49 protein-coding genes and 3 pseudogenes (1 of these 52 cut by a window edge) are annotated in these 56,875 nt (G+C 70.2%); 27 read left to right on the top strand and 25 right to left on the bottom strand.

Annotated elements, in window-relative coordinates:
• Positions 1–599, bottom strand: partial view of a DJ-1/PfpI family protein gene (locus tag ACWD5D_RS35210; RefSeq protein ID WP_451376879.1) — the 5' portion only. Its footprint begins 10 nt before the window's first position; the window shows 599 of its 609 coding nt (coding positions 1–599); the start codon lies at positions 597–599; the stop codon falls past the left edge of the window.
• 322 nt (positions 600–921) lie between these two features.
• Between ACWD5D_RS35210 and ACWD5D_RS35205 the strand changes: the two genes are divergently transcribed.
• The 3 genes from ACWD5D_RS35205 (at position 922) to ACWD5D_RS35195 (ending at position 4,541) form a co-directional block, all read left to right on the top strand.
• Positions 922–2,163, top strand: a complete 1,242-nt coding sequence (locus ACWD5D_RS35205) for a PP2C family protein-serine/threonine phosphatase (protein ID WP_451376878.1) — start codon at positions 922–924, stop codon at positions 2,161–2,163.
• A 140-nt stretch (positions 2,164–2,303) separates the two neighbouring features.
• On the top strand, positions 2,304–2,960 hold the full coding sequence (locus ACWD5D_RS35200) for a TOPRIM nucleotidyl transferase/hydrolase domain-containing protein (protein ID WP_451376877.1): 657 nt from the start codon (positions 2,304–2,306) through the stop codon (positions 2,958–2,960).
• A 261-nt stretch (positions 2,961–3,221) separates the two neighbouring features.
• The gene (locus ACWD5D_RS35195) at positions 3,222–4,541 is read left to right on the top strand and encodes a phosphatase PAP2 family protein (protein WP_451376876.1); all 1,320 of its coding nucleotides are present in this window, start codon (positions 3,222–3,224) and stop codon (positions 4,539–4,541) included.
• Between the two features lie 10 nt (positions 4,542–4,551).
• On the opposite strand, the gene ACWD5D_RS35190 is transcribed toward ACWD5D_RS35195, so the two are convergent.
• Together ACWD5D_RS35190 and ACWD5D_RS35185 are read right to left on the bottom strand one after the other, a co-directional pair.
• Positions 4,552–5,244, bottom strand: coding sequence for a histidine phosphatase family protein (locus ACWD5D_RS35190; RefSeq protein ID WP_451376875.1), 693 nt, complete (start codon positions 5,242–5,244; stop codon positions 4,552–4,554).
• Positions 5,245–6,328: 1,084 nt separating this feature from the next.
• Positions 6,329–6,943 carry a TetR/AcrR family transcriptional regulator gene (locus ACWD5D_RS35185; RefSeq protein ID WP_451376874.1) on the bottom strand — a complete coding sequence of 205 codons (615 nt, stop codon included), beginning with the start codon at positions 6,941–6,943 and terminating at the stop codon, positions 6,329–6,331.
• 337 nt (positions 6,944–7,280) lie between these two features.
• Between ACWD5D_RS35185 and ACWD5D_RS35180 the strand changes: the two genes are divergently transcribed.
• The 3 genes and pseudogenes from ACWD5D_RS35180 (at position 7,281) to ACWD5D_RS35170 (ending at position 8,712) form a co-directional block, all read left to right on the top strand.
• Positions 7,281–7,754 (top strand): MarR family winged helix-turn-helix transcriptional regulator, encoded by a 474-nt coding sequence (locus ACWD5D_RS35180; protein WP_451376873.1) that lies wholly within the window; start codon positions 7,281–7,283, stop codon positions 7,752–7,754.
• 65 nt (positions 7,755–7,819) lie between these two features.
• Positions 7,820–8,080 (top strand): annotated as a pseudogene (locus ACWD5D_RS35175) (MarR family winged helix-turn-helix transcriptional regulator); the annotation flags it as partial.
• A gap of 32 nt (positions 8,081–8,112) precedes the next feature.
• Entirely contained in the window at positions 8,113–8,712 is a 600-nt protein-coding gene (locus ACWD5D_RS35170; protein WP_451376872.1) for a cysteine hydrolase family protein, read from the top strand.
• 67 nt (positions 8,713–8,779) lie between these two features.
• Here the strand turns inward: ACWD5D_RS35170 and ACWD5D_RS35165 are convergent, their stop codons facing one another.
• The 6 genes from ACWD5D_RS35165 to ACWD5D_RS35140 all read right to left on the bottom strand — a co-directional run bounded on the left by ACWD5D_RS35165 (position 8,780) and on the right by ACWD5D_RS35140 (position 16,122).
• Positions 8,780–9,415, bottom strand: coding sequence for a BlaI/MecI/CopY family transcriptional regulator (locus ACWD5D_RS35165; RefSeq protein WP_451376871.1), 636 nt, complete (start codon positions 9,413–9,415; stop codon positions 8,780–8,782).
• A 393-nt stretch (positions 9,416–9,808) separates the two neighbouring features.
• Positions 9,809–9,973: a hypothetical protein gene (locus ACWD5D_RS35160; protein ID WP_451376870.1), complete on the bottom strand. Its 165-nt coding sequence runs from the start codon at positions 9,971–9,973 to the stop codon at positions 9,809–9,811.
• Between the two features lie 103 nt (positions 9,974–10,076).
• The gene (locus tag ACWD5D_RS35155) at positions 10,077–11,450 is read right to left on the bottom strand and encodes an MFS transporter (protein WP_451376869.1); all 1,374 of its coding nucleotides are present in this window, start codon (positions 11,448–11,450) and stop codon (positions 10,077–10,079) included.
• On the bottom strand, positions 11,447–12,658 hold the full coding sequence (locus ACWD5D_RS35150) for a type III PLP-dependent enzyme (protein WP_451376868.1): 1,212 nt from the start codon (positions 12,656–12,658) through the stop codon (positions 11,447–11,449). The genes ACWD5D_RS35155 and ACWD5D_RS35150 overlap by 4 nt, the downstream gene beginning before the upstream one ends.
• A complete protein-coding gene (locus ACWD5D_RS35145; protein ID WP_451376867.1) occupies positions 12,655–14,322 on the bottom strand; it encodes an IucA/IucC family protein in 1,668 nt (555 codons plus the stop codon). The genes ACWD5D_RS35150 and ACWD5D_RS35145 overlap by 4 nt, the downstream gene beginning before the upstream one ends.
• Before the next feature lie 222 nt (positions 14,323–14,544).
• Positions 14,545–16,122: an IucA/IucC family protein gene (locus ACWD5D_RS35140; protein ID WP_451376866.1), complete on the bottom strand. Its 1,578-nt coding sequence runs from the start codon at positions 16,120–16,122 to the stop codon at positions 14,545–14,547.
• 495 nt (positions 16,123–16,617) lie between these two features.
• Between ACWD5D_RS35140 and ACWD5D_RS35135 the strand changes: the two genes are divergently transcribed.
• Together ACWD5D_RS35135 and ACWD5D_RS35130 are read left to right on the top strand one after the other, a co-directional pair.
• The gene (locus ACWD5D_RS35135; RefSeq protein ID WP_451376865.1) at positions 16,618–17,379 is read left to right on the top strand and encodes a response regulator transcription factor; all 762 of its coding nucleotides are present in this window, start codon (positions 16,618–16,620) and stop codon (positions 17,377–17,379) included.
• On the top strand, positions 17,376–18,866 hold the full coding sequence (locus tag ACWD5D_RS35130) for a sensor histidine kinase (RefSeq protein WP_451376864.1): 1,491 nt from the start codon (positions 17,376–17,378) through the stop codon (positions 18,864–18,866). Before ACWD5D_RS35135 ends, ACWD5D_RS35130 begins: the two co-directional genes overlap by 4 nt.
• A gap of 210 nt (positions 18,867–19,076) precedes the next feature.
• On the opposite strand, the pseudogene ACWD5D_RS35125 reads toward ACWD5D_RS35130, so the two are convergent.
• Positions 19,077–19,241, bottom strand: a pseudogene (locus ACWD5D_RS35125) (SAM-dependent methyltransferase); the annotation flags it as partial.
• Positions 19,242–19,253: 12 nt separating this feature from the next.
• Between ACWD5D_RS35125 and ACWD5D_RS35120 the strand changes: the two are divergent.
• Positions 19,254–19,562 (top strand): annotated as a pseudogene (locus tag ACWD5D_RS35120) (WYL domain-containing protein); the annotation flags it as partial.
• A gap of 381 nt (positions 19,563–19,943) precedes the next feature.
• Here ACWD5D_RS35120 and ACWD5D_RS35115 read toward each other — a convergent pair.
• Positions 19,944–20,423: a DUF6194 family protein gene (locus ACWD5D_RS35115; protein WP_451376863.1), complete on the bottom strand. Its 480-nt coding sequence runs from the start codon at positions 20,421–20,423 to the stop codon at positions 19,944–19,946.
• Between the two features lie 59 nt (positions 20,424–20,482).
• Between ACWD5D_RS35115 and ACWD5D_RS35110 the strand changes: the two genes are divergently transcribed.
• The gene (locus ACWD5D_RS35110) at positions 20,483–21,298 is read left to right on the top strand and encodes a MerR family transcriptional regulator (protein WP_451376862.1); all 816 of its coding nucleotides are present in this window, start codon (positions 20,483–20,485) and stop codon (positions 21,296–21,298) included.
• Here ACWD5D_RS35110 and ACWD5D_RS35105 read toward each other — a convergent pair.
• The gene (locus tag ACWD5D_RS35105; protein ID WP_451376861.1) at positions 21,281–22,378 is read right to left on the bottom strand and encodes a pentapeptide repeat-containing protein; all 1,098 of its coding nucleotides are present in this window, start codon (positions 22,376–22,378) and stop codon (positions 21,281–21,283) included. The genes ACWD5D_RS35110 and ACWD5D_RS35105 overlap by 18 nt on opposite strands.
• A 422-nt stretch (positions 22,379–22,800) precedes the next feature.
• On the opposite strand from ACWD5D_RS35105, the gene ACWD5D_RS35100 reads away from it, so the two are divergent.
• On the top strand, positions 22,801–23,091 hold the full coding sequence (locus ACWD5D_RS35100) for a hypothetical protein (RefSeq protein ID WP_451376860.1): 291 nt from the start codon (positions 22,801–22,803) through the stop codon (positions 23,089–23,091).
• 197 nt (positions 23,092–23,288) lie between these two features.
• On the opposite strand, the gene ACWD5D_RS35095 is transcribed toward ACWD5D_RS35100, so the two are convergent.
• Positions 23,289–26,252, bottom strand: a complete 2,964-nt coding sequence (locus ACWD5D_RS35095) for a M48 family metalloprotease (RefSeq protein WP_451376859.1) — start codon at positions 26,250–26,252, stop codon at positions 23,289–23,291.
• A complete protein-coding gene (locus ACWD5D_RS35090; protein WP_451376858.1) occupies positions 26,249–26,851 on the bottom strand; it encodes a hypothetical protein in 603 nt (200 codons plus the stop codon). Before ACWD5D_RS35090 ends, ACWD5D_RS35095 begins: the two co-directional genes overlap by 4 nt.
• Before the next feature lie 150 nt (positions 26,852–27,001).
• Here ACWD5D_RS35090 and ACWD5D_RS35085 point away from each other — a divergent pair, with 150 nt between their 5' ends.
• A complete protein-coding gene (locus ACWD5D_RS35085) occupies positions 27,002–27,259 on the top strand; it encodes a hypothetical protein (RefSeq protein WP_451376857.1) in 258 nt (85 codons plus the stop codon).
• A 151-nt stretch (positions 27,260–27,410) separates the two neighbouring features.
• Here the strand turns inward: ACWD5D_RS35085 and ACWD5D_RS35080 are convergent, their stop codons facing one another.
• Both ACWD5D_RS35080 and ACWD5D_RS35075 read right to left on the bottom strand, forming a co-directional pair.
• Positions 27,411–29,762, bottom strand: coding sequence for a P-loop NTPase fold protein (locus ACWD5D_RS35080; protein ID WP_451376856.1), 2,352 nt, complete (start codon positions 29,760–29,762; stop codon positions 27,411–27,413).
• 377 nt (positions 29,763–30,139) lie between these two features.
• Positions 30,140–30,517, bottom strand: a complete 378-nt coding sequence (locus tag ACWD5D_RS35075) for a VOC family protein (RefSeq protein WP_451376855.1) — start codon at positions 30,515–30,517, stop codon at positions 30,140–30,142.
• A gap of 400 nt (positions 30,518–30,917) precedes the next feature.
• Here ACWD5D_RS35075 and ACWD5D_RS35070 point away from each other — a divergent pair, with 400 nt between their 5' ends.
• Positions 30,918–31,367: a cupin domain-containing protein gene (locus tag ACWD5D_RS35070; protein WP_451376854.1), complete on the top strand. Its 450-nt coding sequence runs from the start codon at positions 30,918–30,920 to the stop codon at positions 31,365–31,367.
• A gap of 615 nt (positions 31,368–31,982) precedes the next feature.
• On the opposite strand, the gene ACWD5D_RS35065 is transcribed toward ACWD5D_RS35070, so the two are convergent.
• Both ACWD5D_RS35065 and ACWD5D_RS35060 read right to left on the bottom strand, forming a co-directional pair.
• Positions 31,983–32,372: a tetratricopeptide repeat protein gene (locus ACWD5D_RS35065; protein ID WP_451376853.1), complete on the bottom strand. Its 390-nt coding sequence runs from the start codon at positions 32,370–32,372 to the stop codon at positions 31,983–31,985.
• A 266-nt stretch (positions 32,373–32,638) separates the two neighbouring features.
• Positions 32,639–32,848 (bottom strand): hypothetical protein, encoded by a 210-nt coding sequence (locus tag ACWD5D_RS35060; protein WP_451376852.1) that lies wholly within the window; start codon positions 32,846–32,848, stop codon positions 32,639–32,641.
• Positions 32,849–33,342: 494 nt separating this feature from the next.
• Between ACWD5D_RS35060 and ACWD5D_RS35055 the strand changes: the two genes are divergently transcribed.
• The 3 genes from ACWD5D_RS35055 (at position 33,343) to bla (ending at position 35,480) form a co-directional block, all read left to right on the top strand.
• Complete coding sequence (locus ACWD5D_RS35055; RefSeq protein ID WP_451376851.1) at positions 33,343–33,786, top strand: SMI1/KNR4 family protein; 444 nt, start codon at positions 33,343–33,345, stop codon at positions 33,784–33,786.
• A gap of 214 nt (positions 33,787–34,000) precedes the next feature.
• Positions 34,001–34,225, top strand: a complete 225-nt coding sequence (locus ACWD5D_RS35050) for an Imm21 family immunity protein (protein WP_451376850.1) — start codon at positions 34,001–34,003, stop codon at positions 34,223–34,225.
• Between the two features lie 361 nt (positions 34,226–34,586).
• Positions 34,587–35,480, top strand: coding sequence for a class A beta-lactamase (gene bla, locus ACWD5D_RS35045; protein ID WP_451376911.1), 894 nt, complete (start codon positions 34,587–34,589; stop codon positions 35,478–35,480).
• Positions 35,481–35,492: 12 nt separating this feature from the next.
• Here the strand turns inward: bla and secD are convergent, their stop codons facing one another.
• The 5 genes from secD to ACWD5D_RS35020 form a co-directional block, all read right to left on the bottom strand.
• Positions 35,493–37,748, bottom strand: a complete 2,256-nt coding sequence (secD, locus tag ACWD5D_RS35040) for a protein translocase subunit SecD (RefSeq protein ID WP_451376910.1) — start codon at positions 37,746–37,748, stop codon at positions 35,493–35,495.
• Between the two features lie 111 nt (positions 37,749–37,859).
• Positions 37,860–38,300 (bottom strand): hypothetical protein, encoded by a 441-nt coding sequence (locus tag ACWD5D_RS35035; RefSeq protein ID WP_451376849.1) that lies wholly within the window; start codon positions 38,298–38,300, stop codon positions 37,860–37,862.
• A gap of 140 nt (positions 38,301–38,440) precedes the next feature.
• Positions 38,441–39,124 (bottom strand): response regulator, encoded by a 684-nt coding sequence (locus ACWD5D_RS35030; protein WP_451376848.1) that lies wholly within the window; start codon positions 39,122–39,124, stop codon positions 38,441–38,443.
• A gap of 2 nt (positions 39,125–39,126) precedes the next feature.
• Entirely contained in the window at positions 39,127–40,080 is a 954-nt protein-coding gene (locus tag ACWD5D_RS35025) for a sensor histidine kinase (protein ID WP_451376909.1), read from the bottom strand.
• Positions 40,081–40,431: 351 nt separating this feature from the next.
• The gene (locus ACWD5D_RS35020) at positions 40,432–40,785 is read right to left on the bottom strand and encodes a VOC family protein (protein WP_451376847.1); all 354 of its coding nucleotides are present in this window, start codon (positions 40,783–40,785) and stop codon (positions 40,432–40,434) included.
• Between the two features lie 380 nt (positions 40,786–41,165).
• Here ACWD5D_RS35020 and ACWD5D_RS35015 point away from each other — a divergent pair, with 380 nt between their 5' ends.
• Genes ACWD5D_RS35015 through ACWD5D_RS35005 form a run of 3 tightly spaced genes read left to right on the top strand, consistent with a single transcriptional unit; the run spans position 41,166 to position 42,778 of the window.
• Positions 41,166–41,477: a TraR/DksA C4-type zinc finger protein gene (locus tag ACWD5D_RS35015; RefSeq protein WP_451376846.1), complete on the top strand. Its 312-nt coding sequence runs from the start codon at positions 41,166–41,168 to the stop codon at positions 41,475–41,477.
• Between the two features lie 60 nt (positions 41,478–41,537).
• Entirely contained in the window at positions 41,538–41,912 is a 375-nt protein-coding gene (locus ACWD5D_RS35010) for a TraR/DksA family transcriptional regulator (RefSeq protein ID WP_451376845.1), read from the top strand.
• The gene (locus ACWD5D_RS35005) at positions 41,909–42,778 is read left to right on the top strand and encodes a rod shape-determining protein (RefSeq protein ID WP_451376844.1); all 870 of its coding nucleotides are present in this window, start codon (positions 41,909–41,911) and stop codon (positions 42,776–42,778) included. The genes ACWD5D_RS35010 and ACWD5D_RS35005 overlap by 4 nt, the downstream gene beginning before the upstream one ends.
• Before the next feature lie 17 nt (positions 42,779–42,795).
• On the opposite strand, the gene sigJ is transcribed toward ACWD5D_RS35005, so the two are convergent.
• Positions 42,796–43,713 (bottom strand): RNA polymerase sigma factor SigJ, encoded by a 918-nt coding sequence (sigJ, locus tag ACWD5D_RS35000; RefSeq protein WP_451376843.1) that lies wholly within the window; start codon positions 43,711–43,713, stop codon positions 42,796–42,798.
• Between the two features lie 102 nt (positions 43,714–43,815).
• On the opposite strand from sigJ, the gene ACWD5D_RS34995 reads away from it, so the two are divergent.
• From ACWD5D_RS34995 to ACWD5D_RS34985, 3 genes are all read left to right on the top strand, one after another.
• Positions 43,816–44,190, top strand: coding sequence for a hypothetical protein (locus ACWD5D_RS34995; protein WP_451376842.1), 375 nt, complete (start codon positions 43,816–43,818; stop codon positions 44,188–44,190).
• Positions 44,191–44,518: 328 nt separating this feature from the next.
• Positions 44,519–45,664, top strand: a complete 1,146-nt coding sequence (locus ACWD5D_RS34990; protein WP_451376841.1) for a helix-turn-helix transcriptional regulator — start codon at positions 44,519–44,521, stop codon at positions 45,662–45,664.
• Positions 45,665–45,813: 149 nt separating this feature from the next.
• A complete protein-coding gene (locus ACWD5D_RS34985; protein ID WP_451376840.1) occupies positions 45,814–48,531 on the top strand; it encodes a M4 family metallopeptidase in 2,718 nt (905 codons plus the stop codon).
• Between the two features lie 199 nt (positions 48,532–48,730).
• Here the strand turns inward: ACWD5D_RS34985 and ACWD5D_RS34980 are convergent, their stop codons facing one another.
• On the bottom strand, positions 48,731–50,176 hold the full coding sequence (locus ACWD5D_RS34980) for a PucR family transcriptional regulator (protein WP_451376839.1): 1,446 nt from the start codon (positions 50,174–50,176) through the stop codon (positions 48,731–48,733).
• 89 nt (positions 50,177–50,265) lie between these two features.
• Between ACWD5D_RS34980 and ACWD5D_RS34975 the strand changes: the two genes are divergently transcribed.
• The 5 genes from ACWD5D_RS34975 to ACWD5D_RS34955 all read left to right on the top strand — a co-directional run bounded on the left by ACWD5D_RS34975 (position 50,266) and on the right by ACWD5D_RS34955 (position 56,787).
• Positions 50,266–51,273, top strand: a complete 1,008-nt coding sequence (locus tag ACWD5D_RS34975) for a DUF917 domain-containing protein (protein ID WP_451376838.1) — start codon at positions 50,266–50,268, stop codon at positions 51,271–51,273.
• A complete protein-coding gene (locus ACWD5D_RS34970; RefSeq protein WP_451376837.1) occupies positions 51,270–52,616 on the top strand; it encodes a hydantoinase/oxoprolinase N-terminal domain-containing protein in 1,347 nt (448 codons plus the stop codon). Before ACWD5D_RS34975 ends, ACWD5D_RS34970 begins: the two co-directional genes overlap by 4 nt.
• Positions 52,617–52,680: 64 nt before the next feature.
• Entirely contained in the window at positions 52,681–54,096 is a 1,416-nt protein-coding gene (locus ACWD5D_RS34965) for a purine-cytosine permease family protein (protein WP_451376836.1), read from the top strand.
• Between the two features lie 59 nt (positions 54,097–54,155).
• The gene (locus tag ACWD5D_RS34960) at positions 54,156–55,709 is read left to right on the top strand and encodes a hydantoinase/oxoprolinase N-terminal domain-containing protein (protein ID WP_451376835.1); all 1,554 of its coding nucleotides are present in this window, start codon (positions 54,156–54,158) and stop codon (positions 55,707–55,709) included.
• A 1-nt stretch (position 55,710) separates the two neighbouring features.
• Positions 55,711–56,787, top strand: coding sequence for a DUF917 domain-containing protein (locus tag ACWD5D_RS34955; RefSeq protein WP_451376834.1), 1,077 nt, complete (start codon positions 55,711–55,713; stop codon positions 56,785–56,787).
• Positions 56,788–56,875 lie beyond the last annotated feature (88 nt).

Genomic DNA, 56,875 nt, shown 5'->3' with positions numbered 1-56,875 from the left:
GCGACCTCGCCCGCGTGGACGGCACGCAAGTTGCGCTCGACCGTCTCCTGGTTCTCGCCCACGGGAGCCACGTAACCGATGACGTCCCGCACCGCGTCCTCCCCGACCGTTCGGGAGATCACCCAGCTCGCGAGGTACTGAGAGGCCAGGCAGCCGCCTGCCGTGGCGATGTTCCCCTCGGCGTGGAACGGCGCGTCCAGCACGGTGATGCCGCGGGCTTCGACGAACGGCCGGGTCTTCATGTCCGTGCAGGCGGGCATGCCCTCCAGCAGCCCGAGCCGGGCAAGCACCAGTGCACCGGAACACTGCGCACCGATCAGTTGTCGTGACGGGTCGAGCAGCAGCCTGGAGACCAGCTGGTCGTCGGCGACCACTTCGCGCGCCTTCACGCCGCTGCCGATCAGCACGACATCGGCTTCGGTCACGAACTCCATCGGGCGCTGCCCGGTCACCCCGACGCCGTTCATCGACGTGACCACCGGCGTCGGCGTAGTGATGAAAGCCTCCAGACCATCCCGCCGGCACCGGTTGATCAGCGCCGAGGCGATGAAACTGTCGAGCTCGTTGAACCCGTCGAAAGTGACCACGGCTACCTGCACGGCGACTCCTCGAAGTACGGACCGGAGGAGCAGGCTCTCAGGCACGACAGCCCCAGGTCGCGGGCCAATCGGGGCTCCGTGGCCCGCTCGGCGGTGCCGCAGGCGCCGAGGGCGAGGCTCGCGGGGCACGGCCCCGGTGGCCGCACGTCCGGTCGGCGCGCTGTGCGACCTCGGTTCCGGAAGGGCCACCGGCCCGAAGCGCGAGGGCACGCTGTCCGCGGTCTTCCGGAGCGCTCGTCGCGGGCGGGCCGACAAGCCGCGGTTCACGCCCGGACGCATACTTTCTGACATGAGACCCGTGCGGCGGGGCGGGAGACCGCATGTGACCACACCGCGGATCGATTACCGGGCCCTGTTCTCCGTGACGCCCAGCCCCTACCTGGTGCTGGACCCCGGCCTGGTGATGGTCGAGGTCAACGAGGCGTACCTGCGGGCGACGGGCCGGACCCGGGACGAGCTGATCGGCCGGTACCTCTTCGACGTCCATCCCGACAATCCGGCGGACCCCGACGCCGACGGGGTCCGCAACCTGAGCGCCTCCCTGCGGCGGGTTCTGGACTCGGGGAAACCGGACACGATGGCGGTCCAGAAGTACGACGTCCCGGTGTCGGGCAGTCCGGGAGTGTTCCAGGTGAAGTGGTGGTCGCCGATCAACACGCCCGTCCTCGGACCGGACGGAGAGGTCGCGTGGATCATCCACCGCGTGGAGGACATGACCGAGTTCGTGCTGAGCGGCCCCTTGCAGACGCGGCCGGAGGATCCTGGCGGCGAGCGGGCCGCGATGGAGGCCGAGCTCTATGCGCGGGCGCAGGAACTCCAGCGCCTCAACGAGGAGCTCCGCGAAGCCCACGACCGGGAGCGCCGGACCGCCCTCACCCTCCAAGAGGCCATGCTGCACGCACCGGACCTGGCCGGGCGCGGCGACATCGCCGTGCGCTACATGCCTGCCGCCCGATCGCTCAACGTCTGCGGCGACTGGTACGACGTCGTGGTCCTTTCCGAGGACAGGTTCACCGTCGGGGTCGGCGACGTGGTCGGTCACGGCCTGGAGGCCGCCGCCGTCATGGGCATGCTCCACAGCACCCTGTCCGCCGCCATCCGGGCCACCGAGGAGCCCGGCAGAGCGATGGACGTCCTGAGCGGCTTCGCCCAGACCTGCGAGGGCGCTCTGGCCACGACTGCCGTGAAAGCGGTCATCGACACACGTCAGCAGCGCATCACCTACACCAGCGCCGGTCACCTGCCGCCCATGCTGGCCCGGACGGACGGCACGGTCGCCCTTCTCGACCAGGCCACCGATCCGCCGCTGGGTGTCCCCACCGACCGGAGCACGCGCCCTCAGGCCACGGTGTCCTACACGCCGGGCGACACCCTGATCCTCTACACCGACGGACTCGTCGAACGCCGCGGCGAGGACATCGACGTCGGCCTGGACCGTCTCGCCGACGCCCTCCTGCGGCACGCCTGCCTGAGCCCTGACAACTTGGCCGACACCCTGCTCACCCGCCTCGGCGTGGCCGACGGCGGAGGAGACGACATCGCCCTGGTCGTCGTCCGCCTGTAGTCGGCCTCCGGACCACCCGGCCCGTCCGGCCGCGCCGCGCCGAACCGGGCACCGCGGGCGCCTGTCAGCGTGCGCGGACGAAAAACGCGGATGCGTACGGGGTTCCGGCCGTGCCACGATGCGCCGGGAAGCGAGGTCTCGTGGACGAGTTGAGGCGATTCCGCCTGGCGCTGAGTATGTGGGCGGCCGGCGGAACGGGGGCGGACGCGGCCGCCGCGAAGGCGCGCGAGCTGGCCGGTGACGGTGTGCGGACGATCGTGCTCGTCGAGGGGAACAGCGATCAGGTCGCGCTCTGGGCGCTGGCCACACGCTACGGCCGCGACCTCGACGCGGAGGGCGTCGCGGTCGTACCGCTCGGAGGCGCGACGAACATCGGGCGCTTCCTGGACGTGTGCGGTCCCGCGGGGCTCGGCCTCCCGCTGGCCGGTCTCTGCGACATAGGCGAGGAGCGCCATTTCCGGCGGCATCTGGAGCGGGTCGGGCTCGGGTCGGGTCTCACGCAGGCCGGACTGGAGGCGCTCGGGTTCCAGGTGTGCGTCGCCGACCTGGAGGACGAGCTGATCCGCGCCCTGGGGGCCGAGGCCGTGCAGCGGGTGATCGAGGCCCAGGGCGAGATGCGCCCCTTCCGGACCTTGCAGGGGCAGCCGGCGCAGCGGGAACGGCCCGTGGAGCACCAGTTGCGGCGCTTCATGGGCACGCACAGCGGTCGTAAGGCCCTGTACGCGCGGGCGCTGGTCGCGCACCTGGACCTCGACCGCGTTCCCCGGCCGCTGCATCGGCTCCTCGGCCACGTCTGAAGGCCGGTTCACGCGCTTTCAGTGAGAGCGTCATCCCGATGCCCGGAGGCACGCCGTATTTCGGGTCACCCGGCACCAGCGATTCCACCCGCACCGCTCGGTTACCATGATCGACCTCATGGCGACGCCCTTATCGCCTGCTCTTCGCCGGAAAAGCTTGCTTTCCGGCGTGAAGGGTGACCTATTCGACCAACAACTGACAAATCGGCCAAACAATTGATACCTATAGCGTCGCGGGTGCTCTCGCGAATTAACCACAGAATGAAGTCCGTCGCGTGGGCTCGACCACGGACGATGCTGTGGGCCACGGCGGGTGTGGTCGTCCTCGGATTCCTCATCGCGCTGGAGATCGCCTCGCGTCACTACGGCCTGCCGGGGCCGATCGCCAACCAGGTGAAAGAGGTGATATTCCCGCCCAAATCGGGGCCGTTGCTGTACGCGAGTATGGCGCTGATGATGGTGGTGCTCACCTGGCGGGAACGGTTTGTCGCGGCTGGTGTCGCCGTCGGTATCGACGCCGTCCTCTTTCTCGTCCGCTGGGCGGTCGATGCCAGGACGACCGAGGGCGGCCACCCCTTCGGAAACGGCGCGTTGTGGGTGATTCTGGGATACGGGGTCATCGCCGTCACGCGCCGCACGGGTCAGGAACGCATCCTGCTGCTGAAGGGCGTCGGACTCGCCCTGCTGCTCGTGGCAGGCCGTAAGACGGGCGACGCCTGGCTGCTCATCACCTCGAAGACCCGCCCGGCGGTGCTCGACCAGTACGTGGCCCTCGCCGATCACGCGCTGGGCAGTCCGTCGTGGCTGGCGGGCCGGATCGTCAGGGCCTCCGGTCCGATCAGTGCCCATGTTCTCGACTACGTCTACATCCAGCTCGCGGTGGCCGCCGTCATCGTCACGCTGTACCAGCTGCGCGACGTGGCGGCCGAGCGCCGCTTCCCGCGCCACCATCTGGTGCGCACCTTCCTGGTGATAGGCCTGCTCGGCCCGGGCATCTACATGATCTTCCCGGTGGTCGGACCGATCTTCGCCTACGGCGCCGACGGCGCGCACTGGGCGGTGGCCGACCTGTGGCCGGACACTCCGCCGCCGGTCGCCGGCCCGCACCCCATGCCCTTCGACCTGGTCACCCCCCGCAATTGCATGCCCAGCCTGCACACGGCGTGGGCCACCTCGATCTTCATCCATTCCCGTCAGGCCCCACGCGTTCTGCGATTCGCAGGCACCTTCTGGCTGATCGCCACGCTCGGCGCGACCCTCGGCTTCGGCTACCACTACGGCGTGGACCTCGTTGCGGGCGTCGTGTTCACACTCACGATCGAGGCGGCGCTGCGCTCGCAGGTACGCGGCTGGGACCGGGCGGGAATACGGCTCCTCGCCCATGGTGCGACGGTCTTCGCCGCGCTCCTGCTGGCCTATCGCTATCTGCCGATGAGGATGGCCGAACACCCGTGGGTGTTCGGGCCACTTCTCATTCTCGCGATGACGTCAGTGGTCTGCGCCTACATATGGACCACCAGGCAGTGGGAGCCGAAGGCCGCGCCATTGCGGCAACCGGAAGCACAACCCGAACCCGTTTGAGCGGGACGCGTCAGGAGACGCGCGAGCGGCCGCCGGGAACCCGACCGCTTCCCGGTGTGTCGCCGGGCCGGCGGGGACTGATCACGATCGAGGCGTACCGGAGTGCCTGATCGCCGGTGTGGATCCAGCGCTGGCCGTCCTGGGGCGAGGAATTCTCGAGCCGGACGTCCCAGTGCCCGTCTCGCCAGATGAACGAGACCGGGGACAGCGGCGGCACAGCGAGGTGCCAGAAGGCTCGTGCCGGTATGCCCATGGCGTGGATGAGCGCGGCCCGGACAACCCCCGCTTCGGTGACGGCCACGGTGTGGCCCGTGCCGGACGCCCTGCTGTTCAGCCAGTCCGCTGTCCGGCGGCAGAGCCGTCGTACGGACTCGCCTCCATGTGGTGCGGCGTCCGGGTCGGTGAGCCAGGCCGTGAACCCGTCGGGGTCGGCCACGGCGACGTCGCCGACGGTGCGACCGTGCCACGTACCGAGGTCGAGGTCACGTAGCTCGGGCTCGGCGGCCGCCGCCAGACCGAGGGCGTCCGCGGTCTGCGAACAGCGGCCCGAGGGCGCCCGGACGGCGAGGTCGTGGAGATCGAGGGCCGCTCGCGCGGCACTCGCCTCACGCAGGCCGGGCTCACTCAGGGGAGCGTCGCCGAGGAACGGGTCGAGGGTGGCGTCGCCACCGGGCGCGCACAGGAACGTCAGGTGGATCGTCATGAGACCGACCTCCTTCTGGGTCCCGCATGGCTCCGGACGGTGCGGGCGGATGAATCCGTCGCTGCCACGTCGTGACTCATGTACTTCAGCTTTGCCGTGAGCCGCCCGCCGCAACATCCATCAGGTGTCCGGAACCACCCCGCCGAGTGGCCGACCCGGTCCGTCCACCCGGCCGACGGGCCGGCGGCTGCCTGAGCGTCGTCGCACCCGGAGATCACGGGGGGTACACGGCGGCTTCCGCCTCCACGACGGGGATCCCGCGTGGACAGCCGCCCCTGACGTCATGGGGACAGGGCGCGCGTCCTCACGGACCCGGCCGGGCGCCCTGTCCTCATCACCACGCGCCGAGGGCCGATCGGCGTGACGTGAGCGCGATGTCCGGCCGCCGTCGGCCGCGGGCGACCCTGTCCGGTTCGACGGGGGCTTGACGTGGACCAGGATCCAGGCACCCGGTACGTGGCCGTTCTGCCGTTCTGCCGTCGTGCCGTCGTATCCCGCCGCCTGCGCGGTCCACCTCCGGCCCGAAGGCCAGCGCGGGACGCCGGCTGGCCGAGATGCGCTCGGCGAAGCCCCGCAGCCGCTCCGTGTCGGGGGCGACGCGGTCACTCAGCGTCCGCACCCGGGTGAACCCGGACAGGGGCCGCTTCCAGTCGTCCATGGGAATCGACAGATAGACCGGCCCCACCGCCGGCGGCAGCCGCGTGATCACCGCTCCGTCTGTCGGCCTTGCTCAGAGCGACAGCACCCTGCTGGGTGGCAACGGACTGCTCGGAGTCGTCTGAGCCGGCTGCCGGTGGGGGACCCCGAGCCGTCGGGCACGCCTCATGACCAGGCGATCTCGCCGTGCCGTACAGCAGGCGTGCGTCCCGGCGACGCCGCGGCTCGGGCCGACGGGCCGCAGGGCCTCGCTTTCACCGTCATCGGCAAGGCGTCCGGCGCCAACACCTCACCCGTGAACCTTCGTCGGTACGACATGACCGCTGGGCTGCGCCGTCCCCCGGGCGCCCCCGCATCGTGACTTCGTGCCGGGCCAGGACGGACACGCGCCACACCAGGAAGCCCGCCGATCCCCCGGCGGACCCTGTCAGGCCCCCGCCGGCTCGCCCGCCGACGCGCGGAGACGGTCGATGCCGGTGTCGAGTGCCGCCTTGAGGTGGGTCGAGTCGCCGGTGGACATCATGATGGTCACGCCGCCCTGGATGCCGGCCAGCAGTGCGGCGGCGGTACGGTCCACGTCGAGGGAGGGTGACACCAGGCCGTTCGCCTGAAGGGCGCGCATGCCGTCGGCGAGATGCTGCTGCCATTGGCGCATCAGCTGCGTGACGATCGCTCGGGCGCCGGGGCGGGCCCGGCCGACCTGGAGGAACAGGGATCCCAACGGACAGTGGTCGCCCTGGCGTTCATAGCGTTCCACCACGGAGTCCCGCCACCGGTACCAGGACTCCCAGGAGTCCAGACGCCCGAGGTGCGGCTGCTGGTCCTCGAGGACCCGGTCCGCCTCGAACTGGGCCACAGCCAGCAGCAATTCGTCCTTGCCGTCGGGGAAGTAGTGGAAGAGCTGGCTCTTGCTCGTGCTGGTGTGGGCGCGGATGTCGTCGAGCGTCGCGTAGGCGACACCCCTCTCGCGCAGCACCTCGGCTGCCCCGTCGATGATGCGGGCCCGCGTGGCGCGGCCCTTCGCAGTCAGTGTGTCCGGCATCTCGCCTCCTCCCTTCCACCGTACTGGACCATGAGGTCCATTCCAGGGAGTGAGGCGCGGGCCCCTGGGACGGTGACGAGACCGTCAGTCTGGACTTGTTGGTCCATTTTTCGGGGCGCACTGTTGTCCGCACATCGCGAGACGAGGGAGATCACGCCATGAGTGAGCGACTGCGGAACAAGACGGCGCTGGTCACGGGTTCGACCAGCAACATCGGCCAGACCGCACCCGCCTGTCCGAGTAGATGCTTGCACTAGCTCTATATGTGCTCTAGGCAATATTTCACTTCTTGGCGTATCCTGAGATCCAGTCGCACCCGGAAGGAGACCTGGACCCCATGACCGCCACGGATCCCGCACTCACCGCCCTCGCCAACGGATGGGGTGCCCTCTCCCTCCTGCACGGCAGGATCGAGGCGCACATCGAGCGCGCCCTGCAGTCCAAACACGACCTGAGCGTCCGGGAGTACTCACTGCTCGACGTGCTCAGCCGTCAGCACGACGACGAAGGCGGGCATCTGCAGATGAAGCAGGTCGCCGACGCGGTCGTTCTCAGTCAGAGCGCCACGACCCGCCTGGTCACGCGACTGGAAGACCGCAACCTGCTCGCCCGGTACCTGTGCCCGACGGACCGCCGCGGCATCTACACCAACGTCACCGAAGCCGGCCTGAAACTCCTCGCCGAAGCCCGGCCGACCAACGACACCGCTCTCCGCGAAGCACTCGACGAAGCGGCCAGGAACCCCGAACTGGCCTCGCTGGTCGAAGCGGTGGAAGCGGTGGACGCTCCCTCGCGAGCCCAGGGGGCGTGAACGCCCCGACCGCGTGCGCCCGGCGGTAGCGGCGCACGAGGCCAGGGGGAACCTGGCGGAACGCGGCCATCGCGCAGAGCCTCACGGTCCTCAAGGCCGCCGGGCTCGTGCACAGCGAGCCCGACCCGCAGGACGGCCGCAGGAAGCGGATGAGTGCCGCCCCCTCCGCGACCGAACTGGTCGACAACCTGCTCGCGGGACGCGCCACCTTCCTCGCCCGGGCCATCGACCGGGTCGTCGCGCCGGACGAACGCGAGGACATGGAGAAGGCCATCGAACTGCTGGAGCGGCTCGCGGCCGCCGACCTGAGCGACGGCGGCATATGAGAACCGAGAACTCCAGCGAAGGGGAACCCCGCGTGAACACCCCCGCCCCCGCCCTCCCCACGATCCTCCCGGAGCGGACCGCCCTGCTGGCCATGGACTTCCAGAACGGGATCGTCCCGCTCGCCACCGACGCCGACGCGCTGGTGGAACGGGTCAAGGGCGCCATCGCCGACGTCCGTGCCGCCGGCGGGACCATCGGCTACGTCCGCGTCGCCTTCACCGAGGACGACTGGGCAGCGGTTCCGGAGACCAACAAGGGCTTCACCGCCGTCGCCGCGGCGAAGATGCTGCACCACGAGGATCCCGCCACCCAGATCGGCCAGCGGATAGCGCCGGAGGACGACGACATCGTCGTGCGCAAGATCCGCTACGGCTCCGGCTCCACCACCGATCTCCACCAGCAGCTGAGCGACCGCGGCATCGACACGTTGGTGCTGAGCGGTATCAGTACCAGTGGTGTCGTCCTTTCCACACTCATGGACGCCGCCGACCGCGACTACAGGGTGTTCGTGCTGACCGACGGCGTGGCCGACCCCGACCCCGCGACTCACCAGGTGCTGGTCGACAAGGTGTTCCCGTCCCGAGCCCACCTCATCGACACCACCCGGCTCCGAGAATTGCTGTCCGCCTGACACGCGGCCACCCCCAGCAAGGCTCGCAAGCCTGGCGGGTGAGCCCTGCCGGCCCGAACTGCCGTGGCTATTCGGTGGTTTCGGGCTGGGCGTCGGCTGCGGGTGACGGTGTCGGCACCGGGGTGTGGGTGGCGGTGTAGAAGACGGATCGACCCTGCCTGGTTCGCTGGACGAGGCTTTTGGCCACGAGGGTTTCGAGGCCGGTGCGTACGACGGTGGTCGCGATGGTGCGGTCAGGATGCGCAACACTGAGGGCTTCGGCGACTTCCGCCGCGGAGCGGGGTTCCTTCTGCTCGGTGAGGTGGAGGTGGATGAGGTGGACGAGGGTCGGCTGAGTCGCCTTCGTGGCCCCCTTCTTGCCCGCGTTCTTCTTTGCGGGCTGCTTTCCGGCCTTGGGCTGCCTGGCGGTGGCCTTCTTCTCCGGCCGAGGTGTTTCGGTCTCCGTCCTGGTCTTCTTCCTCGGCGCGGGCACAGCACTGCCGGCCACGCTCGCGGGCTCAGCACCCGGAGATCCGACACCGAGCGCCTGCTGCATGCTCACCAGCACGGCGTGGTCGCGCTGCAGCGTCGCCAACTGCTCTTGCAGTTCCGTGAGTTCCGCTGTGATCCGCTCCTGCTCCTTGACGTTGCGATCGAGGTCGCTCGCAACCTGGCTGATGTAATGCGACGCCAACTCGGTGGCGGCTACCGTGCCTTCGGACATCGTCTTCTCCGTCCATTCGTAGCGGGTTCGAAGCTGTGGCCGACTGTGGCCGGCTGTTGTCGCGGCCGGCAAAGTGTGCTTGAGACCGCGAGGTGTCCTGGCGCAGCGATAATACGGGTGGGAAGCCTTGTTTTGGTTGCAATGGCATAGGTCGTTCGGAGCCAGAACCCGTGTGAAGCGGACCCGACGGCTTGGTGCCGCACCGTGGGTAGCGTGGTGGCCCCCAATGGAGGATGGCCACAATGAGCTGGACTGACGGCTGTCACATGAGCAGGCTGCTCAGCACGGTGTCTTGCCTGTCGACGGGCGAGGGACGGTCCACGACCTGCTTGGCCGTACTCCACATCCACAGGCATCCTCCGCTGGGGAGCGCGCTGAGCGCGACGCCCCTGCCTAGCCGTCGGCAGAGCGTGAACGCCCGCGTCGTCGCAGCGGCGCTGTCACCCACACCGTCAGCCCGACGAGCGAAACCAGCACCGCTCCTCCGACGACGACCGGAACGGCACCCATGACAGCAAAGGTCAGCAGAAGCTCCGGCCATGTCGGCTCCTCGCCCATCGTGCTCCCACCCTGTGTCACGAACGTCATGACGCCGGCGGAGATCAGTCAGTTCCGCAGCCCCGGTTGTCGGTGCGGACGGTGTCTCCTTTGCGAGGGCCCCTCACTTGTTCACCTGCCCTGACGCATCGCGCGCGGCCGCGGACGTCAGTTCCGCGTCATGCGGCGCCAAAGGCCGTCCTGGACAGGCCCGTTCACCACCGAGGCGCCGGGCTCGGCCAGTGAGCAGGGTAGGGATCGCGAGCGCGGCGGAGGCCGAGACGAGGCCGCCGAGGATGAGGCTGGAGCGGGCGCCCAGGGTGTCCGAGACGAGGCCGACCAGCGGGGCGCCGATGGGGGTGCCGCCGAGAAGGACGAGGAAGTAGACGGACATGATCCGGCCGCGAAGGCGTGGGTCGGCATGGAGCTGGGTGAGCGCGTTGGCGGTGCTGGTGACGATCACCGCGGCGAAGCCGGTGGGGACCAGAAGGGCCATGAGCGTGCCGTACCCCGGCATCAGGCCCAGCGCGGCCTCCAGCGCCCCGAAGACGATCGTGCTCCTGATCAGAACCCGGGCGTCGGGGGGCCGCGCGCGGCTCGCCGCGTAGATCGCGCCGACGAGACTGCCGGCGGCGTAGGCGGCGGAGAGGTATCCGAACGCGGCGGCGCCCGTGTGGAAGACCGTGACGGCCACGAGGGAGATGGTGACCTGGAAGTTGAGGCCGAAGGTGCCGACGAAGGCGACGAGGGTGATTGGGAGCAGCAGTTCCGGCGTCGAGGCGATGGCACGGAAGGCGTCGCGCAGTCGTGTGGGGCCAGGCGGGGACTTGCTCCGGGAGTGCGGCCCGGCCCGCTGGTCCGGCCGGCCAGGCTCTTCCAGCTCCTCCAACTCGTCGTGCTCGCCTGTACGGATGGTGATCAGGCCGTAGAGCACGGCCAGGTATGTGGCGGCGTTCGCGAGGAACACGGGGCCCGTGCCGAAGGCCGCGACGGTCAGGCCCGCGAGGGCGGGGCCGAGGACGCGGGCCACGTTGAACTGGGCCGAGTTCAGGCTGACCGCGGTGGCCACGCGCTCCCGGGCGACCAGCTCGGAGATGTATGCGTTGCGGGCGGGGCTGTCCGCGGCGGTGGCGGTGCCCAGAGCGAAGGCCAGCAGGTAGGCGGAGAGCAGGTTGACGGTTCCGGTGACGGTCAGCAGGCCGAGCAGGAGGGACTGCACCGCCATGGCTGTCTGCGTCAGAAGCAGGATCCGCCGCTTGGGGTACCGGTCGGCCAGAACGCCTCCGGTCAGGCCGAAGGCGGTCTGCGGCAGGAACTGCAGTGCGGTCACGAGGCCGACCGCACTGCCGCTGTTGCCGGTGAGGTGGAGGACCAGCAGGTCCTGGGCGGCACGCTGCATCCATGTGCCGACGTTGGAGACCAACTGCCCCAGCAGGTAGCGACGGAAGTTCCGGGCGGTGAGCGTGGCCGCCACCGGCCTGCGGGAGCCTGCGCTCATGACATCTGACGGGCGTACGGGCCCGGGACGGGTACCTCCGCGTCGTCGACATGATGGAAGCCCGGATGGGGGTGCATCAGGAACGCGTGGTGGGAGATGTTCCACGCATAGGCTCCGGCCAGGGCGAAGGCGACCCGGTCGCCCACGCGCAGCCGGTCGACCATGATCCGTCGTGCCAGGACGTCCTTCGGCGTGCACAGCTGTCCGACCAGCGTCACCGGCTCGTCGTGCGCCTGCGGACGGTCCCAGGGCCGGGGCCAGGAGTCGTCCGGGATTACCTCGAAGGGCTGGCTGTGCTGTTTCGCGGCGGGGGTGCGAAGGTGATGGGTGCCTCCCCGCAGTACGGCGAAGGTCTGTCCTCGGCTGAACTTGATGTCCAGTACCTGGCTGACGTACCAGCCGCAGTAGGCGGTGACCGAGCGGCCGGGTTCGATCCGGATCCGCAGATGAGGGTGGCGGGCCAGAATCGAGCGCAGTCCCGCGCCGAAGCCGGCCCAGTCGAAGACCTCCTGCGGTCGGGTGTAGTCGACGCCCATTCCCCCTCCGACATTGACCTCTGCCAGGGCGATACCGCGCTGACCGGCCCAGTCCCGGGCCCAGGCCAACATCCCGTCGATCAGGCGGAGTTGGTTCCTCGCCCGGAGCCCGCTGGCGAGGTGGAGGTGCAGGCCGCGCAGTCGGACGCGCGGATCGGAGGCGATCACCTCCAGGCAGCGGTCCAGCTGGACGGGATCCATGCCGAAGGGGCTCGCGTAGCCGCCCATCGCGAGGGCGACCTGGCCGATGTCGACGGGCAGGTTGACGCGCAGCAGGATGTCCACGAAGCGGTCGCCCAACAGGCTGGTGACAAGCCGCAGTTCCTGCTCGCTCTCGACGTGCAGGCGCTCCACGTCGGCATCCAGTGCCTGAGCCAGCTCCGCCTCCGTCTTGCCGGGACCTCCGAAGGCGAGAGGGACATCGGCGAAGAGGCCGCGCACATGACTCAGTTCACCGCCGGAGGCCACCTCGAACCCGTCGACGTGCCCGGCCAGGGTCCGTAGGACGAGCGGGTCGGAGTTGGCCTTGGCCGCGTACAGCAGCTCGACGCGCTCGGGTAGCGCCGCGCGGATGGCCTCGACGTGCTCGCGCAGCGCCGGCAGGTCGTAGACGTAGGCGGGCAGTTCGGCGTCCGTGAGTCGGCAGACGCGGTCGAGCAGGGCAGGTCTCACCGGGTCACCTCGCGGGGAAAGCCGGCGCCCAGCGGGCTGGGCAGGGGGACGTAGGCGGCGTGACGGTCGGCCTTGCGCGCCCACCGCAGGAGGAGGTTGGCCTTGGCGGGCAGCGGAACTCCGGACAGCAGAGCGCGCAGGTGTGGCGGATCGCCGGCGGCACGGGCGCAGGCCTCGAGGTGATCCCGGAGCAGGCCCCAGAGGGCGGGCTCCAGCGTCGGGGCGAGGTCGGCCAGGGCGCCGAGCACTTCGGCGGCGTGGTTGACCAGCAGGCAGTACGCGACGCGGTTCCAGCCCCGCTCGGCGTCGTAGGTGAGGGAGACCCGGACGTCCTCGGGCAGGTCGTCGAGGAAGTGCCGGTGCCGCGCGGACAGGAGCTTGGTGCCTTCCAGGTCGCGGAAGAACATCTGCGCCGGGGTGCCGTCGGAGTGCACGCCGACGACGACGTTCTGCAGGTGGGGTTCCAGGACGACGCCGTGCTCGAAGTAGGCCGCGAGCACCGGAGGCAGCAGCAGCCCGAGGTACGTGTCCCACCAGGCCAGGACGTCCCCGTCGCCGAGAGCGAGCAGACGGGAGACGTGGGCGGCGCTCGTGGGGTACTCGTCCGCCACCGCGGCGGCGAGCAGGGGAGTCACACCGGGACGCAGGTGGTGGCGCAGTCCGGAACGTACGACCACACCGAGGCCCTCCAGGAGCGCCGTGTCGCCCCCGGTGTCGAGGGTGCGGTAGCCGGGCTCGGCCAGGAGTGTGCAGCCCGGGAATCGGTCGGCCAGTCCGGCGAACAGCGGCTGGAGCAGCCGGTTGAGGGCGACGGCGCCCGTCAGTTCGTAACTTGCGTGTCTGCGGACGCAGTTGGTGAGACGGACGTTGAGGCTGAACTTCAGGAAGGTGTCGGTGCCGGGGTCGTACAGCGTGCGTACCGATGCGGTCGGTACCAACTCCGGTCCGCTCACCGCGGCGTCAGCGACATCGCCGGCTGCCATCGCTGCGCGCAGCCGTTCGTGATCCCGCAGCAGGCGGTACTGCCAGGGGTGCACCGGCAGTGTCGCGAAGCCCGGTTCGGCCGAGGGGCACAGCGCGTCGAGCTCGCTCAAATCGCCCTCCTCACGCACGAGATGGCGGCGTACGGCCAGGTAGCGCAGGGGGAAGCGGGCGCCGGTCTCCGGGCCGTAGGCCAGCCAGTCCACCGAGTCGCCCGTGCGGGCCTTCGGGGTGGGGTGGAAGCGATGCCCGAACACCAGGGACTGTTCCGACGCCAGGTACGGGTCCGCGTGCGGCACGGAGCCGGCCCGCTGTTCCAGCGTGGTCAGGATCGTCTCGCGGCTGTCGGCCACCTGGGCCAGGAACTCCTCGTTGGCGGTCCCCGTGCGCAGTTCCAGCTCGTCCTGGATGAAGCCGGCAAGCTCCTTCCAGCCCGCGTTCACCCAGGTCGCGTCGTCGAGCCGCTGCACCGGGCCCTGGAAGCGGTGGGCGCCGATCAGTGAGACGCGGCGCAGCCGGCAGCGCAGCAGGAGGCCCCGGCGGGGCAGGCGCAGCAGAAGGTGGTCGTCGTCGACCGTCACCTGATGCTCGGGGGCGGACACTTCGCGGATCAGGCAGTTGAGCAGAGTGTGGGCGGTGACGGCGTCGGCTGTGCGCGTCGGCTCGGTGGAGGGAGCGGACACGATTGAGGTGATGATTGAGGTGGTGCCTGTGGTGCCTGTGGTGCCTGTGGTGCCTGTGGTGCCTGCGGCGCCAGTGGTGCCTGTTGTCGTGCTTGTCGTGCTTGTCGTGGGGATCCGGGTGTTGAGGGCAGTGTCGGCGGTCATGCGGTCACTCCAGTGGGACAGCGGGATCGGTGCCGGATTCCGGGGGGTGAGGCGTGTACGGGGGTGAGGGCGCGACGGTCAACGGAACCGCGCCAGGGGGTTGGGAACGGGTGTCCACAGCGCCTTGCCCGGGTTGTCGGACAGGCGCATGGCGACGGTCGCCTTGAGCGGCATCGCGTCGGCGAAGAACGCCGCGGCGTCCTCCCGGTCCGGCAGGCCGCGGTACACCCGGTGACCGACCTCCGCCACCGCCCCCCACAGCGCCCGGGGATCCGCTCCGCGTGTCCGGCTCAGGACGGCGACCAGCTCGCTGAAGACTCCGCTGACCAGGCCGCCGAACAGTTTGGTGCGCAGCGCGTCCATGTCGTCGCCCGCGCGGGTGCCGAGCAACGGCGGCAGCGTGAAGCCGTTCAGGGCCAGGCGGCGCGGGCTGACGCGTACGCCGTCCAGATCCCGGTACAGCACCCGCACCGGCCGGCCCTCACGCAGCACCACCAGGGTGTTCTGGCCGTGCGCCTCCAGCGCCGCCCCCATCGACAGCAACGTCAGCGCGGGCGGCAGTACGAGCCCGGCGAAGTCCGCAAGCCAGCGCACCGGATCTCCCGAGATCACGGTCGCTCCCGTCGCATGGACGGCGGTGAGCGGGACAGCGGTCTCCCCGGCGTCGAGATGGCATTCGGTCGACTCCCGGATCATCGCCGCCAGGCTCGCCGAGGGCTCTCCGTCCACGCACACCGCGCCGCCGCCCAGTTCCCGCAGGACGCGCAGGCTGTCGCCGTATCCGGCCTTGTCGACGAGGGCCGCGACCAGGTCGGACAGCGCGGGCCCGTCGGCGACCTCGGCGGGGGAGATGGTGCGCCGGTAGTTGGTGACCTGTACGTCGAGCGCCGTCTTGACGTGGCAGTCCCGCAGGACGTCGAGCGGCGCCAGGGTGCGCAGCGACAGCAGTGGCCTGGCCGGGATCGTCTCCTCGACGACGGTGAGGTCCGGATGCCGCCGGAGCACATGATCCCGCTGCCAGGGATGCAGCGGTACGAGGACCGTGTCACCGTCACGCAGTGCCCCCGGCCACTCGCCTGCGCTCCGCCAGCGATCGGCCGGGACGGGGAGGAGGGCGAGACGGACCACGGGATGGTGCTCGGGCGCGTAGGCGAGCACCTCGGTGACGGACATGCCGGTGCGGGTCCGGCAGCAGGGATGCTGCGGGTGCCCGTCGACCACCGCCTGCTCGGCATCCGCCGAGTCGTTCGGCGGTCCCGGGGCGCGGACGGCGTTCGCGGCCCGCGCGAGGGCCAGGTTGACGACGCTGTTGTCGAGCTCGGCGGCGAGCCGCTCCGCGGCGGGGGTGCGCGGGCCCAGCTGAGCCAGCAGTTCCGCAGGATCGCTGATCGGCCCCTGCGCACCCGAGACGGTGAAGTCTTCGGGCACTTCGGCGAACGGCCGAGCGCTGGACCGGGGTGCCGACAGCTCACCACCTCGTTCCAGTTCGACCACCAGGGTGTCGGAATCCCGGCGGTGCCCGGCCACACCGGGCAGGGGCTCCCGTGAGAAGGCGCCCCACAGGCGGCTCAACACGGTGGCCCGCGCTCCCGGGAGCGCGGCCGTGAAGGGCTCCACCAGGTCCGGGCGGGTGCGTCGTAGTTCATCGATGGGCATGGGTGTCCCAGGTGTTCGTGGGGGCTGGTCACTCGGTGCTCCACGGGCACCGGCGGTGCAAGCGACGCTACGGGAAGCCGATCAAGGGGATTGCCAGAACAAATACAGCGGAGTTCCCGTAAGTGTTCGATGAACCGTCTTACCTTCCCTGTCCCCTGCCGATTCCGCCGTGGCCGATTCCGCCTCTTCGGTCTTTTCCTGGATCTGTTTTCGAATGCGACAGGGCTGGCCGGAAGTGACAGGTCATCCCAACTCCTGCGTGTCGGCGCGGGTTTGATGCCGTTTGGCTGGAGCCGGATTCACCCGGCGTTCGAAACTCTTAACTCTTTCCTTGCCGCGCGCTGTCGATGTGCTGGATGTCGCCATCGCTTTGCGTCTCGGCACTTGCGCCAATGGTGGTGAACCCGGTCGACCGCGAAAAAAAGGATCACCGTCGCGAGGGAGGTTCCGGCGTTTGCGTCACGCACTCCGGCGAAAGTCTGTGAGCCTTTGGGTATGCGTGTCTTGCTGATCGAGGACGACGACCGGGTGGCCGGACCGTTGACGGAGGGGCTGCACCGTTTCGGGTTCACCGTGGAACACGCCAGAAAAGGGGCCGACGGCCTCGCGGCACCCGAGGCGGCGATGGTGCTCCTGGACCTGGGCCTGCCCGACATGGACGGCATCGACGTCTGCCGTGCTCTACGAGCCCGCTCGTCGGTGCCGATCATCATGATCACGGCCCGGGACGACGAGGTGGACCGGGTGCTCGGTCTCGAGATGGGCGCCGACGACTACGTGTCGAAGCCGTTCGGCGTACGGGAACTCGTCGCCCGGATCCGTGCCGTCACCCGCCGCACCCGCGCCGGCGCGATGGAGTCCTCCGGTGAGGAACCGGGCCCGTCGGACGGCCCGACACACCCCAGGAAGCCCGACGTCCAGCGGGTCGGCCCGCTGACCATCGACCGTCGTACCCGCCAGGTTCACCTGAACGGGGCGACCGTCGCCCTGGCGCCCAAGGAGTTCGACCTGCTCACCTGCCTCGCGGAAGACCCCGGAGCCGTCTTCTCCCGCCGGCGCATTCTCGACACGGCGTGGGAACCGGACTACTTCGGCCCCACCAAGACCCTCGACGTCCACATTGCCGCGCTGCGACGCAAGCTCGGCGACCATTCCTGGATCGAGAACATCCGCGGCATCGGATTCCGTCTGGTCCCCCCGGCACATACCGACGCCGGGTCCGCCGACGTGCCGGCCCGCGGTGGGCGGCCCCGGTGACCCGTCGCCTTCTGCTCAGTCACCTGAGCCTCATGCTGCTCGTCCTGCTCGTCCTCGAAGTGCCGTTCGGTGTCTTCTACGCCCGCAGCGAGATGTCCCGCTTCACCCACGCGGCACAACAGGGCGCGCTGACACTCGCCGCGGTCTGTGAGGAGAAGATGGAGCACGGACTGTCGACCGACCTCCCCGGGCTGGCCCGCGCCTACGGACGGCGTACGGGCAGCCGCGTGCTCGTCGTCGGCAACAGCGGTGTCGTCCTCGCCGACACCGCTGTCCGGTCCCTGGTCGGCAGGAACCTGTCCGCCGAGCCGGACATCTCCACGGCGCTGCGCGATCGCCCCGTCGTGGGTACCCGAAGCGATCCGTCCGCGGGCGGCGACGCCCTCTTCGTCACCGTGCCGGGCGGCTCCGACGAGTCCGTTCCCTGTGTGGTGCGGACCGTCTATGCGTTCGGCCCGCTCAAGGCGACGGTCCACGCCACGTGGATCGTTCTCGCCGTCGTCGGGCTGGGGGTGCTGGCCGCCGTCGCGTTGATCGGCTTCGCGCTGGCCCGCTCGTTCACGCGCCCCGTCCGGGCGCTGGAACGTGCCACGGCACAGCTCGCCGACGGCAGGATCACCGATCCGCCCTCCACCGATCACGGACCGCCTGAACTACGCCGGCTGGCCGCGTCGTTCACGAAGACCGCGACCAGGCTCCAGCACCTGCTCCAGGCTCAGGAGGCGTTCGCCTCAGAGGTGTCTCACCAGTTGAAGACCCCGCTGACCGCGCTGCGCCTGCGCCTGGAGAACTTCGAGCCGTACCTCGCCCCCTGCGCCCAGGACAGCCTCGACCAGGCACTCGGAGAGATGGAACGACTCAGCCGTATGGTGCAGGGGCTGCTGGCGCTCGCCAGGTTGGAGAACTCGGCGATCAGACCGGAGTCGGTCGACCTCGGTGGCGTCGTCGCCGATCGCGCCGCCATCTGGACGGCCTTCGCCGATGAACAGCGGGTCGACATCGTCGTCTCCGAGGCGACAACAGCCGTTCGGGTGTGGGCGGTTCCCGGAGCCCTGGAGCAGATCATCGACAACCTGCTCTCCAACGCCCTGCGCGCGGCCCCGCCCGGAACCGCCATCACCTTGGCGACCGCCACTTCGCACAAGGAAGGCGGCCGCACGCCGCCCATGGCCGAACTCCATGTCATCGACCAAGGTCCCGGTATGTCCGAGGCCGAACGGCACAAGGCCTTCGACCGGTTCTGGCGCGCCCCCGACACCGACCACGACGGCACGGGCCTCGGCCTGCCGATGGTCCGGCAACTCGCCCGCGCCGCCGACGGTGACGTCACTCTGGAGGCGGCCCCCGGCGGTGGACTCGACGCCGTCGTCCGCCTCCACCGCGCCGAGAACCGCACGCACCGGCAACGCCCAGGCAGCTCCGCCGGTATCGACTTCCCAGGGCACGCACGTCAGCAGGGCGTGGTGGCGGCACGGGGACGGCCGTAGGGGACCGGGAGGGGCGGCCGTAGCGACCCGCGATATCCAGGGTTGCCGGCGTCACGCGGGATGCGGCGTGCGCGGGCCCTGGCAGTGGCATCCGGTGAACCGCATGCCCCGGTGCGTTCTCCGCAGAACCCGGCCCGGTGGGGATCACGCGCGGAGCCGGACGACCTGGGCTGCTGTGGTGGCAGTGCGAAGGAAGCGCAGCCGCATCCGTCACAGCGAGCCGGTAGCCGAGGGCGGTACCTCGACGACGAAGAACAGGAAGCAGGTTCTGGTCGAAAGGTCATGGAAGCCGTCGGGGAACAGCTCACGGGCGGCCGGGTCGGGCTGCGGCTCGCTGATGGCGGAGAGGTGGAAGCCGGCGGTGGTGAAGGCATCGTCGTCCTCGTCATGGCGGTTCTCGGCGCTCAGCCGGCAGCGGCCGACGCCGACGACCTGGTCGGCTCCGCCCTGGGCAAGGTCGTCAACGCGCTGCCGGAGAGCGTCGGCCACCAGGCCGCACTGCTGCGGGAGTACGCGTCGGCCGCGCCCGACCCGTACGCGGCCCGCCCGGATCCGGCCGTCACGAGCGAGCTGGTCGAAGCGGTGGCGGCCCGGCGCCGCGTGGTGGTCACCTACCGCAGCGAGTCCGGCAACGAGTGGGAGGCGGAGGTCGATCCCTGGTCTCTCGTCGTCCGCCACGGACGCTGGTACCTGCTGTGCCACTGCCACCGCGCCGACGCGATCCGTACCTACCGCGTCGACCGGGTCCGCGCGGTCTGCCCGATCCGGCGCGGGTTCGAACTCCCCGAGGGCCTCGACCCGGTGGCGGCGCTGGAGGAACACCTGGGCCTTGGCTGGAAGTTCACCACCCGCGTGGTGTTCGACGCCGCACCGGACGAAGTGGCCCCGTGGATCCAGCCGCCCATGGGGCGACTCGAACCCCTGGAACACGGATGCGTGCTGGTCGGCAGCACCCGTAACCCGGACTGCCGGCTCGCGGGTCGTGCGGGCTCGGCGGCTCCGCGTAATCCTACGAAGATCCGTCCCGGCGGGCGCCCGCCGATGACGGCCCGGCAGTCCATGCCATCCGGCAGGGCGTCAGTCCGTCTCCAGCGGCTGTCCCGTTTCGTGCCGCCGCGCGAAGCGCGCACGAGCGGCGTCGTGGGCGCCGCGCAGAAGCCGCACAACCGTGTCCGTTGTCCTCGCATCGGGATTGACGACAGAGATCCAGCCGAGCGCCCCGTACACCGGATGCGGCATCACCCTGTCTACGGCTGTGTAGTCGCGCGGGAGGCTGATATCGCGGGGTTCCTCCCCGGTGAGCTCCTGGAACGTCACACGGTCGACGTGGATGTTCACACGCCAGCGGCCGGGAGGGTCGAGGTCGGAAGCGGCGTCGTCGGGGTAGTCCTTGGTGACGATGGTCCCGTACGGCTGGACGTTGTGAGGCACCTGGCCGTCGGGGGCGTAGTAGAAGAACGCGTCCCCCCACGCGATCTCGGGGAAATCGCCTCCCCGTTCCGGGACAAGCACGAGCCCGCCGGCGAAATCTCGCACGGTCGCGATGATCTGTTCCATACTCATGGTTCAAGCATGACCTTCAAGTGCTTATGTGGGGTTCGCTGATGCACGGGCCGGTGAGCGACTCGCGACGGACACCGCTCAGAACAGTTGATGTCGCCAGGGAGTCGGGATATTCGCTGCAGCAGGTTCGCGACCTGGAGCGGCTGGGAGTCATTCCTCCGGCCGCTCGATCGAGCAACGGTTACCGGTCCTACACGCCGATTCACGTGCAGGCCCTTCGCGCCTATCGAGGACTCGCTGGTGCCGTAGGGCCTGTCGCAGCCCGGCAGATGCTCGCTGACCTGCGGACGAAGACGATTGCGCAGGCGGCCTCGGCGATCAACGAGGTACACGTTCGGCTCGCCCGGGAGCGAGACGAGACTCTGCGTGCTGAACAAGCATTGGGTGCGATCGAGGCCGAGGCGAACTCAGCCGAGTTCGAGCACGAGAGTGACGCGATGACGATCACTGAGCTCGCTGGGGCGCTCGGCGTACGTACCTCGACCCTGCGGTTCTGGGAGCAGGAAGGACTTGTCACCCCCGAGCGAGTGACGTCACTGCGAGCGCGCCGCTACGGTCTTTCGGCGATCAGGGCGGCCAGAATCGTCGCGGCCCTCCGCAGCGCCGGCTACGGCATCGCCGCTGTGCGTGAGATCGTGGGCTCCCTGGACCAACTCGACGGCCTGAAAGAGCCCCAGCGCATCCTGCGACAACGTCTCGACCAGATCGCCACACGGACCGTGGCGCTACTCCGAGCGGGCGCGGACTTGGCAGCCGTTGTCACACTTACCGCGGGTGTGCAGACTGACCGACCAGGAGGGGCGGAAGCCGCAGCAGAGCGTGCGCCGGGGCGGACTGTGCCGCCTCGATGCTCAATTCGCCGAAGCTGACGGTCCGCGCGTCAAGTCCGATTGCAGCGGCGGGACTTGCCTGGTCAGCGCGGCAGCTGGAAGCAGGTTGTCCGGTTCGGCGCCAGGGTCTGCGGCAACAACGACGCCGGCTGTCCGGAAGTCGAAACCGGTCGGCCAGATCGTGAGGTCGCTCGCCAGCGAGCCTTCCAGCCTCGCCGCTCGCAGGTCGGCGTCGGTGAGGTCGCAGCCCCGGAGGTCGGCCGACCGCAGGTCCGCGCCGGCGAACACGGCGTCGTGTGCGCGGGCCTTGCGCAGGTTCGCCTCCCGCAGGTCCGCACGGGTGAAGTCCGCCGACCTCAAGTCGGCTTTGACCAGGCGTGCGCCACGCAGATCGGCTTGCAGGCAGCGGACCTGCTGGAGAATTGAGGTGCCGAGTTCGGCATGCCGCAGGTTGGCGGCTATGAGGGACGCCTTGCTCAGGTTGGCCTGGTAGATGCTCGCCGCTTCCAGGCACGCGCCGTCGAAGTTGACTCCGTGCAGCCACAATCCGTCACAGTCGGCCCTGCGCAGGTCGGTCAAGCTGACGTTGAGCCACTCCGGACGACGTTCCTCGTAGAGGACCCCGAGGCAGGTCAGCGCCGTCTGGGCGTCCGCGGCGCGGGTCTCCAACGGGGACACCGAGTTGATGGGCACGTCCGCCACCGGAACCGAGGCATCCTGCGGCGGCCAGGGAAGGTGCGTCCGCAGATATGCCGCCATGATGGAGACGACCGCCTCGTGGTCGCGGTCGGAATGATCCGCAATCCGCCACAGTGCGTAGATGCCCCCGATCCGCACGTCCAGCTTGTCACTGCCGAGCTGGTCCACGGCCCGGCTGAAGCGATCGGTGATGTTCCCCTCTCGTGTTGCGCTCAGCCCGTCCTGGCTGACGCGCAACTGCCGCCATGTGGCACAGGCGCCGAACAGGACGACCGCACCGCCGAGCGCCTGCAGAAGCGTGGTGCGCACGTTGTTCACCGCGTTCAACCGGTCCGCTGCGGCGAGGTGGCCACCTGCGAGGTCGTGGTCGACCATCAGCCCCGGAAGAACCAGGAGCACGAAGCCCAGCACCGCGATCACGGCCAGTGCACCCGACACCACGGCCGCGGCACGAGTCGGGCTCCACCGGCCCCGATCAGATCCCCCCACAGCCAACGGATCTTAGAGCAAGGCCGAACCCGGTGAACCACACGGTCACTGCCTGGCTTCGCGGCATCGGGCGAAGCGCACCGCTGCTCCGACCAGCAGCGCAACCAACGAGTCCGCAGAAGAGTCGAACGGACATGATCACAACGCGTGCGCGACACGCCCTCGGCTCTGCCATGCTGATCGTGGCCCTGGCTTCCTTGTCGCTCTCCTGCTCCAGCAGCCCAGGCACCGCTTCGAACGACGGTAAGTCGCCCGCCCACAAAGTCCGCAAGGCAGTATCGGCCCCCACGACCGACGAGCCGTCCGCTCCGGGCACGGCAGAACCGTCGCTTCAGCCCGAGAAGGTCCGGGACGTGTTCGCTCGTCTCCAGGCCACCTACAACGACGGGTGCACGACCCCGGGGAACTGTGAGTACTTCCTGGCGCGGTTGCTCAATGAGCTCAGGAGCCTCGACACGTCGATGAAAGCCGATCCCCAGGGCCCTGGACACTTCGGGGAGCCCCTCGCATGGATCGCGAAAATGCGGGCGGCACTGGGAGATGACACTTCCTACGAGAACCTCAAGAAGCACCAGGATCTGCTCACCGGCACGCGCGACAAGATCAATTCCTGGATGCAGGGCCACCCCGAGGACTACCGATAGGACCAAGGCCGAGCAAGGCCGAGCAAGTCCGAGCATGGACGTCACGAGCCCGTAGGCCATCGGCGCGGGCGGGCGGTTGATGGCAGCACGGCGAAGAAGTGAACGGCGAGGAGCCGAACGGCGAGGAACCGAACGGCGACGATGGGCAGTTCGTCACGCAGTCCTCGACCTGAGGATCCGAAGCTCCCGCAGCAGCTTCAGCTGCGCCGGGGTTTCACGAGGCCGGCGTGCTTGAGGATGCCCTGGTTGCGGAGGCTCATGGCGTCCAGGGATTTCAGGGCGGCAGTGAGTTCGTCCAAGCTGGTGGCCAGAAGACGGCCGCTGGCGCGGTCCAGGGCGAGGTCGCAGTTCGCGGCGCCGGCGGTGGCGTAGGTCTGGACACGGTGCCAGTAGGCCTGGGACTTGGGGTCGGGTACGGGAAAGTACCGGGCGGCGTCACGGGCGAAGCCGCGGAACTTGGCGCACTGGGCGCGGGTGCGTGACTCGTCGATGGCGTGCGGGTTCTGCACGAGCGGGACGAGCCCTTGGCTGATGGACACGAAACGGCGTTCCAGGCGGCCCCCGCCGTACACCTCCCAGGAGTACACCTGCAGGGCGCGGGTCCTGGGGGACGGGGTCGTGCGGGTCCTGTCCTGAGCAGATGAGGCGTCGTTGGCCGTCGAGCGGCTTATGGCCGGGTCGAACAGATCGGTCGCGGTGACGGCCAGGGCTGCGGCGCACAGCACGCCCACGCTCACGCGGCGGGTCAGCAGGGAGTTCCATAAGGGATGCCACCGCCTGGGAGGCCAAGCCCGTGGCGTGCGGGTCCCGCGCGCGGTCGGACGCCTGTGCAGGGCGCTCACCACGGTGGCCGCAAGAAGAGCGGCGAGCGCGGCGAGCAGGGGAATAGGGCCCATGATGAGGTGGAAGCCGCGGAGTACGGAGACGCGGGGGTGGAGTGAACAGGTGGACCGCAGAGCGTTCAGCGGCGTGACGCAGCCGTCCAGGGAGGCGAGCACGAACACCCCCGCGAAACCGGCCAGCACTGTGGTCTGTGCGGCGATCAGGGCGCACAGTAGCCGGTAGCGCTCGGTCAGGGCCGCTGCGGCGGCTGCTGCGGCGGTCGCCCCTGCGACCAGGAGCATCAGCACCCAGGCCAGGAAGATCCACAGATGCACGAGGCCACGCTCGGCGGGCGGTGGCTGCCAGGTGTGCATGTACGCCATCACCACCGCGACGGCGACGGTGGCCAGCGCCGCGCCCAGCAGGCCGGGCAGCAGCACCCGGCGCAAGGACGGAAGCAGCGACTCCCGAAGCGGCGCGGTGCCGGGGTCCGCGGTGCCGGGGTCCGCGATGCTGCGATCCTCGGTCCTGCGGTCCGCGGTGCCGCGGAGAACCCAGGCCGTCAGCGGCAGCAGCCACGAGGCCGCGACCGCGGTCAGGGAAAGCACCCAGTGGTTCAGATCCGTCATCTCGGGCCACACGGCGGCCATTCCGTCCACGATGCCGTGCTGCCCCGCTACTTGCTCGGGCGACAGCCCGCGTGTCAGGCCGGCGCGTGTCTCCGCGGCCGAGGGCCATCCCTCGCGCGCGTAGGTCACGCCGAACGTCTGCCACCAGGCGAACCACGACGTCAGCAGCACCGCACCGGCCACTGTCCCCAGCAGGAGCAGCCGTCGGACGCGCCGGGGCCGCACCCTGGTCCACAGGCGGGCGCACTGGGTGGTCCACCAGCTGAAGGCCAGGCCGGCGGCGAACGGGAACAGCAGCATGACGGGGTTGCCGGGCAACCACGTGTCGATTCCGGCCTGGTAGGCCACCAGTTCTCCGGCCGTCATCCCGGCGCCCAGCCACAACCCGGCGCGTACGCCGGAGGGTTCGCGCCGCCCGGTGAGCACAGCGTGCGCGGCCGCCCGCCACAGAGCGACCCCGGCCACCCCGGCGACCAGGGCGGCCGTCACCACGAAGGAGGCCTCGTTCAACAGCGGGATCCCGCGCGTCCCGTTGTAGAGCCAGGCCTGGGCGTTGATCACCGGTGCGGCCACCCCGGTGAGGAACATCGGCAGCGCCCGAACGCGGAACAGTTCCGTGGGATCGGCCAGTGCCTCCCGTCGCAGGTCCCACCGTGGATGGGTGCGCAACAGCTCCGCGAGGGACGCCCGCAGCCGCCGCACCACCCCGGGCGGCGCGGCAGCCGTGACGGCGTCGGCCCCGGGGGCCGCCCAGTGACGCGGGGCCGCGCCCGAGCGCACCGCGGTCAGGTCGGCGTGGACCTCCCGGCTGCGCAGCACGTCCGCCCGCGCGAGATGGACCAGCAGCACCAGCACGGCGGCGAGGCCGAGCAGCCGGGCCATGAGCGGCCAGGGGCCCTCGATACCCGCCATCGTCTCGGGCGACAGCGGTGCACGAATCTTCAGGGAGAACAGCGCCATCCACACCACCAGGGTGAGCATCAGCGCCACGTACGGCAGCAGCACCACGCCGAGGAACGCCCGCCACAGCGCCACGGTGAGGTAGGTGAGGGTGACATCGCCATTACGGATATGCGCGAACTCGTGCAGGAGCACCGCGCGGAAGCCCTCCGGATCGGTACGCGCGCGCACCAGCAGGCCGCCGTGCAGACACACAACAGGCCGCCTGTTGCTGCCGAACACCACCGCACCGGACGAGGCCGCTGCCGGGTCGACGACCATCCTCGGCGCCCGCTCCAGCCCCGCCGCCACGGCCAGTTCCGCCACCATGCCCCGTACCGCGCCGTCGTCGTCCACCGCCTCCAGGCGGACGACCCGTCCACGCCGCGCCTTCCAGGCCGGTATCGCCCACATCAGCACGGCCGCCACGACGATCATCAGGACCGGCCACACCTGGGACACCCACCAGGGGGAAGAGTCCTTCGAGCCGTAGACCGCCATGCACTCCCGGTAGGCGCTGGTGCCCGCCTGCGGGATCGCATCGCCGATACGGGACGGGTCGCCCCCTGCGGCGAGTTCGCAGCCGCTCGGGCTACCCGTGCGCGCGGTCGAGGACCCCGGATCGGGCCCGGAACCCAGGGTGAGCATCATCATCGTGGCACTGCTCACCAAGATCAGCGCCACCAGCAGGATGAAGCGCAGCGTGGTGCCCGAGGGCATGGAGCGCTCGTCCACGCGCGCGGTGAGGTGTCCCGTGGCCGCCACGGTCACGGCCTTTCCGGCCCGCCACCAGCGCCGCCGCCCGTACCGCTCTGGGTGCTCGGGCCCGTACCGCTGTCCGTGGTTCCCCCCGGCTCACCCTGAGGCGCGGGCGGCCCCAGCTCTGTGGTGCCCAGTGCCAGCCTGGCCACCACCGCGTCGGCGACGGTCTCGGCACGCTCCGGCTCCAGGCCGCGCACGGCCGCCACATCCAGTACCCGCCGCCGTACCTCGGCCAGCTGCTCCGGGGTCAGCGGGGGTACCGTCGCCGGTTGCGCATGTCTGCGCAAGACCCTGCGCAGCAGGCCCCTCGCGCCACGGAGCACACCGTCCGCCGCCCGATCGCCCAGCTGCCGCAGGGTCTGGTCCAGTGCCAGCCACACTACTCCCGTCACCAACGCGGTGACCTCACCCGCCCCGAAGCCCAACGGCTCCCGCCGTCGCCCGCCCCGGCGCCCCAGTCTCCGCACGACCGTGGCATCGGGGAACCACGCCAGGCCTTCCACCACGGGCAGTTCCTGCCGCGCGACCCGGGCCACCACATCGCGGACGACGTCCCGCACGGTTCCCACGGTCGTACGCCCCTCGTACGAGGCTGCCTCAGTCTCCACGTGCGCCCCCTGCACATACGGCCGCCAAGCCCTGGCATGACCACGCTAACCCGAACTGGCCCGCCGGTGTGAGACCCCAATCCGCCGCAGTCCCGGCCGGCGCCACCGCAGAAACGGCACTGATCGGACCCGTGCGTGACCCACCGGACGATGGCACAAGGTTCCCGCATTCAACTGGACGAGGGCCGAAGGGCAGCCGAGGCCGGGGACTGGTTGGCGGCGGGGCACGCCTTCGTCCGGGCCGCGATGGAGGGCAGCACGGAGGATGTCGCGCTGGCGGTCCGGGTGACCGTCGAGCTTGTACCGCTGGCGGATGGTGGGTCGGCGGAGGCCGCCACGCTGCTCGCCGGCGGTCCCGGGGCGGCGGAGGCCCTGATCGGCACGGCTCTGGGCGGCAGCCGAAACTGAGGACGAGGTCAGCCGGCCATTCCTAGTTTCGCCGCACAGGGCCTGGCAGCGCCCCTCCATGTGCATGGCAACGACCACACCGCGGGGTTCGACGTACCCACTGCACGTCCTTCGCGCATACGTGGCAGCCGCCGGCCGGCGACGTTGCCTGTCATGCCGTGGGGAAGTCGGCCGGCGAGACGACCAGTGGCAAGTCCCATGCCTTGCGGAAGGCGTTGAGGATCACCAGCGCGCTGTAGGCGGACACCGCCAGTTCCTGACGTGCCTCGGCCAGACGCTCCACATCGCCCCCTGGGTCCGCACTCTGTATCTGTCTGCGGCGCTCCAGGAACCGGGGGCGTGCGAACACCTGTAGCAGCGTCAGCGCGAAGTAGGTGCAGGCGATGGCTTCCTGTCTTATTCCGTCAGCGCCGCTGTCGGCGGTGTCCTCGACTTCCGTTCGGCCGATGGGAGGCTGAGCGCGACTCGCGGCGAGGTCGCGTAGGCCGTCTTCCATGTCCCGCTCCTGCACCGTGTTCGTCGGGTGCAGGACTCGGACCAGGGAATGCAGGCGGTTGAGGAAGGGACCGTCACCTTCTTTGCCGCTGCTGAGCGACAGCGAGGTCCGCAGACCCTCCAGTGTGCCGCTCAAGTCCTCCTGGACCAGGCGTAGGGCGAGGCTTCCCGCGTCCACGTCGGCACCGGAGCGATGGGCTTCGGCGATACGGCGCGCGTACCGGATGAGGTCACGTGGGATGCCGCCGGACAGGACGTGCGCCAGGAGCACCTCCTCGTGCTCCAGGTGACGTGCGCGGAGAGCGAGGATCTGTTCTGATTCCGCGATCCGCCCAGGCGGGACATAGAACGTGTCGTCGATGGAACTGTCGGTGGAATCCCGGTGGGGCAGGCTGCGGCGGGTGAAGGCAGCTCCGACGTCCTCCGCCACCGATATCAGGTAGTACACGTTCCGCAGGCCGAAAACCGCCTTGATCTGCCCGAGGAATTTCCTCGCGGTCTCCGTGTCACCGAGGCGATCCAGCTCGTCGACGGCAATGATCACCCGAACCCCGTGCTCCGCCCCCACCCATTCCGCGATCCTGCCCACGACCTGCCGGTACTCCGCAACCAGGTCGGGAAATGTGAACGGGACCGAGGACACGGACGTTGAGCTGGACGCTCCTGGCGTGATGCCCAAGAACTGCGGCAGTCCGAAACTCACCCCGGTCGTGACGTTCTGTACGGTGCGCAGCCGGGTCAGTTGGCGCACGCATATCTCCCACAAGCGCGGCTCTTCGACGGACGGCCGGCGCAGCGGAGGCAGCAGGAACAGCCCGAGCCATACGAGGAGGCAGCCCGCTATCCAAGGAGACCCCTGCCACACCGATGCGATGCCGTGCCACAGGCCCGCTGCGCCGCCGCGTGCGAGTGCCACACCGTCCGGTGAGACGAATTGGTGAAGGATCCATCGGACCGGCTGATAGAGACCGGCGGTCAGGGCGGCCAGGGAGGCGATCAGCCGGAGCAACCAGGACAGCATCCGCCCGGACGCCGACAGCAGGCGTCGGCGCCGGATCGTGTAGGGGCCGAGTTCGGGCGCTTTGTGGTGGAAGCGCTTCAGGTACTCCTCGCATACCGTCGCGAAGAGTGTCAGCAGGAACTCATGAGGGCTGTACTCAGCCGGCGCGCTGACGAAGACCGCGAAGTCGCGCCCGGCGTCCCGTTGCTCCACGGAACAGGCTCTCAGCAACGTCGTCTTACCCGCGCCGCGCGGACCGCAGACGGCGATCGTGCCACTCCCGATCTGCCTGATCCGCAGGTTCAGTTGCTCCTCCGCCGCGCTGGCCACCACGTACAGAGAACTGTGCAGGTGCCTGAGCCCGTCGAAAGAGTCGTCGGAGAAGCGATCACGGGACGGCTCCGGACCCACACTCTCCCGTGCCGCATCGTGCAGCCCCGGAAGGACACCGCCCGTCTCCACGGCCCAGCGCCACATCTCCCGAGCCTCGGCCCGTCGCCGGAGCTGCCGACGCAGGACAGCCCGGAACCACAGCACGCGCACGAGAGCAGTCATGGACCGCCGCGACACGGCACGCAGGGCACAGGCCACCAGGGCGGCGACCGAAGCGGTATAGAGGACGGGCCCGCTCCACGAGGGAAGGACCGGACCCGGCAGCCAGGCGTCCAAGGACCATCTCAGAACGACGCCGAGCACGAGGAGGGCTGCCACGACCGAGCCCGTGTCCAATTCCATGTCTGAACGGGCACGCTCAAGGCTCGACCGGGTGCACAACGACAGGTCCGCTACGCGTCGGAATTCCTCGTACTCCGTCCGGGACGCTTCCGCCACCGCCGCCACGAAGTCGCGCTCGTGAGCGGCACGCCAGAGGATTGCGGGGGACACCTGCGCGCTCAGCTCGTAGTACTGGCTTATCCGGGGGTCCCAGAGGCAGCCGCGGACCACCCCGCGGTACAGGGTGATGTCGTCCGGATGGGTCCAGGGCCAGTGCCCCGCGTCCTGCGTCATGTCCCCCCACTGCCGCCTCGCGCACGCGCCTGGCACCAGGCTAGCGATCAGGTACGGGCGGCCACAGCCCCTGCGCCCCGCGCAGTACGAGGCACCAGCGCGCCGTGGACGGGGCCGTCGACATCACCCGACGCCTCAACAAGCTCCGCAACTGCCAATCCATAGTGCCTATCAGGCCTCCGGCAACGGCAAGATCCGCACCGATCTGCGGCGTCGTGGGATTCGACGTGTGATCCCTGAGAAGGGCGATCACCAGGTCGCCCGCCGACAGCGCGGTTCACGCGGTGGCCGGCCGGCTCGCTTCGAGTGGGCACCGTTACCGCTGCCGCCCTCTTCATCCAGCCCAGGCCTGACGGGCATTACCGGGCGTCAGGACATCAACCGTTCGCCCGTTCCGCCGCGCTGCGTTCCACACAGAACTCATTGCCCTCGGGGTCGTGCAGAGTTACCCAACCGGTTCCATCAGGCCTTCGGTGATCGCTCTGGAGCGTGGCACCGAGCGCGAGCAGGCGCTCGACCTCCTCGTCCCGGGTGAGGTCCTGGGGTTGCAGATCCAGGTGCACGCGGTTCTTCACGGCCTTACGGTCATCGACCCTGACGAACAGCAAGGTGGCCGTCGCGGACGTGACCATGGCTTCCGGATCTCCTGGGAAGTCGTCAGCGGCGAGTGAGCCGTCCAGGGCCTGGGCCCAAAAGCTCGCGAGAACATAGGGGTTGGCGGAGTCGATGGTGACATGACGGATCAAAGAACTCATGCCCCAAGCCGATCATGAATGCGTCCCACCGTCCAGAGATGGCCGGCCTCGGCGCCGGCGGCGAACAGAACGACGCGTCAAGGCTGCCGCCTTCCCCGGTGACAGGCTGCTCCGGGAGTTCGCCTTCGACGGCCAGGGAGAAGCGCGGCGCCGCCTCGCGTCGAACGAGTCCATCCGCCTGCGTGCGTGACGGTGGCGTCAGCCGCTGACAACACGAAGGGCGGTGTGTGGGCCGTTGGCGTGACATCGTCCTGGCGCGGATCCTCCGGAGTACGGCACGTGTCACCGATCCGCCCGGCATCCGGCCAATATGGGTGAACAGCCATGGAGCAGCGGCAGAGGCACCCCGCGGACGGTATGCCCCGACCATGGCACGGCGACCCACGGAAGGTGCACGACAGTGTCCGACAACCACGCAGCGCACATGTACGGAACCGGCGACGACGCGGCGTCCGAGAGCTGGAAGAACGCGGTGAAGGTGCTGCAGGAGGCCGCGCCGCTGACGATCCCGGAGGGCGCCTCGGCGATGACCATCCAGGTTGAGTGGGAGCCTGGCGACCCGGGAACCCCGCCGCACCGTCACTACGGGCCCGCCTTCGGGTATGTCGTCGAGGGCGCGGTCCGTTTCGAGTTGGAGGGCGAACCCGAGCGCGTGGTGGAGGCCGGCGGCACGTTCTGGGAGCCGGGCGGGGACGTGATCCACTACCAGGACGGCAACGCGCTCAGCGACGCGCGGACCCGGTTCGTGGTGACCATGCTGTGCGCTTCGGGAAAGCCGATGCTCGAACTCGTCTCAAAGGAGGAACTTCAACAGCGCGCCCACCTGCGCGCCCCCCGCTCCACCGGCTGACGCCGCCGGCGCGCGGGAGGACACACCGGGCGAGTGGAGCGCAGGTGGGCCCGTTGAGTTCGTGGGCGGCGTTCATCATTTCGGGACGAAGGGCCGCCGTCGTGCCCCTTCCGGCGGCCCGCGCGTACGGGATGGTCGGCGTCGACACCAACGCCGACCACCTCGCCGCCCGGCGCCTGGACCGGCATGGCAACCCGGTCGGCGAACCACTGCGTTGGGTGCCCAGGCCGGAGCCGTGCGCGATGCTGCGGCGGGCGATCAGCGGATTCACGCCGAGATGCCAGACCTTCGTGGAGTTGGACGGCCACCTGTTCGGCATGTCGATGTCGGACTGGGGCCACGCTGCCCGGGACGTCGCGGGTATGGTCCAGGTCATCGGCGAGACGGCGGGCGTCGCCAACGGCATCTGGTACGCGGCCGAGGACAACCACACCGACGCCGCACTGTCTATGGCCTCCGCCCTTCCGGGTGCCGGCAACGCCGTGACGGCCGCCCTTGCGTTCGTATCGGACGGTGAGGCGGCGGTAACCGAAGAGCCAGGTGAGGGGCCGTTGGATCTTCCAGCGGTGCCCGGCCGAGGCGCTGGCCCAGGATGCCAGAGGCACAGCCCGCCGTTCATTTTCCGTCCGGAATGCTGTCCCAGACTTTCTGCGCCTTGCCCCGCAAGCCAAGCCAGTCGTAATAGTGATAGAGGGTGTACATCGCCTCTATGTGCCCTGCGTCGGCACTTCTGCGAAGAAGAAGCTCGCCCTCTCGCGAGTCACCCTTCTTGATGAGAGCGACCCCTAGAAGATGCATGGCTTCCAGGCTTCCTTGTTCACAGGCTCGACGCAGCCATTGTTCCGCCTCGTCTGCGTCCTCCGGCGTACGCGCCGCGATTCTCGCAATGTTCAGCATGGCCTCCACATCACCGGAGGCGCCGCTGGCACGCCATGCGGCGATCTCTTCGGGTGTCTCTCCCCTGCGAAACCGCACCGACAAGCCCTCCATACTGTTCAGCCACACTCTCGTGGTCCACGACGACCGTCGTGGACCACGAGGTTAGGGGAAGTCTCATGTGGCGGGTTTGGTGAGCTTTTTGCAGCAGGTGAGAGTGGCTGCGAGGCCGAGGAAGGCAAGGAAGTGGCTCATGAGCGTCTGGTTCTCCTGTCGGATGGTTCATCCTGATTTCAGGAGGCCAGACACAAGCACCGAACCCATGCGCATCACGCGCCATTACGAACAGTCAGCATGCTGACGGGACACACCAGGCCCAGTTTGCGGCGCCGCGCCTACGGACCGCTCTGGCGTTTCACCCGGCGGCGCCGGTACAGGCCGTGCAGGTTGAGGGCGACCAGCAGGCCCGCCGTCAGCGGCCACCACCACGAGCTCCCGTTCTGGGCCATCTGTATGCCCTTCCACAACAGAGCGATCGAGACCAGCAGCCCGAGCAGTCCCATGGCGATGTCGAGTGGACCGCCATCCCGGAACGGATTCTGCATCTTCGTGTTCCTCCGCTCTGCGGGCTCGTGGGATCACGGCGTCAGCGAGTGTAGTACCTACCTGCTTGAAGCCATCGCCTGGGTGCAGGTTGAGAAATAGGCGCTCACGCGAAGTGACAGTGGGTCAGTTCCTCAGCGCCACCCCACCGCTCAACTTCGAAGACCCACAAAACCAATGTCGTGGAACAAGCCGCCCATCTCGGCATCGACCGCGAAAATCGTCCAACGCGACCCCGCCACCCGCAGCTTCCACGTCCAGCCCCGCCGCCTCACCCACGAAGCCACCACCAACTGGCATGACGCCCAAACCAAATGAAACAGACAGCCGAGTACTTAGGCAGGGCCAGGCAGTTCGACTCGTCACCCTCGTTTGGTGAGCTGATCCTCGATCCCGTCCTGCGCCACAGCCAGTTGCGTGGGACGGGACCTTTTTGTTGCTGTAAAGTCAGGTTTCGAATGGTCCCTTCATTCGGGGTATGGGAGCGTATTTTTCCATGGTGTGGCGCGAGTTCATCAACGGTATCGATGCCAGGGTCGAATTCAGTCAAGGTGAGTCGAGTGGTCGTATTGACGCGGCTGAACGTGCGCTGTCATGTCGGATCCCGGAGGCTCTGAGGGAACTCCTCATTGAGACTGGAAGCGTGACGCTCCTTGGGATTCCCGTCGCGTGGGGAGTGGACGACCTTGTGCGGGAAAATTTGGATTTGCGGAATTCTGCAGATTTTGCCGAACTGTACATGCCCTTCGATCCCCTTCTCTTTTTCGGCGCCGGTGGTGGAGGTGACCTGTTCGCTTTTGTGAGGCGACCCGAACGTGACCGTGACATCTTCGTGTGGGACCACGAGAGTGACGGCAGGTGGCGTGTGGCTTTCTCGCTGCGTGATTACCTCACGCAGGCGCTCCACGGGGCCGGTTCGGACTGGTTCCGTGACCGATAGGGTCATGCCAGCGCGGTCGCGGTGGCAGCCGTGTGCCGCCCGCCCCTGACCTCGGTCCATCAACTTGTAGGGTCCGGATGGGTTTCCGCAGCGACTCTGTCCGCGAGACCTCGAGTACATTCTGAAGCGGACTGGGTGGGCAAGGCTGTTGGCACCTGTCGTGAGTATGCGAGCGGATTGTCAAGGGGCTGGGATGCTGAGGAGGTGAGAGGCCGTGGACCTCGCGTGGGTTGAGTCGGAGGGTGGGCCGATGGTTGTCGTAGAGGAATCGATGAGAAACCTCTGGGGTGGCTACACGAACTCTGATTACGACCGCAGACATCGAGTCGGACACCGGAACATGCGCACGAGTCCACAAATTCGATCGAGTGGCCCAGGCGGTTGTGTGCAGCCCTTGAGCATGGCTGCCGGTCGGATGCGTACGTCGGTCGGGGCTTGATGCTGAGCTACGACGAGCGGAATCCTCCGTGCGCGATCGAGGTGGCTTCCTCTGTGCCCGCCAGCCTGCAAGGAGTTGGGCTGACCGGCCGGGACCACCGGGACGTAATCGCGGATCTGTGAGCCGTCGGGATGTCGCCCGGCGAAGTCGACAAGGAGTGGACACTGCCCGGGATGGGCATCGTTGTGGTCATGGAATGAGACCGGTGACCTGAAGAGGCCGCTCGTACGGGACTCGGTAAGCCGTCCGCTTCGAATTAACCGTCCAACTCGCCTTGATGCGCCAGGCGCTGTGATCTCGGCGTTCCCTGGCGTTCAGGTAGCGTCGAGGAAATGCCGAATACCCACATGAATGGGATTTCCTGGTGGACATCACTCGCCGCACCTCGCTCGCCACACTGACCGCGGTCGCCCTCACACCGCTTCTCGGCTGCACCACAGCTGGTGCCGCTGCTGCGCCAACGGCGCCCACCGCGGCGGCAGACGACGCCTTTGCCCGGCTGGAGGAAGGATTCGACGCTCGGCTCGGCGTCTACGCCCTCGACACCGGCAGCAGACGAGTCGTCTCCCACCGTGGCGACGAACGCTTCGCCTTCGCCTCCACCTACAAAGTCCTCGCCGCGGCGGCGGTGGCGAAGAAGAGCCCTGGGAATGGATTGGACCGTATCGTTCATTACACCCGAGAGGACCTGGTCGACCACTCGCCCATCACCGAAAAGCACCTCGGGACCGGTATGACGCTGCGCGCACTGTGCGACGCGGCTGTCCGCTACAGCGACAACACCGCCGGCAATCTGCTCTTCCACGACCTCGACGGCCCCAAGGGCTTCCAAGCCGTCCTGGCCGCCCTCGGCGATGACACCACCCACGCCGACCGCTACGAAACCGCCCTCAACGAAGCCACTCCGGGCGATCCCCGCGACACCAGCACCCCCCGAGCCCTGGCCACGGACCTCCACGCGTACTTCCTCGGCGACGCCCTCGACCCTGAAAGCAGGGCGCACGTCATCGACTGGCTCAGGCGCAACACCACCGGTGACAACCTCATCCGCGCCGGAGTTCCCGCCGGGTGGCGGATCGGGGACAAAACCGGCACTGCCGAATACGGCACCCGCAACGACATCGCCATCGCCTGGCCCCCCGACCGCGATCCGATCGTCATCGCCGTCCTCTCCAGCCGCGCCACCCAGGACGCCGGCTACGACGACCAGCTCATCGCACAAGCCGCCGAAGCCGTCGTCACGGCTCTGCTCTAGGAAGGCTCTGGTCTAGGAAGGCTCTCGGACGGGTCGCTGCCGGCGCCGCGACCGCGAGGAAAGGAAGCGCTGGTGGAGCTGGACCGCGACAGGTGCCGCGGTGAGGACGGAGGAGTACGTGCCGACGGCGAGGCCGATGAGCAGGGCCAGGGCGAAGTCGGTGAGGGAGGAACCGCCGAGCACGGCGAGGGCGGTGAGGATGAACGCGGCGCCCATGCCGGTGTTCACCGTGCGGGGCAGGGTCTGGACGATCGCCTGGTCCACGAGACCGGGCAACGGTGCCCGGGCGGAACGCCGGACCAACTCCCTGACGCGGTCGAAGAGGACCACGGAGTCGTTGACCGAGTAGCCGATCACGGTGAGCAGGGCCGCCAGGAACACCCCGTCGAGGGGCTTGCCGAGCCAGGCGAACACGCCGACCAGGATCACCACGTCGTGGGCGAGGGCGACGACCGCCGCGGTGCCGAACACCAAGCGGAAGCGCGCCGCGAGGTAGACGAGTTGTGCGCCGAGGGCCACGCCGAGCGCGATCAGGGCGCCCCGGCGCAGTTCCTCACCGAGACTGGGGCCGATCAGTTCGTCGCGGACCTTGTCCGCCCCGCCTGCGAGTTCACGCACGGTGCCGGTGACGTCGGCCTCCTGGGCGTCGGTCAGCTCGTCGGTGCGTACGGTCAGACCGCTGTCGCCCGTGGACTGCACGACGGCGCGGGGGAATCCGGAGTCGGCGAGGGCGGTACGGACCCGTTCGGGATCGACGGATCCCGTGGTGGAGTACTCGATGAGGCGGCCGCCGGTGAACTCCACGCCGAGCTCGACACCACGCACCGCGATGCCGCAGCCGGCCAGGACGAGCGCGACGGCGGAGACGGCCAGCCAGCGGCGGGGGTGGCGCATCAGCCGCAGGTCGCGCCGTGCGAGGTGTTCGCGGACGGCGCCCGTGGTCGCGATCCCGGTGAGACGGGGACTGCGGCGTACCCGGGGACGGCCCGCGGCGAACTCGGCGAGTACGCGGGTGATCACCAGGGCGCTGAACATGGAGGCGAGGACACCGATGCCGAGGGTGACACCGAAACCCCGTACGGGCCCGGAAGCCAGGAAGAACAGCAGGGCGGCCGCGATCAGCGTGGTGATGTTGGAGTCGGCGATCGCACTGAAGGCATTGCGGAACCCGGCCACCAGCGCCGAGCGGGTACTGGGGCGGCGGCGGGCCGCGTACTCCTCCCGGGCCCGTTCGAAGACCAGCACGTTGGCGTCCACGGCCATGCCGATCGCCAGGACGAAACCGGCGAGGCCCGGCAGGGTGAGGGTGGCGCCGAGCGCGGCCAGGACGGCGTAGGAGACAAGGCCGTAACAGCCCAGGGCGATCGCGGCCAGCACGCCCATGAGCCGGTAGGCGGCGATGATGAACAGCGAGGTCAGCACCGTGCCGATGCCCGCGGCCCATGCGCTCGCGGTGATCGCCTGCGCGCCCAGGGTGGGGCCGACCGTGCGCTGTTCGACGGTCTCGACGGGCACGGGCAGCGCACCGCCGTTGATGAGCAGGGAGAGCTCGCGGGCTTCGTCCGGGCCGAAGGAGCCCGTGATCTGCGTGGCGCCGTCCCGGATCCCGGTCCGGCAGCCGATGGACGGGTCGACCTGCGGCGAGGAGATGACCTTGTCGTCGAGGACGATGGCGACCCTGCGCGCCGGATCGCCCGCCGGCCGGCACGCGGCGTCGCCCGTCAACCGGGCCCAGCCGTCGCGGCCGGCCCCCTCGAAGCCCACGATGACGTGCCAACCGGCGCCGCTGTTCTGGTCGAACCGGGCGGCGGCATCCTTGACGTGCTCGCCGGTCAGCGCCGCGGCTCCCAGGCGCAGCCTTGTCCCGGACTCGTCGGGCAGGACGCGTTCGTGCGTTCCCCTCGGCAGGGGGAGAGGGGTTTCGCCGCCGTCAGTGGTGCCGAGCACCGGGTGGAAGGTGAGCTGGGCGGTGCGGCCCAGGACGTCGGCGGCCTTCTTCGGATCCTGTACGCCGGGCAGTTCGGCGATGATCCGGTTCTCGCCGGAGCGGACGAGGGTGGGTTCGGCGACGCCGAGTGCGTCGATACGGCCGCGCAGCACCTCCAGGGTGCGGTCGGTGGCCTCGCGGCCGGCCTTGGTGGTGGGGGTGGAGCGGGTCTCCAGCACGAGTTGCGTGCCGCCGCGCAGGTCGAGTCCGAGGCGGACGGGCACGGTGACGGCGATGTACACGGATACGGCGATCACGGTGAGGGCGAGCAGCGCCCTCATGCGCAGAGAACGGTTCAAGGGGGCCTCCGGCAGGCGCACCGCGGCCGCGCGGCGGCCAAGCGAGGGCCGCTGCGGGGCGAGGTGGGGCGAGGTGGGCTGTGAGCAGGGTTGTCAGGTGCCGGAGAACGCAGGGGGTGCCCGCCCCTGGAGGGACGATGTGTGGCGGTCCGTGGAAACGGTGTGCCCGGTGGGTGGCGTGTGACGCGCGGGACGGGGTGGGGTGACCGGCGTGCCCGGGGCGCAGGTGACAGCGTGGCCGCGCGGGGGGACGGGCTCGCCGTGCGGCTTCTGGCGGGTCGCCGTCCGGATGGTGCCGGACGTGTCGCACACGTCCTCGGCGAGGGGCCCGCTGTCCTGGTGGCGGCTGGTGATCGTTTCCTGATGGTGTTCGGTGATCGCGGCGTCGGCTGCCGTGCGTCCGCCCGTCGCACTCGGTGGGGGAGCGGCGGTGCTCAGCGCGGCCAGCAGCGCCAGTACGACGGCCGCCAGCAGCGCGACGAAGGGGCGCCGGGCGCTGCTCGTACCGGGGGCGGTGCGTGCCGTGCGGAGCATGCACCGTCCCCCTTCCGTCGTGGTGCGCGGTTCGTCATTGGTGGGTGGTGGGTGGTGGGTGTGGGTGATGTGCGCGGGGCCAGGGGGTTCCGGCTGGGGAGTGGCAGTCGGAACCCCCTGGCAGTCCTGTGGGCCGGGGATCAGGGTTCGATCAGGCCGGCTCGGATGGCGTACCGGGTAAGGCCCAGGCGGTCACGCAGGCCGAGTTTCTGCAGCAGGTTGGCGCGGTGCCGCTGGACCGTCTTGATGCTGATGAACAGCAGGTCGGCGATCTCCTTGGACGAGTGGCCCTCCGCCACCAGCTTGAGGACCTCCTCCTCGCGGGGCGTGAGGATCTGGTCGGGGGACTCCTCGCCGTGGCGGGCCCGGTCGAGGTAGTTGCGGATGAGCGCGGTGACCGCGCCGGGATAGAGGAAGGGTTCGTTGCGCATCGCGGCCCGGCAGGCGGCGACCAGGTCACGGTCGGCGACCGACTTCAGTACGTAGCCGCAGGCGCCGGCCTTCAGGGCCTGGAAGAAGTACTGCTCGTTGTCGTGCATGGTGAGCATCAGGATCCGCAGGCCCGGCTTGAGGGCGGCGAGTTCGCGTGCGGCCTGCAGCCCGGTCATGCGCGGCATGGCGATGTCGAGAACGGCCAGGTCGACCTGGTGGGTGCGGGCCAGTTCGATGGCCTCGGCGCCGTCGCCGGCCTCGGCGACCACTTCGAGGTCCGGTTCCTGGTCGAGGATGAGCCGCACACCGCGGCGGACCAGCGCGTGGTCGTCGGCGAGCAGGATACGGATCGGCTCCTGCTGCGTGCCGGCGGTCGTGGTGGAGTCGTGCATGGTCAGGGCTGCTTCCTGGAGACGGGCGCGGTGAGCTGGACCCGGGTGCCTGTGCGGGGTGCCGGAGTGATCTCGAGACTTCCCGAGATGAGAAGAGCTCGTTCGCGCATGCCGCGGATGCCGGCACCTTCGTGGGCGGCCTTGATGCCGCAGCCGTCGTCGGTGACCTCCAGCACCACGCTGTCGTCGGTGCGGCGCAGGGCGACCACGACGTTTTCGGCCTCCGCGTGCCGGGCGGCGTTGGTCAGCGACTCCTGGGCGACGCGGTAGAGGACCAGTTCCGTCTCCGGTGTGAGGTCGGGCAGGTCGGGATCGAAGCTGCGGGTGACCCGTAGCCCGGTGTGGGTGGCGAAGCCGTGGGTGAGCGAGGTCAGAGCGCTGACCAGGCCCAGGTCGTCCAGCACGCCGGGCCGCAGCCGGCGCACCAGGCGCCGGACCTCGTCCAGACTCTCGCGAGTGATCTCCTGCACCTCGTGCAGCTCCTCGCGCAGCGGCGCGGGCGCGTCGTCAGCGGCTCGCTTGAGCCCCAGCAGGATCGCGGTCATGCTCTGGCCGACCTCGTCGTGCAGCTCTTGTGCGATACGGCGGCGTTCGGTCTCCTGAGCCAGCAGGACCCGGGCGCTGCTGGTGGCCCGTTCCTGCTCCAGCCGCTCCAGCATGGCGTTGAACGTGCGGATCAGCTCGGCGACCTCGCCGCCGCCGGAAGCCGGCAGGCGCTGCCCGGGGCGCAGCAGGTCCACGGTGGTCATCAGCTTCGTGAGCCGGTCCAGTGGGGCCAGGCCGAGCCGTAGCAGTGCGGCGTTGGCGACCAGCATGACGGCCAGGCCACCGACCAGGATCACCGCCTCCGTGAGCACCACCGGTACCGAGACGGTCACCGGCGCCCACAGCAGCAGTGCGGTGGCTGTACCCAGCACCACGGCGTTGAGGGCGAAGATCCGCCAGAACAATGACACTGGCACTGACACTGCCTTGCGCCTCCCCATCTGTTACGACAACCTCGGTTCACCTCCACTGTCGGGCATAGTGCGGCCCCACCGTGTACACGGTGGCGGGGTGCTCGAGTGAGCTGCGGCCAGCCTGTCCCGGCCCGAGTGGCTCCGTCGATGGGACCCGGAGCCCATTTCCCGGGGTGCGCGCTACCCATCGGCGACCGACCGGCGACCGACCGGAGATCCGACCGGCGACCGGCCGGAGATCCGACGGGCGACCGGCCGGAGATCCGACGGAGAGCCGACGGGGTTCCGCGCAGAGTCCGCGCGTCCGGGCGTACAGACCCGCTGCTCGTGCCGACGGCGGAGAGCTCCTTACTGATGCCGCCTGCCAAGGACACAGAACTCGTTGCCTTCGGGGTCTGCCAACACGACCCAGGGCTGATCACCCTGGCCGATGTCCACACGCTGTGCGCCATGGGCCACGAGACGGGCCACCTCGGCGTCCTGATCATCCGGCACGAAGTCGAGATGCAGTCGGCTCTTGGCCTTCTTGGGCTCATCAAGCAGAACGAACTCCAGCCCCGGCGAGCGATCCGGCTCCGGGCGGATCGCGAACTCCACATCGGAGGAGTGGACCACGACCCAGCCAAGAGCCTCGGCCCACCACTGCCCCAGGGCATGCGGATCCGCCGAGTGAACAATCACATGTCGCCATTCCAAGGTCATCAGCCGAGCTTAGACCGGCCAGGGCTTCGGGAACAGGCACTCAACCCGTCGCACACCGCCCCCAGCCCAGGGGTGAGACCCGCGGGTTCGTGCCCGGACACCCTCAGGGATCAGCGAACCCGTCGGCTGTATCCGGCGCGGCCGCATGGATCCCTCATCCCGGCCCAAATGGGGCCGGCGACCGATAGGTATCCGTCGCCGTTCCGGCCAGGCTGGAAGACACACGCTCACCCAAGCCGGCGGGCGGCCCGGTGATGCCGACGGGTCGCCCGCCCTTCATCAGCCTGCGCGATGACGCGCGTGTCGTATGCCGTCGAAGCACGACGCGCGTGCAGTACGTCGTCGTCGCACGTCGTACGCCGTCGAGAAAGGGAGGGACCATGTCGCTCGACACCACCCGGGCCGCGATGCACCCGCACGAGTCCCGTCAACGTCTGGAACACGCCCGTGCCACCCGGCTGGCGCAGTTGCAGGCCCTCAACGAGACCGGGCAGAGCGCGGACGACCATCTCCTGTCGGTGCAGAGGACCGCGATGCACCGGGTTCTCAACGAGATCGAGGAAGCCTTCGCCCGTCTCCAGGACGGCACCTACGGAACATGCCTGAGCTGCGCCAAGCCCATCCCCGCCGAACGGCTGGAGATCCTTCCCTACACCGGCCACTGCGTCTCCTGCCAGCGCCGCACCGCCTGACCAGCACCCGACCGACCTTGTACGCCCTGCCTCAATACGCCCTGCCTCAAAAGGGGTGAAGTGGTGAACCACCAGTCGACCGGCCCGAGCACGACGCACCTGACGGCCCAGGACCTTGCCGCGCTGCGCGCGAACCTCCACGAGCAACTTCTGTTCCGCCAGGACCAGTTGCGTCAGCTCACCGGACCGGTCACCTCACGCGCCGAGGAGCAGCTCCAGCAGCGAGCCGCGGCCCAGCTCGAGGTCCGCGTCAAGCTCGCCGCCTCAGCCCGCATGGTCCTCGCCGACGTCGAAGCGGCCCTGCAACGCATGGACGAGGGCTCCTACGGCACCTGCCACATGTGTCGCCGTCCCATCGACCTGCAACGGCTGACGATCGTGCCGCAGGCCCGCTTCTGCACCCGCTGCCAGCAGGCCAAGGAGACGACGCGATGACCGGCACGCACCACCTGAGCACCGCCACCGCCCGGCACCGTGCCTGGCCGATGTGCCCGCGCTGCTGCGGCGTCGCCCTGGACATGGGCAGTGCCCGCACCCGCGCGTGGGTCGCCGGCAAGGGCGTGGTCGTCGACGTGCCGAGCGTGACGTACCCCGGCCCCGGCGCGGTGTACCCCATCCAGCGCGGCACCATCATCGACACCCCGGGGTGCGCCCGCATGCTGGAGCGCGTGCTCGGCCATCGTCTGCCCCGCTTCACCCGCCCCATGGTCATCGTCACCGCTCCCGTCCTGGACGGCGTCGCCTACCGCACCCAGGCGCGCGCCGCGATCGAGGTGCTCCGGCCGCGCACCGTCCTGACCGTGCCGAGCGCCCGCGGTATCGCCCTGGCCGCCGGCGCGGACATGACCCGTCCGCTGATGGTCGTGGACATCGGCGCCCACCTCACGGAAGTGGTCCTGCTGTACGACGGTGCGGTCACCGACGCGCGCCGGACGGCCCTGGGCACCAGCGACCTGGGGGAGACGGCCACGCCCGAGCAGATCACCGAGGCGGTCGCCTCCATGCTGACCGCGATGCTCCGTCAGGACCGCAGCTCACTCACCCTCGACGCCATGCAGCGCGGCATCCTCCTGGCCGGCGGAGGGGCCCTGCGCCCCGAGATCACCTACCGCCTGACCGGCCGGCTCCACGCGCCGCTCCGCGTGGTGCCGGCCCCCCACACCGCAGCTGTCCGAGGCGCCGCGAAGATCCTCCACGCCGCCCACACGCACCCCTGCGCCGCGGGCACGGTCCCACCCGTCGCCCGGCCCGACCAGGCCGTTTCCTCTGGCCCGCTCGATGATCCGGCGGAAACGGTCTAGCCTGGTCCAGCCCCGGTCTAGCCCTCCCGCGCCCACGGCCGCAGCTTCTCCGGGTTGCGGACCACCCAGATCCGGGTGACACGCCCGTCGGAGACGTCGAACGAGGCCACGGTCACGACGACGCCGGCACGCCGGGCCACCAGGCCCGGCAGACCGTTGACCGACCGCTCCAGGAGTTCGAGCCCTGGGGCCTTGTCGGCGATGGCGACCATGTACTGGGCGATGCGGGCGCCGCCCTCGACCGGGCGCAGGACGGTGCCGACCATGCCGCCGCCGTCGGCGGTCATCACGGCGGCGGGATTGAGGAGACCGACGAGGGACGCGATGTCCTTGGTCTCCCATGCCTCTTTCACGTGCCTCACCACGTCGGCCTGGCCGTTGGCCGTCACCGGAGCGCGCGCGACACTCACCCGCCGCCGGGCGGAGGCCGCCAGCTGCTTGCAGGCCGAGGGGGTCCGGCCGAGAACGTCGGCGATCTCGGCGAACGGATACCGGAAGACGTCGTGCAGGACGAACGCCACCCGCTCGGCGGGCGTCATCGACTCCAGGACGACGAGGAAGGCCATGGCCACCGACTCGTCCAGGACGATCTGGTCGGCGGGGTCCGCGAGGTCGGTGGGGCCGGTGCCGCCCGCGTGGTCCCATTCGGTGCGGTCGGGCAGCGGCTCGGGCAGCCACGCGCCGACGTAGCGTTCACGGCGGGCCCGCGCGGAGCCGAGCAGATCCAGGCAGATGCGGCCGGTCACGGTCGTCAGCCAGGCACCGGGGGACAGGATCTCCGCCTGCCGGCTTCGTGGCAGCCCGTACCAGCGTGTGTAGGCGTCCTGTACGGCGTCCTCGGCCTCGGCCACCGAACCGAGCAACCGATAGGCGACATTGATCAGTTGGCGTCGCTCGCCGGCGATCTCATCCGTGCCGGTCCCGACAGTCCCCATGCTTTCGTCCGCCCCCTCGCCTTACCTTCCGCACGCCCGCGTCGTCGGACTGGTGAGACCTTATCGATCTACTGCCCGAGCGGCGGAAAAGGGGACCGTGACATGGCCACTCAGGTGACGACGGCGGCGAACGCACAGCGCATCTCCTCGTTCCTGCGGATGGCGATCGCCTTGCAGACCCTGACCATCTTCCTTCAGGCGGTCTCCGCCGGACTGCTGCTGACGTCGTCCTACGGTGAGACGCTGCACGGTGTCGGAGCCCGTGTGATGTACGCGGCTTCGATGCTGTACGTGCTCGCGGCGGTGCTGGCGTGGAAGCCGGGCGGCGGTTCGACCCGACCCATCTGGCACGCGTCCGGCTTTCTCGTACTCGCCTCGGTGCAGGTCGTGCTCGGCATCGCGCATGTCCCGTCGGTCCATCTCCCCCTGGGCGTCCTGATGTTCGGCCTGAGTGTGCTGGCACTGGCCCGGCGCTGAGGTCCGCTACCGGGTACCGGCGGCGGGAAGCAGCCCACCACGGGCGGCTCGGGCGTAGCGCGGATCAGCCCGCCGCTGTGCCGTGCGCACAGCCCTACGGATAGCCTGCCCCCCGTCAACGACGTAGCAGAGCGGCAGGGGCAGGGCGCGACACGGTGGCGAGCAGTAAGGACCCATGCAGGGCGTTCGGCCGTTCCGACGCGTACCGCGGCGGTTTCGCCACGGCGGCCGAGGCCGTCGTCGCCGCGCCGGACGCCCGCAGGCTCGCCGACCGGGGCGAGGCGCCCTCCTCCGACGGATGCCGGAACGCCCCGAAAGGAGCTCGGCGTTGACAGCCGCCGGCACCCGGCCGGAGGGCCGCGAGTCCGGGCCGGCCCCCGAGGAGACCTTTCTGCCGGTCCCCACAGAGGCCTCCTTGCCGCCTCCCGCGGACGCCTCTCTGCTCACGCTGCTCGGCCTGAGCCTCCAGGAGGACGCCGTCTACCGGCTGCTCGTCGACCGGCCCGACAGCGGTCCCGCCGCGCTGGCGGACCGGTCGACGGGGCCGGTCCCCGAGGTGGCGCGCGCCCTCGACATCCTGGTCGAGCGCGGCCTCGCCAGCGCCGACCGCACCGATGACAGCGCCCCGCGCTACCGCGCCGCCTCGCCGGTACTCGCCCTCGGCCCGCTTCTCGAGTCCCGCCGCACGGCCCTGCACCGCGTCGAGTCCCTGGTCGCGGACCTCGCCGAGCGACACCGCTTCGCCCGCGCCCACACCACGGGCGCGCCCATCGAGGTGCTGTCGGGTGCCGCGGCGATCCGGCGCAGACTGCTGCTGATGCAGAGCCAGGCCGTCCGCGAGGTGTGCACCATGTTGCCGCTGCGACGGGTGCCCGCCGTGCTCTCCTTCGAGGAGAATCACGACGAGGTCGAGCACGAGATGTCCCGGCGCGGCGTCGTCATGCGCAGCGTCATCGAGCGTGACTGGCTCGAACAGCCCGAGACCGCCAACGCGTTGGCCTCCTACGTGGCCGAAGGCCAGCACATCGTCGTCGCCGACAAGGTGCCCGTCAAGCTGATCGTCGTCGACCGGCGCATCGCCCTGCTGCCCCTCGACCCGGAGCGCGAGGGCGAACCCGTGGCGCTCGTCGTGCACCGCACCGGGCTGCTCACCGCGCTCGGCTCGCTCTTCGACGAGTACTTCGAGAAGGGCTGGCGACTGCGCGACCCCGGCGGCGACCCCGGTCCGGTCGAATCCGTCGAGGACCAACTCGACGCCGCCGACCGGCAGATCGTCGCCTTGCTGCACGTCGGCCTCACCGACGCGGCCATCGCCCGCCAGCTCGGCATGGGCCACCGCACCGTCCAACGCAGGCTGCACGCCCTCATGGTGCGGGTCGGCGCCGCCACCCGCTTCCAACTGGGCTGGCACGCCGCCCGGTCCGGCTGGCTGGACGAGACATCCGCGAATCACCCCGGACCCCCCTGGAGTTGAGGCGCATTTACGCCACGGCACATTTGCGCCTGGCTTTACCCCTTGTTGACGGAACGGGCCGTGTCGAACCATCGAGGCCGATGCCCGGGGCCCTGCACCCCGCGCATCAGTGCGAGTTCACGTATCCGTACACGATGGAGAGGGCTCCCGTGCTTCCCACGAGACCGAGAAGACTCCGCCGAGTTCTGGCCACCACTGTGGTCGTCGCAGCCACCGGAGCGTCGCTGCTGACCACACCGGCCTGGGCCGAGGGCGAGGTACCGCAGCCCGCGAGCACGACCGCCGACCAGGTGCCGGTCGCACCGGCCATGACGGAGGGCCTGGACGCCGCCGCCCGCACCGGGACCCCCGCCGAGGCGGCCCGCGCGCACCTCAAGGCTCATCAGGACACGTACAAGGTCCCGGTCTCCGATCTGCAGACGCTGAAGACCACCGAGGTCGGCAAGGAGTCCTCGGTCCGCTTCCGGCAGAAGCACGACGGCGTGCCGGTCTTCGGAGCCGAGTACGCGGTGCAGACCGAGCCGGCCGACGGCGGCCAGAAGGTCCTCTCCGCCACCGGCACCCTGTACACCGACCTCACCGTCTCCACCACCCCGACGGTCACCGAGGCCACCGCGAAGCAGCGGATGTTCTCGCTGGACTCCCGTCTGGGCGCCGTCGACGGCGCCCAGACCGCCGAGCACGGCCTCGTCGTCCTGCCCAACTCCCGTGGTGGCAAGCTGGCCTGGCACTTCACCGTGACCGGAGCCCGCGCCGACGGCAGTCCGGTGCGCCAGGAGGTGTACGTCGACGCGAACGCCGGCGCCATCGCCCTGTCGTACAACAACGTCGACGCGGCCTACTCCGCGCCCGTGGCGGGGACGGGCGTGCGCGTGGACGGCACCGAGGCGAAGCTGAACGCCAACCAGGAGGCGGACGGCTCGTACACCCTGGTCGACTCCACCCGCGACATGTTCGCGCGGACCGGCGGTCAGATACGCACCTACGACGCGCAGCGCAAGAACTACACGCTCGTCGCGGGCGGCCCGGTCACCGACGACGTCCCGCTGGTGAAGTCCGCGACCGACCGGTTCGACGGCGCGAACACCACCTCCGGCGCCGTCGACGCCCACGTCAACGCCTCCAAGGTCTACGAGTACCTCAAGGACCAGCTCGGCCGTGACGGCATCGACGGCAAGGGCGGCAGCATCTACTCCGTCGTCAACGTCGCCAGCAACGGCAAGGACTACGCCAACGCCTTCTGGGACGGCTCCAAGATGGTGTACGGCCACATGAACGGCGTGCCGCTGTCGGTGGGCCTGGACGTGGTCGGCCACGAGATGACGCACGGCGTCACCGAGCACGCCGCCGGGCTCGTCTACCTCAACCAGTCGGGCGCCCTCAACGAGGCGATATCCGACTACTTCGGCAACGCCATGGAGACCGCCGACAAGGGCATCGCCATGAGCGACCCCACGTCCGGACTGGTCGGCGAGTACCTGTGCAACGGCACCAAGCCGCTCGCGGACTGTGCCCTGCGCGACCTGAACGACGGCCGTAGCGCGCAGAAGGACTACATCCCCGTCACGCTCGACTACGACAACGGCGGAGTGCACACCAACTCCACCATCGTCGGCGGCGCGATGTGGGACATGCGCAAGAGCATCGACAGCAAGCTCGCGGACCGGATCATCTACCGGGCCGCGGAGAACTACCTCACCCCGCTGTCCGGCTTCACCGACATGCGCAACGCCGTCACCCTCGCCGCGAAGTCCATGAAGGTCTCCACGACCGACCTCGCCGCGATCGACAAGGCCTTCGGCGACCACGGCATCGAGCAGGGCTGGGAGCAGAAGGGCGGCACGCACGACGGCACCACCATCGGCGCCGACGTCCTGCCCGCCTACGAGGTCTACGGCGGCGTCGACGAGCAGGCCGCCCAGGTCAACGGTGACGTCTACGCCATCGGCCACGGCGACGCCATCGCCTGGGACCAGGGCGGCGCCGCGTTCGGCATCACGGTGGGCCGGTTCAGCAAGCAGAACGGCGCCTCCGACCACGAACTCGCCCAGCGGGGCGCCTACCTGATCGATCCGTCCCTCGACAGCGACCGCGTCGTCTTCACCCGGATCACCGCCGACGGCGTCGGCATCTACCAGGCCGGCGACAAGGGCCAGGGCGAGATCAAGAAGCTGGTCGACGAGCCGGGCGCGGACGAGACCGAGCCGGTCACCGAGAAGGGCGCCGTCGCCTACATCAGCACCACCCCGGAGGGCGAGCAGGACGTCATGCTCCGCAAGGCCGACGGCACCACGGTCAACGTGACGCCCGAGCCCGGCACCAGGGCCTCCCACCTCGCCATGAAGAACGGCACCATCGCGTGGGCCGGCGGTGACGGCACGTACCTCTACGTCCACGACATCGCCACCGGCACCACGCAGAACAAGCGGATCGGTGGCTTCCTGTTCAACTACATCTCGGATATCCAGCTCACCTCGGACCGCGTCTTCTACCGCGTGACGGGCGGCTTCCTGATCCCGAGCACCACGCTCGGCTCGACGCCGGCCGACGACGTGACCAAGATGGCGAACCTGCGCTACCCGTCGAGCCTCTACGTCGCCCAGTTCTCCGTGAACGACACCTACCTGGCGTACTCGACGTACACCATCTGGGGCGCCCTCGGAGCCTGGGACGGAACCCCCAAGGTGAAGGTCGCCAAGACCTCCGACGTGCTGGCCGGTGTGAACAACTTCAGCCGCGTCTCCTGCTCCTCCGGCTCGCAGCTGGCCCCGTCCCTCGGTGACGGGCAGCGCGTCGTCTGGCTGGACACCACCGCCGCCGCGACGGACGTCGTGACGCGCGAGACGTTCGCCGGCACCTGCGCCTGACCCCGACGGCAGTACGGCACTGAAGGCGGCCACCCGTTCAGTTCAACGGGTGGCCGCCCCGTGATTCTCCAGACCGAGACCCGTCCTCCGACGACGCGATGCCCGCTCCACAACCTGGCGCCGACCGGCCCCCAGCCGATCCTGCATCCGGCTGTCGTCCCGCAAGGACGGCGCAGAACACGGCACATCGGCGGACATGTCAGGCCGAGAGCCAGGCGCGGCAGGCGAGCTGGAGGGCGAGGCGCTGCTCGGCGTCGTCCAGGTCGGCGCCGGTCAGGGCGGTGAAACGGTGGATGCGTGCGCCGACCGCGTTGCGGTGCAGATGGAGCACGCCTGCCGCGTGGGTGGGGGAGTTGTTGCCGTCCAGGTAGACCTGGACGGTCCGCAGCAGAGGTTCGGCCCGCTCGCGGCCCAGGGCGAGGACGGGGGCGAGGAGATCGTCGACCGCCTCGCGGGCGGCGTCCGAGGCGTACCACTCCAGCAGCATCCGGTCCAGCCCCGCCGCGTCATGGGCGGCCACCGGGCCGGCGCTGTCGCGCAGGAGCGCGGCACGGGCCTCGCGTGCGCTGGTCCGGATGCCGAGCGGCCCGCGGTGGACGGAGCCGATACCGCACCGCAGTCCGGCCTGCGGATGCAGGGACCGCAGCTCCTGGACGGCCGCGCGGGCGCGGGCGGAGAGGGCACGCAGACCCGGTCCGCCCGGGTGCGCATGGTGGGTCCAGAGCAGCACCAGGGCGTCGTCCACCACCGCCGCGATCCACGGCATGCCCTGTTCCGGGGCGAACTGACGCGTCAGCGCGAGCGTGTTGACGCGTTCCAGGAACTCGTAGCGCTCGGCGTCGTCGAGGGCGGCCGGCTCCAGCCGCAGTGCCACGTGCCACCCGTCCACGGGAAGGTCCAGGGAGCGGCCGCGGACGGCCAGGCGGGTGGCTTGGTCCTGGGGAGCCGTGAGCAATTCCGCCAGCAGTCGCCCCCGGGAGCGCAGGCGGGCGTCCTGGGGGCCGCCTCCCGCTGCGGCGGCCAAGGCCGCCAGTGTCAGTACGGTCCGCACGGCGGTAGCCGCGTGCCCGCGCTCCGCCGGGGTGGCGAAGCACGCCTCGCCGGCCGGTGTGGCGGCCCGGGCCTCGGCTTCGCCCGGGCCGGCGGGCCGCAGTTCGACCGGGGCGCGGAGCGCCTGCCCGGCCAGAGCCGCCAGGTCCTCGGGGTCGCCGCCGGCCCGGGAGAGGGTGCGGGCGGCGGCGTCCACCCGGGCCAAGGCGTCCGACGCGTCGCCGGAGGCCGCCCGGTCGAGGGCGACGACGAGCGCCGCCAGATCCCCCGCGCCTGTGCCCTCCGCCTGAAGCAGCAGGGCCAGGCCGCCGCGCTCGGCGAGCACTGTCACGGTCCGGGGCAGCGGCTGCGGCACGGGGCGGGTGAGCACCAGCGCGGCGGCGTCGGCCGCCACGAGGTCGCGGACCGCGACGTCGATCAGGTGCCCCGGCAGGTCACCGATGAGGATCGCCACGCTGCCGCGCGGCACCTCGGCCAGTCGCTCCGGGCGCTGCTCCAGACGCACGCCCGTGACGGCCTTGGCGTCGAGGGGGCCGGCGAGGCGGCTCAGCGCCTCCAGGCCAGGGGCGGACAGCAACTGGGACAGAGTCGACACCGCAGCATTGTGCTCCGAGCACAGGAAGCCCGGCAAGAGAGGGCTGCGGGCCCATAGGAACCAGGCGCTCCGTTCGTACAGTGATGGTCATGCACCTGGACACGGACGCACTCGCCTCCCTCGCCCGGGGCTGCGCCGTCCTCGGCTCGGGCGGCGGCGGCCCCGCGGCCCCCATGATCCCGCTCGTCGAGGCCGCCCTCGGCGAGTGCGGTCCCGTTGCGTTGGTGCACCCGGCCGACCTGCCCGCTGACGCCCTGGTCATGCCGGTCGGCATGGTCGGCTCGTCCGCGGTCGGCGCCGAGCGGATCGGCGGCCGTGCCGAACCCGCCCGGCTGCGGGACCGCGTCGAACAGCAGCGTGGCGGACCCGTCGCCGCCGTCATGGCGAGCGAGATCGGCGGCCAGAACGGCTGTCTCGCCCTCGCCTTCGCCGCCCGCTGCGGCCTGCCCCTCCTCGACGCCGACTCCATGGGACGCGCCTACCCGCTGATGCACCAGAACGTCCTGGAGCTCGCGGGCATCCGCCCCGGCCCCACGCTCGTCGCGGACGAGCGCGGCCGGACCGTCGTCGTCGACCACGTGGACGGGCCGCACCTGGAGCACCTGGTCCGGGCCGCGGTCGACGCCCTCGGCGGCCGCGCCGTGTGCAGCGACTACCCGCTGACCGCCGGACAGGCCGCCGACAGCGCCGTGCTCGGAACCGTCAGCCTGGCGCTGCGTCTCGGCGCCGGCGAACTGCCCGAGCCGCTGCTGACAGGCAAGGTGACGGCGGTGCAGCGGCACGGCGCCGCCGCGGTCAGCGTCCTCGTGGACGGCCTCGGTCCGGACAGCGGACGGCTGCTGCGCGTCGAGGCCCGCAGCGAATTCGTCGCAGCCGTCGCCGAGGGCCGCGCCCTCGCCCTCGTACCGGACGTCATCGCCCTGCTCGACGCCCGCACCGGGGAGGCCGTCGACGTCGAGGACGTTCGCTACGGACTGCGCGTGCGCGTCCTCGCCCTGCCCGCCCCACCCATCTGGTACACCCCGGCGGGCCTCGCCCTGGGCGGGCCCGAGGCCTTCGGCCTCAGCGGCCTGGTCCGCGAGGAGGTGCGTGCGTGATCGCCATCGGTGTCAAGGTCGGCGGCAGCCGCACCGATGCCGTCGCCCTGCACGAGGGCGCGGTGATCGCCAAAGCCGTCGCCCCCAGTCTGCCCGGCGACCCCGTCCGCTCCCTCGCCGACGCGGTCCGCAAGCTGCCGGCCGCCCACCGCGCCGAGGCCGTCCAGCTCAGCGTCGGGCTCAACACCGCCGCGCGCGCTGTGATGGAGCGTCAGGGCCTGGCCCGGGTCGGCGTCCTGCGCATCGGGGGAGCGGCCGTCGACGCCGTCCCGCCGGGCTTCGGATGGCCCCAGGCACTGCGCCGGGCCGTGCTCGCCGACTGGGAGAACGTCGACGGCGGCGCCGGACTCACCCCCGCCCTGCGCACCCCGCTCGACCGCGCGGCGGTCACCCGTTTCGCCGAACGCACCCGCGGCCGGGTCCAGGCCTATGCCGTCACCGGCGTCTTCGCCCCCGCCGACGGCAGCCAGGAGCGAGAGTCGGCGGACCTGCTCGGGGCCGAGGTGCCCGTCGTCCTGTCGGGCGAGGTCGCCGGCCTCGGCCTGGTCGAGCGCGAGAACGCCACGGTGCTGCACGCCGCGCTGAGCTCCCTCGTCGCCCGGCTCGCCGACGAACTCAGCGTCGCCGCGAGCACTCTCACGCCCCGTGCGACGGTCCTGGTCACCCGCCACGACGGGACGCTCGCCGGTCTCGACTACCTGCGCCGCCAACCCGGGCTGACCCTGGGCAGCGGACCTGCCTCCACCATCCGCGGCGCCGCCCTGCTCGCCGGACTCGACGACGCGCTCGTCGTCGACGTCGGCGAGCGCCGCTGCCGCATCGGCGCGTCGACCCAGGGCTACCCCCAGGAGGCCCGGGCCGGCGAACGTATCGGCGGCGTCCAGGTCAGCCTGCGCTTCCCCGAACTGACCGTGCTCACCGACCCGCTCCACCGGCTCGACGAGCTCGCCGAGGCCGTGGACAGCATGCAGCCCGGCGCCGAGCCGCTGCCCGTGGTCCTCGTCGGCCCCCGTGCCGCAGCCGTCCCCGACCACGCGCTGCCGGGCCTGCGCCTGCTGCGCCCGGAGCACGGCGAGGCCGCCGGTGCCTACGGCGCCGCCGCCAGCCTGGTCGGCGCAGGCCACGAGCGGATCTACCGCCCGGGCGACCGCAGCGACCCCGACGGCCCGCACCTCGACGCGGTCCGGGACGAGGTCCGTGAACTCGCCCGCGCCGGCGCGGTACGCGCCGGGGCCGACCCCCGAAGCGTCGACGTCCGCGTCGACCCCGAACTTCCGGTGCCGTACCTACCCGGTGCAGTCCTCATCCGGGCCCGGGCCATGGGGCCACCCCTCCCCCTGTGACCGTCGCCCATTCAGCCTGCGAGCGCAGGCCCGCCCCCGCCTGCCACGACCGAAGGACCGCCCCATGCCCCTGCTCGACGAGCGCGAGGACAGAACCACCGGCACCGGACCGGACCAGGACTACCCGCTGGAGCGGGTGCCCCGGTCCGCCCGCTACCCCTGGTTCAACGTCGCCCTGCAGCGCTTCGGCCAGCTCTCCGACCTCACCCAGTTCCTGCTCGGCGCCACCCTCGGGGCGGGCCTGTCCTTCTGGGGCGCCTTCTGGGCCTTCACCCTGGGCTCGGTGATCCTCGAGATCGTCTGTATCTTCGTCGGCATCGCCGGACAGCGCGAGGGCCTGTCCACCTCCGTGCTGGTCCGCTGGACCGGCTTCGGCCGCTACGGCTCCACCCTGATCGGCCTGGTCATCGCCGTCAGCCTGTTCGGCTGGTTCGGTGTCCAGACCGCGGTCTTCGCCGCCGGACTCCACTCCATCGTCCCCTCCCTGCCCCTGTGGACCTGGTGCCTGATCTGCGGACTGGGCGTCACGGCCCTGGTGCTGCGCGGCTTCCGCTCCATGGGCTGGACCGCGGCGGTCACCGTGCCCGCCTTCCTCGGTCTGGCCGGCTGGTCGATGACCGTCCAGATCTCCCGGCACTCCATCGGCGACCTTGTGGCCTCCGCCCCCTTCGGCGCGCACATCTCCGTCGCCACAGGTGCCACCATCGTGGCCGGCTCCTACATCCTCGGCGCCGTGGTCACCCCCGACATGACCCGCTTCAACCGCAACGCCGGTGACGTCGTCAAGCAGACCGTCGTCGGCATCTCCCTCGGCGAATACGTGCTGGGTCTCGCCGGCGTCCTGCTGGCCTACGCGGTCAAGTCCTCCGACCTGATCGCCATCATCACCTCCTCCTCAGGCGTCATCGGGGTGATCGTCCTGGTCTCCGCGACCGTGAAGATCAACAACTGGAACCTCTACTCCGCCGCCCTCGGCCTGATCAACGCCGCCGAGTCCCTCTTCCGGGTCCGCCTCAACCGCGTCGCCGTCACCGTCGTCATCGGCGTCCTCGGCTCCCTGGCCGCGGCAGCCGGAATCCTCGACCGCTTCGTGGACTTCCTCACCATCCTGGGCGTGCTCACCCCGCCCGTCGCCGGAATCATGGTCGCCGAGTACTTCCTGGTGAAGAAGTGGCGCCCGCAGCTCGACGCCTCCCGCGCAGCCGGCCGCCTCCCCGAGACCGAGCCGGCCTGGGTCCCCGCCACCGCAGCCATCTGGATCACCTCCACCGTCATCGGCTGGCTGAGCGACCACTACCAGTGGTGGGGCATACCCGCCCTCAACTCGCTGCTCCTGGCCGGAGCCGGCTATCTGCTGCTCGGTCGCCTCGGCCTGGTCCGCGGTGCCGGGGAACTGCCCGTCGAGCAGCCCGAGCGCCCGGCCGCCCAGCTCGAGGCCGAAGCCCTTGCCGACGCCCGAGTTGTGGCACCGGCGCTCTGACGCCCCGGCGCCCCCCCGCACCTCCCGGCCCTGTGCCACGACCGAACGGACAGCCCCGCATGCGCATCGGCATCGACGTGGGCGGCACCAACACCGACGCCGCCCTGCTCAGCGACGACGACCGCGTCCTCGCCACCGCCAAGTGCCAGACCACCCCCGACATCACCAGCGGCGTGACCGCCGCCATCCGCGCCCTCAGCGCACCCGCCGAGTCCGTCACCGCCGTGATGATCGGCACCACCCACTTCCTGAACGCCCTCGTCGAGGGCTCCCGGCTCACCCCCGTCGCCGCCGTCCGCCTCGGCCTGCCCGCCACCGCGGCGCTCCCGCCGATGACGGACTGGCCCGAACGCCAGCGCGCCGCCGTGGCCGGCCACGCCTACCTCTGCCACGGCGGACGGGAGTTCGACGGCCGCCCGCTCTCGCCGCTCGACCCCGAGGAGCTCAAGCGCACCGCGGCCGACATCGCCGCCCGTGGGATGCGTTCGGTCGCCGTCTCCGCCGTCTTCTCGCCTGTCGCCGAGGAGGACGAGAAGCGCGCCGCCGAGATCCTCGCCGCCGAACTCGGCCCCCACGTCCGCTTCTCGCTCTCCCACGAAGTCGGCCGGATCGGCCTGCTCGCCAGGGAGAACGCCACCGTCATCAACGCCGCACTGCTGGACCTCGCCGCACACATCGTCGAGTCCTTCGGCAAGGCCCTCATCGACGTCGGCATCACCGCGCCGTTCTTCCTCTCCCAGAACGACGGCACCCTGATGGACCTCGACCACGCCCGCAACTACCCGGTCGCAACCTTCGCCTCCGGGCCCACCAACTCCATGCGCGGCGCCGCCTTCCTCTCCGGCCTTGCCGACTGCGCCGTCGTCGACGTCGGCGGCACCACCGCCGACGTCGGCATCCTCACCGGCGGCTTCCCCCGCGAGGCCGCGGGGGAGAGCGAGGCCGCCGGCATCCGCACCAACTTCCGCATCCCCGACGTGATATCCCTCGGCATCGGCGGCGGCTCGCTGGTCACGCCGGGCGGGGAGACCGGGCCGCGCTCGGTCGGCTACCGGCTCACCGAGGAGGCCCTCGTCTTCGGCGGCGACACCCTCACCGCCACCGACCTCGCCGTCGCCGCCGGACGCGCCGACATCGGTGACCGCACCCGCGTGGCCCACCTCGACCCCGCCTTCGTGGCACACGCACTGGAGCGGATCGCGGATCGCCTCGCGGAGACCGTCGACCGGATGCGGACCTCGGCCGCCGACCTTCCTGTCGTCGCCGTCGGAGGCGGCTCCGTCCTCGTCCCCGGCACCCTGCCCGGCTTCGAGGACGTCCGCCGCCCCGGCCACTTCGACGTCGCCAACGCCGTCGGCGCCGCCATCGCCCAGATCGGCGGCGAGATCGACCGGGTCTTCAAGGTCCCCGACGGCGGACGGGACTCCGTGCTCGCCGAAGCCCGCGCGGAGGCCACCGCCCGAGCGGAAGCGGCCGGCGCACGCCCGGGCAGCGTACGCGTCGTCGACATCGAGGAGGTCCCGCTCGCCTACCTCCCCGGTGGCGCCACCCGGATCCGGGTGAAGGCCGTCGGTGATCTCGAACTCGCCCGCCTCACCACCACCGGAGCCTGACATGCGTGAGATCACCCTCGACCACCTCGACGACATCGCCCGCGGCGCCGGCATCCTCGGCACCGGAGGCGGCGGCGACCCCTACGTCGGCAAACTGCTCGCCCGCGAGGCGATCCGCCGCCACGGACCGGTCACCGTCGTCGACATCGACGAAGTCCCCGACGACGCACTGGTCGTCCCGGTCTCCGCCATGGGCGCCCCCACCGTCCTGCTCGAACGCATCCCCAACGGCACCGAGGAACTCCTCGCCCTGCGCGCCCTCGAACGCCATCTCGGCCGGCAGGCCACCCACATCGCGCCGATCGAGATCGGCGGAATCAACTCCATGCTCCCCATCGCCTGCGCCGCCGCGGCCGGCCTCCCACTCGTCGACGGGGACGCGATGGGCCGAGCCTTCCCCGAGGCACAGATGGTCCTGCCGGCCCTGATCGGCGTGAGCGCCACGCCCATGGCCCTGGCCGACGACAAGGGCAACACCGTCATCATCGACGCCGTCTCCGGCCACGCCGCCGAACGCCTCGCACGCGCGGTCTGCGTCGAGCAGGGCTGCCAGATCTCTTGCGCCGACACGGCCATGACCGGCGCCCAGGTCGCCCCCGGCCTCGTCGCCGGGACGCTCACGCTGGCCGAGAACCTCGGCATCGCCGTCCGGGAGGCACGGGCACACCACCGCGACCCCATCACGGCAGCCCTGCGCCTGCTCGACGGCAAGCACCTGTTGACGGGCAAGGTGGTCGACGTCGGCAGGCGGACGGAGGGCGGCTTCGCCCGCGGCCGCGCCAAGATCGACGGCACGGGGGCGGACGACGGCCGGATCCTCGAACTCGATTTCCAGAACGAGCACCTGCTCGCCACCCGTGACGGCGAGACCGTGGCCACCACCCCGGACCTGATCTGCGTCCTCGACACCGAGACCGGCGACCCGGTCACCACCGAAGGCCTGCGCTACGGCCTCCGGATCACCGTCATCGCCGCGCCCTGCGACCCTCGCTGGACCACCCCCGCAGGCCTCGCCCTGGCCGGGCCGGCCTACTTCGGCTATCCCGTGGACTACCTGCCATTCGCCACAGACGCCTAATGGGACTTGCCGGGTCGGAGAGACTCGGTGCCGTAGCCGCCAGCAGGTGAGCACTCATGCCGCCGGAAGCATCCGACTTCTGTGGTCA

It is taken from the genome of Streptomyces sp. NPDC002520, from assembly GCF_053595235.1.
The sequence above is the reverse complement of the archived record's forward strand: the minus strand, read 5'-3'. Positions and strand labels throughout refer to the sequence as shown.

What these genes read in the sequence shown, in the direction of transcription:
- ACWD5D_RS35195 (WP_451376876.1), top strand. Translation starts at nt 3,222, where the DNA reads ATGAAGTCCGTCGCGTGGGCTCGACCACGGACGATGCTGTGGGCCACG.
- ACWD5D_RS35190 (WP_451376875.1), bottom strand. Translation starts at nt 5,244, where the DNA reads ATGACGATCCACCTGACGTTCCTGTGCGCGCCCGGTGGCGACGCCACC.
- ACWD5D_RS35185 (WP_451376874.1), bottom strand. Translation starts at nt 6,943, where the DNA reads ATGCCGGACACACTGACTGCGAAGGGCCGCGCCACGCGGGCCCGCATC.
- ACWD5D_RS35180 (WP_451376873.1), top strand. Translation starts at nt 7,281, where the DNA reads ATGACCGCCACGGATCCCGCACTCACCGCCCTCGCCAACGGATGGGGT.
- ACWD5D_RS35165 (WP_451376871.1), bottom strand. Translation starts at nt 9,415, where the DNA reads ATGTCCGAAGGCACGGTAGCCGCCACCGAGTTGGCGTCGCATTACATC.
- ACWD5D_RS35160 (WP_451376870.1), bottom strand. Translation starts at nt 9,973, where the DNA reads ATGGGCGAGGAGCCGACATGGCCGGAGCTTCTGCTGACCTTTGCTGTC.
- ACWD5D_RS35155 (WP_451376869.1), bottom strand. Translation starts at nt 11,450, where the DNA reads ATGAGCGCAGGCTCCCGCAGGCCGGTGGCGGCCACGCTCACCGCCCGG.
- ACWD5D_RS35140 (WP_451376866.1), bottom strand. Translation starts at nt 16,122, where the DNA reads ATGCCCATCGATGAACTACGACGCACCCGCCCGGACCTGGTGGAGCCC.
- ACWD5D_RS35135 (WP_451376865.1), top strand. Translation starts at nt 16,618, where the DNA reads ATGCGTGTCTTGCTGATCGAGGACGACGACCGGGTGGCCGGACCGTTG.
- ACWD5D_RS35115 (WP_451376863.1), bottom strand. Translation starts at nt 20,423, where the DNA reads ATGGAACAGATCATCGCGACCGTGCGAGATTTCGCCGGCGGGCTCGTG.
- ACWD5D_RS35085 (WP_451376857.1), top strand. Translation starts at nt 27,002, where the DNA reads ATGGCACAAGGTTCCCGCATTCAACTGGACGAGGGCCGAAGGGCAGCC.
- ACWD5D_RS35080 (WP_451376856.1), bottom strand. Translation starts at nt 29,762, where the DNA reads ATGACGCAGGACGCGGGGCACTGGCCCTGGACCCATCCGGACGACATC.
- ACWD5D_RS35075 (WP_451376855.1), bottom strand. Translation starts at nt 30,517, where the DNA reads ATGAGTTCTTTGATCCGTCATGTCACCATCGACTCCGCCAACCCCTAT.
- ACWD5D_RS35060 (WP_451376852.1), bottom strand. Translation starts at nt 32,848, where the DNA reads ATGCAGAATCCGTTCCGGGATGGCGGTCCACTCGACATCGCCATGGGA.
- ACWD5D_RS35055 (WP_451376851.1), top strand. Translation starts at nt 33,343, where the DNA reads ATGGTGTGGCGCGAGTTCATCAACGGTATCGATGCCAGGGTCGAATTC.
- secD (WP_451376910.1), bottom strand. Translation starts at nt 37,748, where the DNA reads ATGAGGGCGCTGCTCGCCCTCACCGTGATCGCCGTATCCGTGTACATC.
- ACWD5D_RS35035 (WP_451376849.1), bottom strand. Translation starts at nt 38,300, where the DNA reads ATGCTCCGCACGGCACGCACCGCCCCCGGTACGAGCAGCGCCCGGCGC.
- ACWD5D_RS35030 (WP_451376848.1), bottom strand. Translation starts at nt 39,124, where the DNA reads ATGCACGACTCCACCACGACCGCCGGCACGCAGCAGGAGCCGATCCGT.
- ACWD5D_RS35020 (WP_451376847.1), bottom strand. Translation starts at nt 40,785, where the DNA reads ATGACCTTGGAATGGCGACATGTGATTGTTCACTCGGCGGATCCGCAT.
- ACWD5D_RS35015 (WP_451376846.1), top strand. Translation starts at nt 41,166, where the DNA reads ATGTCGCTCGACACCACCCGGGCCGCGATGCACCCGCACGAGTCCCGT.
- ACWD5D_RS35005 (WP_451376844.1), top strand. Translation starts at nt 41,909, where the DNA reads ATGACCGGCACGCACCACCTGAGCACCGCCACCGCCCGGCACCGTGCC.
- sigJ (WP_451376843.1), bottom strand. Translation starts at nt 43,713, where the DNA reads ATGGGGACTGTCGGGACCGGCACGGATGAGATCGCCGGCGAGCGACGC.
- ACWD5D_RS34995 (WP_451376842.1), top strand. Translation starts at nt 43,816, where the DNA reads ATGGCCACTCAGGTGACGACGGCGGCGAACGCACAGCGCATCTCCTCG.
- ACWD5D_RS34975 (WP_451376838.1), top strand. Translation starts at nt 50,266, where the DNA reads ATGCACCTGGACACGGACGCACTCGCCTCCCTCGCCCGGGGCTGCGCC.
- ACWD5D_RS34965 (WP_451376836.1), top strand. Translation starts at nt 52,681, where the DNA reads ATGCCCCTGCTCGACGAGCGCGAGGACAGAACCACCGGCACCGGACCG.
- ACWD5D_RS34960 (WP_451376835.1), top strand. Translation starts at nt 54,156, where the DNA reads ATGCGCATCGGCATCGACGTGGGCGGCACCAACACCGACGCCGCCCTG.
- ACWD5D_RS34955 (WP_451376834.1), top strand. Translation starts at nt 55,711, where the DNA reads ATGCGTGAGATCACCCTCGACCACCTCGACGACATCGCCCGCGGCGCC.